This window comes from Cryobacterium sp. TMT2-4, assembly GCF_004402575.1.
Classification (GTDB): Bacteria; Actinomycetota; Actinomycetes; order Actinomycetales; family Microbacteriaceae; genus Cryobacterium; species Cryobacterium sandaracinum.
The window spans coordinates 112,471-160,312 of the sequence record NZ_SOGE01000031.1 but is presented as its reverse complement, the minus strand read 5'-3'; the positions used below and the strand labels follow the sequence as shown (position 1 = coordinate 160,312).

Below are 47,842 nucleotides of genomic sequence, written 5' to 3'. Positions count from 1 at the left end.
CGCCGCCCGCAGCCGCGCCGCCCGCCGCCGCGCGGCCGCGCCGCCCACTGCTCTCACCAATTCGACGGAGATTTGGCTCTGAACGGCGCTGTCGGGCATTTTTCAGGCCCCACAGGGCAGAATCTCCGTCGAATTCGTTCACGCACCGGCGGGGTGCGAGCGGACAAGCGGAGGCAGGGAGTGGACGCCGGGCGAGGGTGGCGGCAGGAGAGGCTCGCTCCTATTTCGTGGCGGCGATGTCCGGAGCCTCGAGCCGCACGCGGTCGGCGGACTCGTCGTCGGGCTGCTGCTGCGACGCGCGTTCCGCCGCCACCCGCTTGAGGTAGGTGCCCACTTCGCGCGCCTCCCGGGCTTCGTCCCAGCCGAGCACCCCGGCCATCAGCCGCGCGGCCACGGGCGCCGCCGAGACGCCGCGGTCCCAGGCCTCGATCGAGATGCGAGTGCGGCGAGCCAGCACGTCCTCGAGGTGCAGGGCGCCCATATGCGTGGCCGCGTACACGACCTCCGCCTCGATGTAGTCGTCGGCCCCCGGCAGCGGGTCCGCCAGTGACGGGGTCTCGCGGATCAGGTCGAGAAGCTCGTCGGTCAGGGTGCCGTAGCGGTTCAGCAGGTGCTCGACGCGGACGGTGTGCAGGCCGAACGCCCGCGCGATCCGGCCGCGCTTGTTCCAGGCGGCCTGATAGCCCTCGGCGCCGAGCAGCGGGATCTCCGCCGTGGTGGAGGCCGGGACCCGTTCGTCGAAGGCGTCGACGGCCGCATCGATTGCATCCTTCGCCATCACCCGGTACGTGGTCCACTTTCCGCCCGCGATCACCACCAGGCCGGGCACGGAGTGTCCGACGAGGTGTTCGCGGGACAGCTTCGAGGTGCTCTCCGACTCCCCGGCCAGGAGCGGCCGCAGGCCGGCGTAGACTCCCTCGACGTCCTCCCGGGTCAGCGGCACCCGGAGCACGGCGTTCACGTGTTCGAGCAGGTAGTCGATGTCGGCGGCGGTGGCGGCCGGGTGCGCCTTGTCCAGATGCCAGTCCGTGTCGGTCGTGCCGATCAGCCAGTGTCGTCCCCAGGGGATCACGAACAGGACGCTCTTCTCGGTGCGCAGCAGCAGCCCCATGGCCGACTGGAACCGGTCCCGGGGCACGACCAGGTGGATGCCTTTCGACGCGCGCACCTTGAAGGTGCCGCGTTCGCCGACCATGCGCTGCGTGTCGTCGGTCCAGACCCCGGTGGCGTTCACGACCTGCCGGGCCCGCACCTCGAACCGTTCATCGGTCTGCAGGTCGTGGGCGTGCACGCCGACCACCCGCTCACCCACCTTGATGAATCCTTCGACCCGCACCCGGCTGGCCGCGTGCGCCCCGTAGAACGACGCGGTGCGCACGAGCGAGGCCACGTAGAGCGCGTCGTCGACCTGCCCGTCGTAGTAGGTGATGCCGCCGACGATCGTGTCGGTGTTCAGGCTGGGCAGAAGCCCCTTCACCTGCCGCTTGGACAGGTGGCGGTGGTGCGGCACACCGGGGGCGCGCCCGCCGGTATATGAAAACAAGTCGTAGAGGAGCATGCCGGCGCCCACGTAGAAGCGCTCGGTGACGCGCTTCCTGAGCGGGTACAGGAACCGCACCGGCTTCACCAGGTGCGGGGCGATGCGCTGCAGGAGCAGGCCACGCTCCGTCAGAGCCTCGCGCACCAACCGGAAGTCGGCCTGTTCCAGGTAGCGGATGCCGCCGTGCACCAGCTTGGACGACCGGCTCGACGTTCCCGACGCCCAGTCCCTGGCCTCGAGGATTCCCACGCTCAGGCCGCGGGTGACCGCGTCCAGGGCGGCTCCGGTGCCGACGATGCCGCCGCCGACCACGAGGATGTCGAGCTCTTTGCCCTTCAGCCGTTCGAGGGCCGCAGCTCGTTCCTCCGGACCCAGTTTCGTGGATCGCGACGCCGAATTACCTGGTGCCATGTGCTCACTCCCATTCCGGATGGTGTGGTGCTTACCTGACGCTAATTCATACCGACGCTAGTTCACTCGGTGCGGCGCGACAACCGTCTAATTCCCCCGGTACGGGGCGACGACCACCTCGACGCGCTGGAATTCCTTCAGGTCGGAGTAACCGGTGGTCGCCATCGACCGGCGCAGCGCGCCGACGAGGTTCGCGGTGCCGTCGGCGATCGGCGTCGGGCCATACAGGATGGTCTCGAGCGGCGCCAGGGCGCCCACCTCGACCCGCTTGCCGCGGGGCAGCTTCGAGTGGTGCACCTCGGCACCCCAGTGGAAGCCGCCGCCGGGGGCATCCGTCGCCCGGGCCAGCGCGGTGCCGAGCATGACGGCGTCGGCGCCGCAGGCGATGGCCTTGACGATGTCGCCGGAGGTGTTGAGGCCGCCGTCAGCGATGACGTGCACGTAGCGTCCACCGGACTCGTCCATGTAGTCCCGGCGGGCACCGGCGACATCGGCCACGGCCGTGGCCATGGGCGCGTGGATGCCGAGGGAGGCGCGCGTGGTCGAGGCTGCGCCGCCGCCGAAGCCGACGAGCACGCCGGCCGCACCCGTGCGCATGAGGTGCAGGGCCGCGGTGTAGGTCGCCGCCCCGCCCACGATCACGGGTACGTCGAGTTCGTAGATGAACTTCTTGAGGTTGAGGGGTTCCTGGTTCTGCGAGACGTGCTCGGCAGAAACGGTGGTTCCGCGGATGACGAACAGGTCGACGCCGGCGGCGACGACGGTCTCGTACAATTCCTGCGTGCGCTGCGGCGACAGGGCGCCGGCCACAGTCACGCCGGCCGCGCGGATCTCCGCGAGGCGGGCGGTGACGAGCTCGGGCTTGATCGGCTCGGAGTACATCTCCTGCATGCGCGCGGTGGCCCGGTCGGCGGGCAGCTCGCGGATCTCGGCGAGGAGCGGCTCGGGGTTGTCATAGCGGGTCCAGAGGCCCTCGAGGTCGAGCACGCCGACGCCGCCGAGCTGACCCATCATGATGGCCGTCTGCGGGGAGACCACGGAGTCCATCGGCGCCGCGAGGAACGGGATCGAGAATTGATACGCGTCGATGGTCCAGTCGACCGACACATCCTCCGGGTCGCGGGTGCGCCGGCTGGGCACAATCGCGATGTCGTCGAAGGCGTACACGCGGCGGGCGCGCTTGGAGCGGCCGATCTCGATTTCCATGATTTCAGTTTAGGTGCCGCGGCGCTCCTCGACGACGGATGCCGCGGGGTGCATCCTGAGGTGATGGACGTCACCGCCGACCCTCTGTCCTTCCTGCGCGAGCGCACCAGCATGAAATGGCGCAGTTTTCCCGCCGATGTGCTGCCGCTCTTCGTCGCCGAGTCCGACTTTCCGCTCGCCGAACCTATCCGGGACGCGTTGACAGCGGCGGTGCGGCGCAGCGACACCGGGTATGTCGCACCGGTCAACGGGCTTGGCGCGGCCTTCGCGGGGTTCGCCGGTCGCCGCTGGGGCTGGCAGGTCGACCCGGAGCAGGTGACCACCACGACGGATGTCAGCGTGGCCATCGTGGAGACCCTGCGAATGCTGATCAGGCCCGGCGACCGGGTTGTGATCACTCCCCCGGTCTACCCGCCGTTCTTCGACCTCGTGCCCGAGGCCGGCGGGGTGCCGCACGCCGTGCCACTCCTCGCCGGTCAGACCGGCTGGACCCTCGACCTGGACGGCCTCGAGCGCGCCTTCCGATCGGGCGTGCGCTGCGTGCTGCTCTGCAACCCGCACAACCCGATCGGGCATCCGCACACCGTCCAGGACCTTACGGCGCTGTCCGAGCTCGCCGCCCACTACGGCGTCACGGTCGTCAGCGACGAGGTCCACGCCCCGCTGACCTACACCGACGCCGCTTTCACGCCCTACCTCACGGTCTCCACCGAGGCCGCCGACCACGGCGTCTGCGTGACGAGCGCGAGCAAGGCCTGGAACCTGGCCGGCCTCAAATGCGCGCTTCTCGTCACCGCCGGCGAACGGATGCGCGCCGAGCTCGCCGCCCTGCCCCAGGAGGTGTCCTGGCGCACAAGCCAGTTCGGGCTGATCGCCGGCATCGCGGCGTTCCGCGACGGGGAGCCGTGGCTGGACGGGGTGATCGCGGCCCTCGACGACAATCGGCACGAGCTCGCCGCGCTGCTCGACGCGCAACTGCCCGGGGTCGGCTACCGGCAGCCAGGGGCCGGCTACCTGGCCTGGCTTGACCTGCGGAGCCTCGGCTGGGGTGACGACCCGGCGCTGGTCGCACTCGAGCAGGCCCGGGTCGCGCTCAGCCCCGGCCCGATGTTCGGCGAACCGGGCCGGGGCTTCGCGCGTCTCAACTTCGGGTGTTCACCTGAGGTGCTCGCGGAAGCGGTCTCCCGGCTGGCCGCGGCCGCCTAGTCGCCCTCGAGTACTGTCAGCGGCGGTAGTTGGGCGCCTCGACCACGATCTGCACGTCGTGCGGGTGCGACTCCTTGAGCCCGGCGGACGTGATCCGAACGAACTTACCCTTCTGTTTGAGCTCGTCGATCGTGCGCGCGCCCACGTAGAACATGGACTGGCGCAGGCCGCCGATCAGCTGGTAGGCCACGGCGGACACCGGTCCGCGATACGGGACCTGGCCCTCGATGCCTTCCGGGATGAGTTTGTCGTCGGAGGGGACATCCGACTGGAAGTAGCGGTCCTTGGAGTAGGAGGTCTTCGTGCCGCGGCTCTGCAGCGCGCCGAGCGAGCCCATGCCGCGGTAGGTCTTGAACTGCTTGCCGTTGACGAAGACAAGCTCGCCGGGGCTCTCGTCACAGCCGGCGAGCAGGGAGCCGAGCATGACGGTGTCCGCGCCGGCGACCAGTGCCTTGGCGATGTCGCCGGAATACTGCAGCCCGCCGTCGGCGATGACCGGGATGCCGGTCTCCCGGGCCGCGAGCGACGCCTGGTAGACGGCGGTGATCTGCGGCACGCCGACGCCGGCGACGATGCGGGTGGTGCAGATCGAGCCGGGGCCGACCCCGACCTTGATCGCGTCGACGCCGGCGTCGATGAGGGCCTGGGCGCCGGAGCGGGTGGCCACGTTGCCGCCGATCACGTCGACCCCCTCGAAGGCAGGGTCGGACTTCAGGCGACGGATGATCTCGAGCACCCCGGCGCTGTCGCCGTTGGCGGTGTCGACCACGAGCACGTCGACGCCTGCCTCGAGAAGTGCGGTGGCGCGCTGCCAGGCGTCGCCGAAGAAGCCGATAGCCGCGCCGACGCGCAGTCGTCCGGCATCGTCCTTGGTGGCGAAGGGGTATTCCTCGCTCTTGTCGAAGTCCTTGACCGTGATCAGGCCCGTCAGGCGGCCGTGGTCGTCGACGAGGGGAAGCTTCTCGATCTTGTGGGTGGCGAAGATGGCGACGGCGTCCATCGGGGCCATGCCGACCTTGCCCGTGATCAGCGGTGCCGTCGTCATCACCTCGCGCACCCGGGTCGTGTGCTTTTTGGTGGTGGAGACGAACCGCATGTCCCGGTTTGTGATGATGCCCACGAGCACGCCGTCGGCGTCGACGACGGGAAGACCGCTGATCCGGTACTGCCCGCAGAGGGCGTCGACCTCCGCAACGGTGGCGTCGGGCGAAGTTGTTACCGGATTGGTAATCATGCCGGATTCGCTGCGTTTGACGAGGTCGACCTGCTCGGCCTGGTCCGCGATCGAGAGGTTGCGGTGCAGCACGCCGAGGCCACCCTCACGGGCCATCGCGATGGCCATCCGGGTCTCGGTGACGGTGTCCATCGCGCTGGACAGCAGCGGCGTGGCCACGCTGATCCGGCGCGTCAACCGAGACATTGTCCCGGCTTCACTGGGAATGACGTCGGTGTGCCCCGGAAGAAGAAGGACGTCGTCGTACGTAAGCCCGGTGAAACCGAACGGATCTGGCTGATCCATGAAACCCCTTTTAACAATGCAGGAAAGTGGAGAAAACGCGGCCATCCAACTCGATTACCGGCTTCTCAATGTTAAGCGACGTTGCGCTCTGCGCATTCCTCAGCAGAGAATCTAGGGAGTGTCGGCCGTCGTCGGAACATATGCGACATAATCTTCACTTACTGTCAACAAAGATGTTGGTAGGTGAGACCCGGGGCACGCTCGGTCACAGACCCAACGGTGCCGCCATGGAGGTGCAGTGAATTCCCCTGAAGCTGTTCGCAGATTCTCACCCAGAATGCTGGTGATCTTTTTCGGCCTGCTCTTCGCAGCCCTGACTATGTCCACATTCGCCACCGTCTCGGCCAGTCCGGCTCATGCCGACGAGGTCGGAACCGATGAGTACGAGTTCGTACTCACCGGCAATGTGCAGTTCGACCAGAAACCGCTCGACAATGTGCTGATCACCGTCGAGGGGGCCGGCTATGAAGCATCCGTGGAAACGGGTGCCGACGGCAAGTGGAAGGTCGGCGTGCCCGAGAAGGCCGCCTACACCGTCACCCTCGATGAGGAGACCCTCCCCGAGGGCGTCGTCGTCGCTAAGGGCGGCAGCGTGATCGAGGCGGAATTCGCGCTCACGAAGGTGAAGTCGGTCAACTTCTTCCTCGGTGAGGGCACGCGCACGACGGTGAGCTTCTTTGACCAGTTCATCAATCGGTTCGTCAACGGGCTGAACTTCGGTCTGCTCCTGGCCCTCGCCGCGATCGGGCTGTCCCTGATCTTCGGCACCACCGGGCTGAGCAACTTCGCGCATGCGGAGATGATCACCTTCGGCGCGCTGATGTCCCTCCTCTTCTCGGTCACGCTCGGCCTGCCGATCTGGCTGGCGATCATCATCGCCGTCGCGCTGAGCGCGGGCTTCGGCTGGAGCCTGGACGCGGTGATCTGGAAGCCGCTGCGCCGCAAGGGCGTCGGTCTGATCCCACTGATGATCGTGAGCATCGGCCTCTCGCTCGCCCTGCGCTACCTGTTCCAGATCTTCGTCGGCGGCGGAACGAGCCAGCTTCCGGGATCCGGCCTCGCCGACATGCAGCTGGGTCCGATCCGGCTCTCGATGATCGACGTGGCCAGCATGGGCATCAGCATCGTGGTGCTGTTGGCCGTTTCCTACTTCCTGTTGCGCACCCGCATCGGCAAGGCCACCCGCGCGGTCTCCGACAATCCCAGCCTGGCCTCGGCCAGCGGGATCGACGTCGACGGCGTCATCCGGATCGTCTGGGTGCTCGGTGGGGCCCTCGCCGGCCTCAGCGGAATTCTGTGGGCCTACTTCCGACCGGGCGTCAGCTGGGATATGGGTTTCCAGATCCTGCTGCTCGTCTTCGCGGCCGTGACCCTCGGCGGTCTCGGCACCGCTTTCGGCGCCCTGATCGGTTCGATCATCGTCGGCCTGTTCGTCGAACTGTCGACGCTGTTGCTTCCCTCCGACCTTAAATACGTCGGTGCACTTGTCGTGTTGATCCTGGTGCTGCTGCTTCGGCCGCAAGGCATCCTGGGTCGCAAAGAGAGAATTGGCTAGAAGGGCATCCGATGATCGACTGGGGAGCAATCTTTAGCAACGCAGCCGTCGAGCTGATCAGCCCGACCACCGCCGCCTACGCCCTCGCGGCTCTCGGGCTGGCGATCCACTTCGGATACACCGGCCTCCTGAACTTCGGCCAGGCCGGCTTCATGGCCCTCGGAGCCTACGGGTTCGCCATCTCCACCCTCAGCTTCGGTTTCCCCGTCTGGGGTGCCGTGCTGGTGGGGGTCGGCGCATCCGTCGTTTTCGCCCTGGTCCTGGGCATCCCGACGCTCCGCCTGCGCGCGGACTACCTCGCGATCGTGACGATCGCGGCGGCCGAGATCGTGCGCCTCCTGTTCACGACGAACACGTTCCAGTCCATCACGGGTTCCGCGAACGGCCTGAGCGGCTACAAGGGCGGTTTCGCCGGCCTCAACCCGATCCCGGAGGGGCGCTACGGCTTCGGCCCCTTCGAGTACAACGAGTACGACTGGTGGCTGCGCATCGTGGCCTGGTCGATCGTGGCCCTCGCCTGCCTGTTCACATGGCAGATCATGCGCAGCCCGTGGGGTCGCGTGATCAAGGGAATCCGTGAAGACGAGGATGCTGTGCGCGCGCTCGGCAAGAACGTCTACTCCTACAAGATGCAGTCTCTGATTCTCGGTGGCGTGTTCGGCACGATCGCCGGAATGATCTTTGTGCTTCCCCGTGCGGTGGTGCCCTCGAATTATCAGACGTCCCTGACGTTCTTCATCTACGCGATCCTCCTGCTCGGCGGCGCGTCGACGATTCTCGGGCCGGTCATCGGCTCGATGGTCTTCTGGGTTCTGCTCTCCTTCTTCTCCGGGTTCATCGCCCGAGCGGTGGAGGCAGGCTGGATCCCTTTCATCACCAGCATTCAGGCCGGCCAGCTGCGCTTCATCCTGGTCGGAGTGGCGATCATGCTTATAGTCATCTTCAGACCGCAAGGCATCTTCGGAAACAAGAAGGAGTTGGCCTTTGTCAAATAACACCGTTCCCAGCAACAAGCCGGTCAAGTCGACCGACCTGCACATCGGCGAGGCCGAACCGGGCTGCAAGAAGCGCGACCCGATCCTGGTTGCCGACGGCGTGAGTCGAACCTTCGGCGGTCTCAAGGCCGTCGACGTCGACCACGTCGAGATCCCGCGCGGCGCCATCACGGCGCTGATCGGACCCAACGGAGCCGGCAAGACCACCCTGTTCAACCTGCTGACGGGCTTCGACAAGCCTGACACCGGGTCGTGGACCTTCGAGGGTCGCCCCCTGTCGGGGATGCCCGCGTTCAAGGTGGCCCGGATGGGCCAGGTGCGCACTTTCCAGCTCACCAAGGCGCTCGGCCTGCTGACCGTCATGGACAACATGCTGCTCGGCGCCAAGGGCCAGGCCGGCGAGAACCTGTTCCGGGCGATCTTCCCCTTCTTCTGGGCCAAACAGGAGGAGGCGAACAGGGTGCAGGCCCTCGATATCCTCGAACGGTTCAAGCTCGACACCAAGAAGGATGACTACGCCGCAAGCCTCTCCGGCGGGCAGCGCAAGCTGCTCGAGATGGCACGGGCGCTGATGAGCGAGCCGAGCCTGGTGATGCTCGACGAGCCGATGGCCGGGGTGAACCCGGCACTGACGCAGTCGCTACTGGACCACATCCTCAACCTGAAGGCGGAGGGCATGACGGTTCTGTTCGTCGAACACGACATGCATATGGTGCGCCACATCGCCGACTGGGTCATCGTGATGGCCGAAGGCCGCGTGGTCGCCGAGGGCGACCCGCACGAGGTGATGCGTAACCCCGCCGTGATCGACGCCTACCTGGGTCAGCACCACGACGAGGACCTCGGCGAGGATCCGGCCGCCGAAACAGAACATGTGGAAGCCATTAAGGAGTTGCTCGATTGACGAACACCAGCCCCGCCGCCGCGCCGGCTTACACGCCCACCGGGCAGCCCGTCGTCGAGGTCAAGACGGTGACGGCCGGCTACCTGCCGGGCGTCAACATCCTCAACGCCTGCTCCCTGACCGCCTACGACGGCGAGCTGATCGGGATCATCGGCCCGAACGGCGCCGGCAAGTCCACGCTGCTCAAGTCGATCTTCGGCCAGGTCAAGGTCCGGGAGGGTGAGATCCTGCTTCGCGGCGAGAACATCACCAACCTCAAGGCGAACAAGCTCGTGGCCAAGGGCGTCGGTTTCGTGCCCCAGACGAACAACGTCTTCCCCACGCTCACGATCCAGGAAAACCTGGAGATGGGCATGTTCCTGAAGCCGAAAGGCCTGACCGAACGCCTCGAGTTCGTCACGGAGATCTTCCCGGAGCTCGGGAAGCGTCTGCAGCAGCGCGCCGGATCGCTGTCCGGCGGGGAACGCCAGATGGTGGCCATGTCGCGGGCGCTGATGATGGGCCCGCACGTACTGCTGCTCGACGAGCCGAGCGCAGGCCTCTCCCCCGTGCGCCAGGACGAGGCGTTCCTGCGTGTCAAGGAGATCAACAAGGCCGGCGTGACCACGATCATGGTGGAGCAGAATGCGCGCCGGTGCCTGCAGATCTGCGACCGCGGTTACGTGCTCGACCAGGGCCGTGACGCCTACACGGGCACCGGCCGCGAGCTGCTGAACGATCCCAAGGTGATCGGCCTCTACCTCGGCACCCTCGGCCAGGACGACTAGCCGGAGCCGCCAGCACCGACTGCACGCCCCGCACGACGAAGCGGCGCCCGAGATCTTCGGGCGCCGCTTCCGTGTGTCCGGTGCTCCGTGTCCGGTGACGCCGATCGTGTCCGGGAGAGGGGCGTCACCGGGTGACGGCCGTCACCGGGCGCACGAAGAAGGGCCCCGACCGAAGTCGGGGCCCTTCCAGATCGAATGCCGGTCAGCGACGAATCGTGACTAGTTGATGCGCTTGTACGTGTTGTCTTCGAGGTACTCGTAGACGCCGATGGTTGCCTCGGTCGGGTCGCCGTTCTCATCGAACGTGACCGGGCCGGAGAAGCCCTCGTAGTCGACCTGGTCGCCGGCCGCGAGGGCTTTAGCCGCCGCGGTGAAGTCGGAGACCGTGGTGCCGTCGCCGGTTCCCCCAGAGACCTGGCGGAGGTGCTTGGAGATGGCCTCACCTGAGACGTCGTTGGCCGCGTAGGCGGCCAGCGCGACGAGCATGACGGCGTCGTAAGATTCTGCCGCGTAGCTGAAGTCGGTCAGGGTGGGGTCGATCTCCTTGAGACGATCGGTGAAGTCGCCGAGGGTTCCTACGTCGAGGCCGGGCAGCGTGCCCTTGGCACCGGTGATGATGCCGGCGTCGAAGTCCTTGCTGTAGTCGGACAGGTTGCCGTCCACGAAGTACAGGTTGCCACCGGGGAAGCCGGAGCCGACCAGTGCGGGGGTGATGACCTTGGCCTGGTCGAACGTGATCAGGGCAATCGCGTCGGGGTTGGCGGCGGTCACTTCGGAGATCTGAGCGGCGAAGTTGGAGTCACCCTCGTTGAACAGGGACGTGGCGACAACCTCGCCGCCCGCAGCCTCGAAGGCGGTCGTCGTGGACTCGGCCAGGCCGGTGCCGTAAGAGTCGTTGAGCACGATCAGGCCGAGGGTGCTGTTGCCGTCGTCGGCGATCTGGGTGCCCAGGACTTCACCCTGCAGCAGGTCGGACGGGGCGGTGCGCCAGTAGAGGTCCTTGTCGGCGTACTTCGTGAAGTCCGCCGAGGTGTTGGCCGGGGAGAACTGCACGACGCCCGCGCCGGTGATCTGGTCGATCACGGTCTTGGAGACGCCGGAGGATGCCGCGCCGATGATGGCGGAAACCTTCTGCGAGAGAAGGTCGGTCACCGAACCGGTCGCGGTGTCCGTCGTGGTGTCGCCGGAGTCACGGAAGATGGCCTCAACGGTCAATCCGAGGTTCGCGTCGTTGATGTCCTTGACGGCCAGGGCGACGCCGGCTTCTTCGGGCGGGCCGAGGAAGGCCAGGGCGCCACTCTGGGGAAGGATGGTGCCGACCTTCAGGGTCAGGTCACGGTCGCCGGCCGTGATGGCCTGGGCGTCTCCGCTCGCGGCGGGGGCTTCCGATGCAGCCGGCTCAGTGGTGTTGCTGCTGCAGCCGGTGAGCAGAAGTGCACTGACGCCGACCAAGGCGACTCCAGTGACGACTGCCCGAACTGAGCGGGAGGCCGAGGCCTTCGCGAATACGCTCATGTTGCTCCTTGGGACTAGGAATGAGAAATGACAGCGGTCGATTGACTGCCGTTCTGTCACATTATTGACAGGAATCGCGCGAAACAAGGCAACCGGGTTACATCCGTGTAACGCAGACCAAATCGTTACGATCGGCGGCCGGTGACGCCCTGATAAGCGATCTGTTGCGCATCGGCCAGCGCGGCCGCACATTCTCCCCAGGATGCGCAGGCGAACGCCCCGGTACTGACCTGGTCGAGAGCGGGCCTGATCGACGCCGCACCGTCGTCTCCGGCCCGTGCTGCGGCCAGGGCGCTCAAGACGACTCCGTCATAGGCTTCACCGCCGCCGGCAGTGTCGACCAGCCCTGGATCGAGGGTGCGCAGGCGCGCTGCGAAGCCGTCACTGGCGGCCAGCGGCGTGCCTCCGTTCGCGAAGTCGCCGAGCCACAGCAGTACCACCGGCGCCGCCGCGACGGCGGCCGCCAGATCGCCCGGCATCGGAACGGTGGCGTCCCACAGCACGACGTCGACGCCACGAGCCAACAAGTCGGTCAGCGACGTCGCCGGGTCGACGGCGGAGTCGCGGTGGATGATCTCGATCGGAGCCCCGAGAATTCGGCCCTGCTCGGTGATCTCCCGGGCGGCCAGTTCGGAGCCGGCCACCTGTGCCGCACCACTGGCCGCCGCCGGGCCCGTCATGGGGAACAGAGTTCCGAGGCGCACGGTCCCGTCACCGGACGGAGCCACCACGACGGACGCGGCGGCAGCGGGCTCGACTGAGGGCGGCGCGACCTCAGCCCTACATCCGGACAGCAGGAGCACGCAGGCCAGCGCCCCGACGAGGATGACGGGCAGGGAAGTCGACGCAGTGCGCATCCGGTGTCCTTTCACATACGAGGTGCGTCCCCGAGCGTAGCGGGGCTCAGACCGGTTCAAGGGACGCACGCCGGGGCGCGCGTCCGGTGAGGACCATGTCGGTCGTGAGAACGACCAGCGCCACCCAGACCAGTGCGAAACCGACCCAGCGCTCGGGCGGCATGGGCTCGAGCAGCACGAAGACGCCGACCAGGAACTGCAGGATCGGAGCGAAGTACTGGATCAGACCCATGTATGTCAGAGGCAGGCGCCGGGCCGCGGCGGCGAAGAACAACAGCGGCACAGCGGTCACAACACCTGCTGCCAGCAGCCCCACGGTATGCCAGATGGACACGCTTCCGAAGGTGAGACCGGAGACAGAGGCCACCACGATCAGCTGCACCACGGCGATGGGTGCGAGCCAGACCGTTTCGAGGGTGAGTCCGGCGACGGCATCGACGTCGCGGCCGACCCTTTTCTTGATCAATCCGTAGAATCCGAACGAGAACGCGAGGATGAGCGACACCCACGGCAGCGAGCCGTAGCCGACGGTGAGCACGACGACGGCCCCGAGGCTGATTCCCACGGCCACCCACTGCAGCAGGCGCAGCCTCTCGCGCAGCAGAATGACGCCGAGGAACACGGTCACGATCGGGTTGATGAAGTAGCCGAGGGCTGCCTCGACCACGTGGCCGCTGAGGGCGGCGAAGACGTAGGTCTGCCAGTTGACGAAGATCAGCAGGCCGGCCAGACCCATGGTGAACACGATGCGAGGCCTCCGCAGCAGCGCGAGGAAGGACTTCCACTTGCGCGTGACCGTGATCAGCAGTGCGCAGAACACCAGGGAGAAGAGAACCCGCCAGGCCACGATCTCGAAGGCACCACTGGGCGCGAGGAGTAGAAAGTAGAGCGGCAGCGTGCCCCAGAGGGCGTAGGCGAGGACCGCGTAGATCAGTCCCTTGCTCTGCTCCGACCGCGCCGGGCGGGCCGCGCGGATTTTCCCGGGTGGAAGAGCGTCTTGCGCCACAGCGGACCTTTCTTAACGACGAATCCCGGATGGCCAGGGCCATCCGGGATTCTACCGTTGCGTGGGTGTGGCTAGCGAACGACGACTGCGAGCACGTCGCGGGCCGACAGGACGAGGAGGTCCTCACCACCGAACTTGACTTCGGTTCCACCGTACTTGGAGTAGATCACCTTGTCGCCGACGGCGACGTCGAGTGGAATGCGGTTGCCGTTGTCGTCAATGCGGCCGGGGCCGACTGCGACAACTTCGCCCTCCTGGGGCTTTTCCTTGGCGGTGTCAGGAATGACCAGACCTGATGCGGTGGTCTGCTCTGCGTCGACCTGCTTGATGACGATGCGATCCTCGAGCGGCTTGATGGAGACCGACACGGTTGACCTCTTTCTTAGCTAAGACATAGTTAGCAGACTCACAGCGAGAGTGCCAAGACGAGTTTAGGGCGCATCTGGCACTCACGCAACGTGAGTGCCAGATGCGTCGTGTTGATAGGTTTACACGATGGAACGCTCAGAGCTCGTCGAGCTGTTATCGCCGGGCGGTTTGCGCCTGCTGGACTCGTTGCCGCCGTACGACGCGGCCGCCGACGTCGTGCGGGTGGTGAGCGAACTGCGCAAGGCCGGACACAGCCCCGAGCTGGTCACCGCGGTGCTCAGCCAGTCCCGGCTCCGAGCCAGGGCCGTGCCCAAGTTCGGCGAGTTCGCCGGCCGCATGCTGTTTACGGAGGCCGGCCTCGAGCAGGCCACCCGGCTGCGGGTGGCGGCGCTGCACGCCGGCCGCTTCGCGGGCGCGTCCCTGAACCGGGTCGTCGACCTCGGCTGCGGCATCGGAGGCGACGCCATGGCCCTGGCCGCCATGGACCTCACGGTGACGGGGGTGGACGCCGACGAGGTGACCGCGACCGTCGCCAGCTACAACCTGGCTCCGTTCGAGAACGCGAGCGTTCTGCACTCGTCCGCGGAAGACGTCGACCTGGCCGGCTTCGACGCCGCCTGGCTCGACCCGGCCCGGCGCACCGCCGGGCACTCCAACACCTCGCGCCTGACCCGGCCGGAGGACTACTCCCCGCACCTCGATTTTGTCTTCGGTCTCAGTGAGCGGATGCCCGTCGGCGTCAAGCTCGGGCCGGGCCACGACCGCGAGCTGATCCCCGCGGAAGCCGAGTCGCAGTGGGTCTCCGTGGACGGCAAGCTCGTGGAGATGGGGCTGTGGTTCGGAGCACTGGCGCGCGCCGGCATCCGTCGCTCCGCCCTGCTGCTCGGCCGGACCGGGATCCACGAACTGACCGCGCCCCACGACAGCACGGATGCCCCGGTGGGAGTGCTGGGCGACTACCTGTACGAGCCGGACGGCGCGATCATCCGTGCCCGTCTGATCGGGGACCTGGCCCGGTCGCTCGACGCGTCGATGCTGAGCGAGGGGATCGCGTATTTCACCTCCGAGACCCTGCAACGCACGCCCTTCGCCACCGCATTCCGGGTGCTCGAGGTGCTGCCGGTCGACGAGAAGAAGCTGCGGCTGGGCCTACAAGAACGCCGCATCGGCACTCTCGAGATCAAGAAACGCGGCGTGGACGTCGACCCGGCCACCCTGCGCACCCGACTGAAGCTCAAGGGCCCCGAGTCGGCGACGCTCGTGCTCACCCGGGCCGCCGGCCACCGGGTGGCTCTGCTGGTGGAGCGGATTCCGCCACTCGACTGAGGCCAGCGGCGAAGGACAGCATGGCTCAGCCGGGCACGACCGTCAGCACCTGTGTGACGATCGACACCCACCCGACCGCGAGGACCAGCCCGGCCAGCCCGGTCCACAGCCCGTAGGCCCACGCGGTGCCGGCACGGCGCTCGGTCACGCGGGCCATCACGGCCAGCACGACCGCGGCCAGGGAGAGCGCCGCACCCCAGACGCCGAAGACCGCGATCAGCAGCCCCAGCAGCCCGAAGACGAGCGATGCGATGGACAGCCCGCCCTGGCCTGCCTGCGCGGTCAGCTCGCTGTCGGTGTAGACGTACGGCACCCATTCGGTAGGGGCTGTGATGGTCGACGCGTAGTCCAGCTCCCCCGGAGCGGGCGCCGGAGGCCGGGTGAGGTCGACCCGGAAGTCATCGTTGCGGGACCAGTCCCGTTCCTCCCCAACCATCCCCGCTGCTATCTTCCGCTCAGTACGACGAGTTGGGGATGGTGGCGAAGAAGACAGACCAGATCACGATACTGACCAGTGCCAGACCGACGCCGATGAACCCCGTGATCAGCCCGGTCAGCCAGAAGCCCCTCGCCTGCGGCTCCTTCGACTTACCGAGGAAGCCCAGGACGACCGCGGCGGCGGGGATGAACAGTCCGAGGATGCCACCCACAATCGGGAGGAACACGATCGGCGAGCCGAGCACGCCGATAACGCCGGCGACCAGCGCCAAGATGCTGAAAATCGGCTGCTTCGCGGCGACCGCACCGAAGGGCGACGAATACGCGTCGCCATGGGCAGGCGCCTGGGTCATCGCCGGGGTGCCGTAGCCGGGCGGCGGGGTCGCGGCGCCGTAGGCGGGCGGGACGGAGGCCGACGGGGTCGGGCCGTTGTACGCCGGCGGGGCGGCGGACGCCCCCTGCTCGTCGCGCGGGATATCGGGGACCTGCGGCACGTCAGGCACCTCCGGCACGCCGGGCACCTGGGGCACGTCAGGCACGCGGGGCACGTCAGAGTTGCTGGGGTTGTTGGAATCGCTCATGCGAATTCATTCCTTTCCGGACAACGGGGTGGCGTCGCTAATTGCATATCGGGTCACGGGTCATCGACGCGCAGGGTTTCTGCCCGTGGCCACCGGGTCAGTAGGTATTGAGCAGGGTCGGGTCGTTCGCGATCGCGATCATCAACGGGATCAGCAGGACGACGGCCAGGAGCTGAGCCGCCAGGCCGGCGTAGCCGACAATGAGGCCGGCAATCGCGAGTCCCCGTCCCTTTTCTCCGGTCTTCCCGATCTGGCTCAGACCGATGTGGCCGGTGATGATGCCGACCAGGGAGATCCCGAGCACCGAGGTCACGAGCGACACAATGGACAGCACGTTGTACTTCTCGGATGGGCCCTGCGGCGCGTAGGGCTGAGGGTAGCCCGGCTGGGCGTAGGCCGGAGCGGCCTGCGCCGCCGGCGGCTGGAACATGGGCGGGTTAACCGGCGGCTCGTTGGGATCGGTCATGTCGATTGCTCCTTCGGGAATGGTGCATCTGGGCTGCCAATCTGGCTCCCAGCCGGACAAGGTGTTGATCGCACGAACAAACGTCGCCTGCCGAAGCTAGAATACCCGTCCGGTGGCGAAATACCGGTGGGAGGGGGTTTCAGACCTGGATCTCGGAGACCGGAAGGGTGGAGTCCGCCCCGAACTCCAGTGACGAAGGCGCATGCCCGGCCATGATCAGCTGCGCCCCGAGGGCGGCGATCATGGCGCCGTTGTCGGTGCAGAGCGATAGAGGCGGGATGCGCAGGGCGATGCCGGCGGCATCCGTGCGCTCCTGGGCCACCTGACGCAGCCGGGCGTTGGCGATCACGCCGCCCCCGAGCAGGAGCCTCGGCACACCGAGGTCGACGCAGGCCGCGACTGACTTGGTCAGGAGGATGTCGACGACCGCCTCTCGGAAACTGGCGGCCACGTCGGCCAGCGGCACCGACTCATCCGCGTCGCGTCTCTGCTCGACCCAGCGCGCGACCGAGGTCTTGAGCCCGGAGAACGAGAAGTCGTACCGGTGTTTCGCCATGTCCTTGGTCTGGCTGAGACCGCGGGGGAAACGGATGGCCGCGGGATTGCCTTCCCGCGCGGCCCGGTCGATCTGGGGTCCGCCCGGGTAGGGCAGGCCGAGCAGGCGGGCCACCTTGTCGAAGGCCTCGCCGGCCGCGTCGTCGATGGTCTCGCCGAGCAGTTCGACGTCGGAGACCAGATCGCGCACCAGCAGCAGTGAGGTGTGACCGCCGCTGACGAGAAGCGCAACGGTGGGGTATTCCAGCGGCTTCGTGGAGTCGTCTGCGCCGAGTCGAAGCACATCGGCCCCGACGTGACCGACGAGGTGGTTGACCGCGTAGATCGGTTTGCCGAGCGAGATGGCTAGTGCCTTGGCCGCGCCGACCCCGACCATGAGCGCGCCGGCCAGACCGGGGCCGCAGGTCACGGCCACCGCATCGATGTCCTCCAAACGGATGCCGGCCTCCAGCGCGGCCGCCCGGATCGCCGGAACGAGCTCCTCAAGGTGTGCGCGCGCGGCCACCTCCGGCACGACTCCGCCGTAGCGGGCGTGTTCGTCCATCGACGACGCGATCGTGTTGGAGAGCAGGGTGGTTCCGCGCACGATTCCGATTCCGGTCTCGTCGCAGGAGGTCTCGATGCCGAGCACGAGCGGGTTGGCGCGGTTCTGCGCGGTCATCGCGTTCAGGGTGGTCTGCGCGTTCAGGGCGGTCATTCGGTGGCCTCCAGTGCGGCCTCTGCCGGTGTCATCTGCATCTCGGCGTCAGGCACGTGCAGTCGCATCACGATCGCGTCGACGTTGTCGGGCTGGTAGTAGCCAGGGCGGATGCCCAACTCCTCGAAGCCGAGTCGGCGGTAGAGTTCCTGGGCCGGCGGGTTGTCGGCGCGCACCTCGAGGAACACCTCGCGCACGCCCCGCTTCCGGGCCTCGGCGATCAGGCTGAGCATCAGGGTTCGGCCGAGGCCGTGGCCGCGGGTCTCTTGGGTGACCGCGATGGTCTGAATGTCGCCCTCGCGCGCTCCCTGCAGGGCCTGCAGCCCGGCGTAGCCCTCGATCCGGTCGGGCTCATCGGGGGGGAAGGCCACCAGGTAGTAGCAGTTCGGGTTGACCACGTCCTGGGCCATCGCCTCGGCGGACCACGCGTCGTTGACGAAGATACGGGTCTCGAGCGCCATGATGGCGTCCACATCGGCGGCTCGGGCGCGCCGCAGCTGCCACATCATCAACTCACCCGTTTCGGGCCGTTGGACACGGTGACATCCGGCGAGCGCAGGTAGAGCGCCGTGTCGGCGGCGAACGGGCGCTGGTGGGCCCACATCAGCTCGGCAACCTGCCCCAGCTCCCCGGCGGACACGGCGACCGCGTCGAAGCGGGGCACCTCAGCGTGCGCCCAGCCGGGCTCCCGCAGCACGGCTGGCTGGGCCACACCAGGACCGTCGACCCGGATCGGGAGACCCACGGCATCCGCCCCGCTATACACGGACCAGTTCACCTCGCGGCGACGGGCGTCGGTGACGACGACGAGCGAGCCGGTGTGGCCGGCCTGGTAGCGGCCGAAGGCGAGCGCATCGTGGCTGACGACGGGCACGAAGGGCACCCCGGCGCCCAGCGCGAAGACCCGCGCGGCGGCGATGCCCACACGGAGACCGGTGAAGGGGCCGGGACCCATGCCGCCGACCACCGCGGAGAGGCCGCTGATCGGCACGGCCGCGTCGCTGAGGCAGTCGGCGATCAGGCGGCCGACCACCTCGGCGTGGCGCATAGTGTCGTCGGTGGCGTGTTCGGCGATGACGCCTCGGGCGAGATCCACGACCGCGACGCTCGTTCCGGCGGAAGTATCGATGGCGAGAAGCACCTCACCAGCCTATTCGCTGTGTTCGATGCGCTGTGCCGCTAATGCGCTGTGCCGCCGACGGGCTGTGCTGCCGATCCTGCTCCGCCAAGCCTGCTCGTCGGCCGCCCTGAACGAATTCGACGGAGATTTTGGGCTCTGGAGCCGGATCGGGCCCACTATGGGCCTGTAGGAGCAAAATCTCCGTCGAATTCGTTCGGCCAGCGGGGGCCGTGCGGGGTGACCGTGACCGTGCGCGGCTCGTCGAGGTCGAGCACCTCGGCCTCGTCGGCGACGACGGATGCGGCCGCCTGCGAGGCCCCGACGGGCCGTTCGATCTCGATATCGAGCCAGGAGTCGGCGATACCGTTGAGCATCCCGCGACCCCACTCGACCACGACGATCGACCGAACGAAATCGATGTCGAGGTCATCCAGCTCGAGGGCGCTTCCGAGCCGGTAGGCGTCGACGTGCACGAGCGGGGGTCCGCCGATCGTGCTGGGGTGGGTGCGGGCCAGCACGAAGGTGGGGCTGGTGACCGAGCCGCGCACCTGCAGACCCTCCCCCAGGCCGCGGGTGAAGGTCGTCTTTCCGGCGCCGAGGGGCCCGGTCAGCACGATCAGGTCGCCGGCCTGCAGCAGCCCCGCGACCGTGCGGCCGAACTCGTGCATGCTGTCGGCGTCGGGGATGACGGCGCGCATCAGCGCGAACCGCCGCCGGGCCGAACGCCGCCGCCGGGCCGCGTGCCGCCCGCCGCGCCGTCGACCGCGTTCCGGTAGCTGCGGGTAACCCGGCGGCCGATCCGGGTAACGATCTCGTAGTTGATGGTGCCGGCGGCGTCGGCCCAGTCGGTCGCGCTCGGCACACCGGTCTCCGGGTTGCCGAACAGTACGACCTCGTCGCCGACCGTCACGCGTTCCTGGCCGATGCTGACGACGAACTGATCCATCGCGATGCGCCCGACCAGCGGATGCGAGTGTCCAGAGATGTCGACCCACGCGGTTCCGGAGGCCTGGCGGGGCACGCCGTCCGCGTAGCCGAGTGGCACGAGGGCGAGGTAGCCGTCGACCGGTGCCCGCCACAGGTAGTCGTAGGACACCCCGGCCCCCGCAGCCACGCGGCGCACGGCGGCGACGCGCCCCCGCAGCGTCATCGCCGGGGTGAGGCCCAAATCCCGCGACGTCTGGTCCGCGAACGGCGACAGACCGTAGATGCCGATGCCCACCCGCACCATCGAGAAGCGGGCGGCCGGCACGCGCAGCGCCGCCGCGGTGGACGCCAGGTGGATCAGAGACGGGGTCAGCCCGGTGTCGGCGGCGAGAGCGACACCGCGTTCGAAGCGCTCGATCGCCTCGGCGTCGTCGACCGGGGACGCATTCGACAGGTGGCTGAAAATGCCGGTCACGGTCAGGCGGCCGGCCTGCTCGAGCTGGGCCGCCAGAGCGAACGTCTCGGCCCAGTCCGGTTCGTTCACGCCGTTGCGGTTGAGCCCGGTCTCGAGCTTGAGGTGCACGTCGGCCACGCGACCGAGAGCGGCGGCGGCCTCGGCGACCTGGCGCAGCTGCCGCGCCGAGGACAGCCCGAGGGTGATGCTCCGGGTGATGGCGACGGTGAAATCGGCATCCGGATCGTGCAGCCAGGCCAGGACGGGCGCGTCGATGCCGGCGGCCCGCAGCTCGAGCGCCTCGTCGACGTCGGCCACCCCGAGCCAGTCGGCGCCCGCGGCGAGCGCGGTGCGGGCGACCGGCACTGCCCCATGGCCGTAGGCGTTCGCCTTGACGACGGCCATCAGGTGCGGGGTGCCGGCCACCTGCCTGAGGTGCGCGACGTTGGCGTAGACCGCGCCCAGGTCGACGACGGCCTCGCGGTATCCGGTCATGCCCCGCCCTCCGCGACCACGAACGCACAGGCCACCCCGGCGTCGTGAGTCATGGTCAAGTGCACTGTGTCGATGCCGCGGGCCGTCAGTGCCGCCGCGGTAGCCCCGTGAAGCACGAATCCCGGGTTGCCGTGCGCGTCGGTCACGACGTCCATCTCCTGCCAGCTGGCGCCGGCACTGTCGCCGAGCGCTTTGATCAGTGCCTCCTTGGCCGCGAAGCGCGCGGCCAAGGAGTGCATCGGCAACCCGCGCTCGGCTTCCGTGAAAAGCCGGGGAATAAGCCCAGGCGTGCGCAAGACCTGCCGTTCGAAGCGAGCGAGGTCGACGATGTCGACCCCGATGCCCCGGATCATCCGGTCAACCCTTGCACCCTGTGCTGCACCCTCCGGCTACTCCGACTCGAGGACTGGCGCTACTCGACCGTGACGGACTTCGCCAGGTTGCGTGGCTGGTCGACGTCGAGGCCCTTCACCGTGGCGAGTTCCATGGCGAAAATCTGCAGCGGTACGACCGCGAGGAGCGGTTCGAACAGCGGCGAGGCCAGCGGGATGCGGATGACGGTGTCCGCGAACGGCAGCACCGCGACATCCCCTTCTTCGGCGATCGCGATGATGCGCGCGCCGCGGGCCCGGATCTCCTGGATGTTCGAGACCACCTTGGGGTGCAGGTGCGCGGAGCCGCGTGGGCTCGGCACAACGACGAAGACCGGCTGGCCGGGCTCGATCAGCGCGATCGGGCCGTGTTTGAGCTCACCGGCGGCGAAGCCCTCCGCGTGGATGTACGCGAGCTCCTTGAGCTTGAGCGCACCCTCGAGCGCGATCGGGAAGCCCACGTGGCGGCCGAGGAAGAGCACGGCACGCGTGTCGGCCATCCAGGTGGCCAGCTCGTGCACGGTCGACTCCTGCAGCAGCGTGGTCGCCAGCTTGTCCGGGATGGCCTGGAGCTCGGCGATCTGCACGGCGCACTCGGCTTCGCTGAGGCTGCCGCGCACCCGGGCCAGGTGCAGGCCGAAGAGGTAGAGGGCGGCGATCTGGGCGGTGAAGCCCTTCGTTGAGGCCACGGCGACCTCCGGGCCGGCGTGGGTGTAGATGACGGCGTCCGACTCGCGGGGGATGGTGGCACCCTGCGTGTTGCAGATCGAGATGGCCTTCGCACCCGCTTCCCGGGCGAACTTGACCGCCATCAGCGTGTCCATGGTTTCGCCGGACTGGCTGATCGAGATGACCAGGGTCTCGGGGTTCAGCACCGGGTCGCGGTAACGGAACTCGTGGCTGAGTTCGATGTCGACCGGAACCCGGGTCCACTTCTCGATGGCGTACTTGGCGACGTAGCCGGCGTTCGCCGCGGTGCCGCAGGCGACGACCACGATGCGACGGATGCCGGCGAGCACGTCGTCTCCGAATTCGGTCAGCTCGGGAACGACGGCCTGGCCCTCATGGATGCGCCCGCGCAGGGTGTTGCGCACGGCATCCGGCTGCTCGGAGACCTCCTTGGCCATGAAGCTGGACCAGCCGCCCTTCTCGGACGCGGAGGCATCCCAGGCGATGTCGAACTCTTCCACTTCGACGGCGTTGCCGTCGAAGTCGGTCACGGTGACGAGGTCCGGCGTGATCGTGACGATCTGGTCCTGGCCGATGGCGACCGCGCGGCGGGTGTACTCGACGAAAGCGGCGACGTCGGAGCCGAGGAAGTTCTCTCCGTCGCCCAGGCCGATCACGAGCGGGGAGTTGCGGCGGGCGCCGACGACGATGCCGGGCTGGTCTTGGTGGACGGCGAGCAGGGTGAAGGCACCGTCGAGGCGGGAGACGACAGCGCGGAACGCTTCGCCCAGGTCGCCGACGCGCTGGTATTCCCGGCCAAGCAGGATCGCGGCGACCTCGGTGTCGGTCTCACTCTCGAAGGTGAATCCCTCGGCGAGGAGTTCGTCCTTGAGCACGGAGAAGTTTTCAATAATTCCGTTGTGAATAAGGGCCAGCTTGCCGTTGTCACCCAGGTGCGGGTGCGCATTCACGTCATTCGGCGCCCCGTGGGTGGCCCACCGAGTGTGTCCGATCCCGGTGTTCCCATTATTGATCGGGTTCGCCTCAAGCTCGGCGGCCAGAACGGCCAGCTTGCCCGCTCGCTTAGCGGTATTGAGAGCACCCTCGCTGTCGATGACAGCGATCCCCGCGGAGTCGTACCCCCGGTACTCGAGTCGCCGCAGACCTCCCATCAGGACCTGAACGCTCTTGTTATCTCCGACGTAACCAACGATTCCACACATGACTGCGATATTAGTCCGAGTAAGCTCGGTGAAATGTCCGATCCGGTTGCGAGTCCCTGGAACAACGGCCACAGCACTCCTTTCGTCGAACTGGACCGGGCTGACTGGGCCGCCCTCGCGCCAACCACCCGGCTTCCGCTGCGGGAGACGGAGATCGTGCAGTTGCGGGGGCTGGGTGAGCCGCTCGACCTCAGTGAGGTGACGGATGTCTACCTGCCGCTCAGCCGCCTGCTCAACCTCTACGCCGCCGGTGCACGGCAGCTGCACCGCGCCACGAGCGACTTCCTCGGGGAGCGCGCCCAGCGCACGCCGTTCGTGATCGGGGTCGCCGGATCGGTCGCGGTGGGCAAGTCCACCATCGGCCGCTTGCTGAGGGAGCTGCTGGCCCGCTGGGAGGACACCCCGCGGGTCGAGTTGGTGACCACCGACGGTTTCCTGCTGCCCAACGCCGAACTCACCCGCCGGGGCCTGATGGACCGAAAAGGGTTCCCCGAGTCCTACGACCGGCGGGCCCTGCTACGCTTCGTGGCCGCGGTCAAGAGCGGTGCCGCCGAAGTGCGGTCGCCGTTCTACTCACACCTCAGCTATGACATCGTGCCCGACGCCCAGATCGTGGTGCGGCAGCCGGACATCCTGATCGTCGAGGGTCTCAACGTGCTGCAGCCGCCCGGACCGGGCCACGGCCTCGCCGTCAGCGACCTCTTCGACTTCACCGTATACGTGGACGCCCGCACGCAGGACATCGCTCGCTGGTACGAGGAGCGCTTTCTCAAGCTGCAGCGCGGCGCATTCAGTAATCCGAAGTCGTACTTCCACCGGTACGCGAGTATGACCGAGGCCGAGGCGCGGAGCCGGGCCCGGGAAATCTGGACCGAGATCAACGAACCGAACCTGCTGCGCAACATCCGTCCGACCCGCTCTCGGGCGACCCTCGTGCTGCGCAAGGATCCGAACCACTCCGTCTCCAAGGTGCTGCTGCGCAAGGTGTGACCCGCCGTGTGTCACCGCACAGTGCGCTCCGCCGGGTGTCACCGCACAGGCACCCTCGACGTGCGGGCACCCTCGACGTCCGGGCACCCTCGACGTCCGGGCACTCCGGCCGTGAACCAATTCGACCGAGATTTTGACGAAAAGCCGGTTTCTGTGGCTGTTTCGGAACGATTCGGCCACAATCTCCGTCGAATTCGTCAGGGGCGCGGGGCGGAGCGGGCGCGCGGGGCACGGCCGAGAACGAGGGTGCGGCCGCGGGTGCGGCCGCGGCGAGAACTCTCTAGAGGGCGAGCTGCAGGCGCACGATGTCGGCCAGCTCGTTCGCGAGCCGGTCGGCGGTGCCCTGATCGGCCGCTTCGACCATGACGCGCACCATGGGCTCGGTGCCCGACGGTCGCAGCAGCACCCGTCCGGTGTCCCCGAGCTCGGCCTCAGCGGCACGGATAGCCTCCGCGATGACCTCGTTCGATTTCAGCCCGTGATGGTCGATGCCGCGCACGTTGACCAGGATCTGCGGGTAGACCGTCATCACCGAGGCGAGCTCTGCGAGGGTCTTGCCGGTGCGTGCCATCTCGGCGACCAGGTGCAGCCCGGTCAGGATGCCGTCACCGGTCGTGGCGAACTTGGTCATGATCACATGACCGGATTGTTCGCCGCCGAGGGACAGCCCGTCGACGTTGAGCTCTTCGAGCACGTACCGGTCGCCGACCTTGGCCTCAATCATGCGGATGTCGTTGGCCGCCATGGCCTTACGCAAACCGAGATTGCTCATCACCGTGGCCACGAGCGTGCGGTCCTTCAGAACCCCGCGCTCGGCCATGGAGACAGCGAGGATCGCCATGATCTGGTCACCGTCGATGATGTTGCCGTCGCGGTCGACGGCCAGGCACCGGTCCGCGTCGCCGTCGTGGGCGATTCCGACGTCGGCGCCGGCCTCGAGGACGGCACGGGAGAGGTTGTCGAGGTGGGTGGAGCCCACCCCGTCGTTGATGTTGTTGCCGTCGGGGTCGGCTCCGATGACCGTGAGCGTGGCACCGGCATCCGTGAAGACCTGCGGCGATACGCCGGCGGCGGCGCCGTGCGCGCAGTCGAGCACGACGTGGATGCCGTCCAGGCGGTGCGGCAGCGTTCCGAGCAGGTGCACGACATAGCGGTCCTCGGCGTCCGCGAAGCGGCTGATACGACCGACGTCTCCGCCGATCGGCGTGAGCATGTCGAGCGACAGGTGCTCTTCGATGCGGTCCTCAACGTCGTCGGGAAGTTTGGTTCCCCCGAAGGCAAAGAACTTGATGCCGTTGTCGGGAGCGGGGTTGTGCGAGGCGGAAATCATCACGCCGAAGTCTGCGCCGATATCGGCGATCAAGAAAGCCGCGGCGGGCGTCGGAATGACGCCCGCGTCGAGCACGTCCACACCGGAGCTCGCCAGCCCGGCCGCGACCGCGGCCGAAATGAATTCACCGGAGATCCGAGGATCCCGGGCGAGCACCGCAACGGGCCGACGGCCCTCTGCGCGACGCAACTCCGCGCGGCGGCCCTGAGTCAGGACCGCCGCACTGGCCTGGGCGAGGGCCAGAGCCAGGCCAGCCGTGAGATCACGGTTGGCCAGACCCCGGACGCCGTCCGTGCCAAATAGTCGAGGCATTTTTCTACGGTGCCAATCGACTTAACGCTTGGAGAACTGCGGAGCCTTACGGGCCTTCTTGAGTCCGGCCTTCTTACGCTCCTTGACGCGAGCGTCACGGTTGAGGAAGCCGGCCTTCTTGAGGATGGCGCGGTTGTTCTCTTCGTCGATCTGGTTCAGCGAACGCGCGATACCGAGACGCAGGGCACCGGCCTGGCCGGAGGGGCCACCACCGGTGATGCGGGCGATGACGTCGTAGCTGCCGATGAGATCGAGCACCTTGAACGGGTCGTTGATGAGCTGCTGGTGCAGCTTGTTCGGGAAGTAGTCCCCGAATTCGCGGCCGTTGACGGTGATCGTGCCGGAGCCGGGGACGATGCGCACGCGGGCGATGGCCTGCTTGCGACGTCCGACGGCTGCGCCGGGGACATTGAGGATGGCGCGGGGCGCCTTGGTTACAGTCTCGGTCGGAGTCTCGGTCGAGTAGCTCTCCGGAGCCTGGTCAATCTGATCTGCGATTTTCGCCACGATGGTGTGAATCCTTTTTTCTTAGAATCGAAAAGTCTGGAGGCCGGCGCTACTGAGCGACCTGGGCGAGGGTGTACGGCTTCGGCTGCTGCGCGGCGTGCGGGTGCTCCGGGCCGGCGTAGACCTTGAGCTTGGCCAGCTGGGCGCGGCCGAGCGTGTTCTTCGGCAGCATGCCACGGATGGCCTTCTCAACCGCACGGGTCGGGTGCTTCTCGAGCATCTCCGAGTAGTTGGTGGCCGTGAGGCCGCCCGGGTAACCGGAGTGGCGGTACGCCATCTTCAGGTCGAGCTTCTTGCCGGTAAGGGCAATCTTCTCGGCGTTGATGATAATGACGAAGTCGCCCATATCCATGTGGGGAGAGAACGTTGCCTTGTGCTTCCCGCGAAGGAGAATGGCGGCGTGGCTGGCAAGACGACCGAGCACGATATCTGTGGCGTCGATGACGACCCAGTCGTGCTGGACTTCGCTTGCCTTGGGAGTGTAAGTGCGCGTCACTATTGAGCTGCTTTCTTATTCGAACGGAGGTGTTCGTGAATCCCGCTCCGGGTGTGTTCCCAGAGAGGGAACACGATCGATGGAGGGCTCACGTTCGTGTGTCTGGCTGCAACGCACAGACACCAAGGAATAACACTAACGCCGTCGGCCCGGCAGCGCAATTCAACCATTATTCGGTGTCGTCGATGAGCTCCCGGCGCGCGCGCGTTTCGCGGGCCCGCAGGGCGAGCAGTTCGTCGGCCGGATAGCCGACCTGAAGCAGCGTGAGACCCTGGGCGGGCATCACCTTGAACTCGCTGGTGCGGGCCCGCTCGATCCGGAGGTCGACGAGGCGGTCCCCGGACAGCCGCCCCTCCCCCACCGCGACGCAGGCCCCGACCAGCGCGCGCACCATGCTGTGGCAGAAGGCGTCAGCCTGAACGGATGCGACGAGCACACCATCCGGATCGCGGTACCAGCGGAACTCCTGCAGGGTGCGGATCGTGGTGGCCCCGGGCCGCGGCTTGCAGTAGGTGGCGAAGTCGTGCAGGCCGATCAGCGTCGCGGCAGCCGCGTCCATAGCGTCCACGTCGAGGGCGAAGCCGTGCCAGGTGGTGCGGAACCGCTGCAGCGGGTCGTGCCCGACGACGGAGTCGGCGATACGGTACTCGTAGCGCCGGTAAAGCGCGGAGAACCGGGCGTCGAACCCGGGCGGGGCGAGCACGGAGGATGTGATCGCGATTTCGGGCTGGGTGACGAGGATGCCGCTGAGCCGCCGCTGCACCATGACCGCCAGGGGCGTCGGGGGCCGCCCCTTGCCGCGGGAGATGCGCACGAGGCCGTCGGCCTGGTCGGGGTTCAGATCGAAGTGGGCGACCTGCCCGGTCGCGTGCACACCGGCATCCGTTCTCCCGGCCACGGTCAGGATCGGGGTCGGCGGGTGGCTGTGCAGGATGCCGGCCAGCCCGGCCTCGATCTGACCCTGCACGGTGCGGAGGCCCGGCTGCGTCGCCCAGCCGCTCATGCCGGTGCCGTCATAGGCGATGTCGAGCCGGATCCGGGTGGTGCCCGCTGCTTGGGTCTCGTCGGGCGCCGGGGGAAGAATCACGGAGGTAAGTGTACGGTCCGGTCCGGGATATCGTAGAACCCGGACTTCGGTCCCCACCTGTCATGAAAATCTGCCGCCCCCGCCCTCTGACGCTCATCCGGACTCCGTGAACGTGCCCACCAAACGCCTGGCCGGTCTCGACGGCCTGCGTGGCATCGCCGTCGTTCTGGTCGTGGTGTTCCACTTCTTCCCCGCGGTGCTTCCCGGCGGATTCATCGGGGTCGACGTCTTCTTCGTGATCAGCGGGTTCCTGATCACGGGCCTCCTCATCACCGAACGGGACGAAACCTCGCGGATCGCGCTCGGTCGATTCTGGAAACGGCGGGCGCTGCGCCTGGTGCCGGCACTGGTCCCGCTGGTGCTGATCCTGTGCACTGCCGCCTGGCTGATCGGCGGCGACGTGCTGGTGGGCCTCGGCTGGCAGCTGCTCGGCGCGATCACCTTCGGCTACAACTGGGTGTCGATCGCCGGGTCGGCGAGTTACTTCAGCGCCACGGCGCCGGAACTGTTCCGCAACCTGTGGTCGCTGGCGGTGGAGGAGCAGTTCTACCTGATCTGGCCGTTCGCTCTCCTCGGCCTGCTGCTGGTGAGGAGCGGCCGGCTTCGCCTGGCACTCGTCGCCGGCCTGGCCCTGGCCTCTGCCGTCTGGATGGGGCTGCTATACGACCCCGCCGACCCCACCCGGGTGTACTACGGCTCGGACACGCACAGCTTCGGGCTCTTCACCGGTGCCGCGCTCGCGCTGCTGCTGCGCCGTTCGGGCCTCCCGGACGGCACGGCACCCCGCCTCGCCGCCCTGCGCGACCGCTGGCGGCCGTGGCTGGGTCGGCTCGCCCTGGCCGGGGTTCTGGCGGCGGCGTTCGCCCTGCCCGACACCGGCCTGGCGACCTATCGAGGCGGACTGATGCTGGTGAGCCTGCTGACCGCGGTCGTGATCTGGGCGGCCGTGCGCGGGCCAGGCTTCGGCCAGGCGCTGGATACCGCGCCGCTGCGCTACCTGGGTGAACGCTCCTACGGCATCTATCTGTGGCACTGGCCGGTGCTCGTGCTCGCCCAGGGGGCGTGGCCGGCGGCCGCCGCGTCGCCGACCGTGCTGACGAGCATCGGAGTCGGGGTGCTGGCGGGCGCGCTGACGCTGCTGGCGGCCGGTGGATCGTACCGCTGGCTGGAACTTCCCGTGCGCACGAAGGGGGTGCGCGGCAGCATCCGTCGCCTGCGGCAGAGCACGAGCGGTGCGCGCACGATCCGCATGCCCGGCAGGCTCGTCTGGTTCGGCCTGTTCGGCGCCGCCGCGCTGTTTCTGGCGACCGGCACGACCGCGGCGCTGCTCACCGCTCCCGTCCAGACGAGCGCCCAGAGCGAGATCGAACGCGGCCAGAAGGCACTGGATGCTGCGCAGCGGCAGGCCGTGCAGAACGCACGGCGCGCGTCCCGGCCGGCCGTCAGCGCCATTGAACGCGCGGCGCCCGGGGACCTGATCACGGCCGTGGGCGACTCGGTGATGCTCGCCTCGGCCCCCGAGCTGCAGGCCGGCTTCCCGGGGATCGCGATCGATGCCACCGTCTCACGGGGCATGGGGGCTGCCCCCGACATCCTGGCCACCCAAGCCGAGGCCGGCACGCTCCGGCCGGTGGTCGTCGTGGGCCTCGGCACCAACGGGCCGATCCGTTCGAGTCAGCTGGCGGCCATCCGCGCGGTGATCGGCCCGGACCGGGAGCTGATCCTGATCACTGCCTTCGCCGAACGTGACTGGACGGCCGGGGTCAACGCCAGCCTGGCCGAGTACGCTGCCCGGCACCGCACGGTCGAGCTGGCCGATTGGAGCACGGCGATCGCCTCGCACACGGATGTGCTCGCAAACGACAACATCCATCCCGGTCCGGCCGGCGGTCGGATCTATGCCGACGTCATCCGGGCCGCTCTGGAACGGCTCGCCGAGCCGCCGCCGCAGCCGGGCCTCGAGGCGTATCGCCTGCCCGACCCTGCCGGGTCACCCTCTTTCCGGCCGCCGCTGCTGCCGTGACCAAGGCCGGGTCGGCCGGGTCGGCCGGGTCGGCGGGTGCGGGTCCCGGGTGGGACTAGAGCTCAATGGTGAAGGCGAGACTGCGGGTGGTGGGCGTGAAACCCATGCCGAGGTACAGGTTCAGCGCGCCGGTCGGACTTTCGGAGTCGACGACCAGGGTCGCCCGGGCCAGACCCTCGGTGCGTGCGGCATGCAAATGCAGGCCCAGCAGGGTCCGCGCGATGTGTTTGCCCCGCCATCCGTCGATGACGCCGACGAGGTCGACGTGGCTGCCGGTGTAGCCCTGGTTCAGCCAGTCGTCCTCGTTGACCGTGGCCAGGGTGAAGCCCACGACCTTCGGGGTGCCGTCGGGGCCGGCCGCGAGGGCCAGGTATGAGAGGTCGGGGCGGAATTTGCGACTCGTCACGAAGGAGTCCCAAGCATCGTCGCTCATCGGCTGGCTGGCCCAGTGATCCCGGAACGACGAGTCGCGCGCTTCGTGAACGGCCGCAGAGAGCTCCGAGGTAAACCGGATGACGCGGATGTCAACCGGAAGGTCGATCTCGGGGATCAGCTCGTCGAGGCGCCGCTCGAGGGACTGGAAGTACCGGGCGCATTCCATGCCGAGGCGCCGGAACAGACGGGTGCTGCGGTACGCGGTCTCCTCGGTGTAGGCGAGGATCCAGCGTGGAACCGAGGGATCGTCGGTGGCGAGCTGCTGCTCGGCCCGGCCCAGCTGCCACGCGAGCAGCTCGCGGCCGATTCCGCGTCCGCGGTAGTCGGGGTGCACCCCGCCGACCAGGATCGCGCGGGCCAGCGTCTCGCCCGGCGGCGCCATCACCATCCCCATCGCCACGAGGGTGCCGTCGGCGGCGAACCCGATCAGGGAATCCCGCTCCGGATGGAAGTACGACAGACCGAAGTCCCGCTCGATTCCCTCCCGCGTCGTCAGGTGGTACGGATGGTCCGCCTTGCCGACCGCGCAAGTGAACTGCCACAGGTCGTCGGCGTCCGACACCGTTGCCGGACGCCACCGGGCGATCTCAGGGTGGGCGGGCCCCGGCGCGTCGAGCGGCGGGGCTGCACGCCGACGCGGGCCCTGATTCTGGGTTCCGCTCAGGCGTTCCATGGCCAATATTGTAGCCGGGGCCCCGCGAGGGTGCTAGCCCGTCGCCGGGGCACAGAGAGGGGCCCGACCGAAGTCGGGCCCCTCTCAATTCAACACAGCGATTCAGTTGAGCCGATACAGCGCAGAGTGCTTACTTGGATTCCTCAGCGGCAGCGACATCATCCTCGACGACGTCAGCTTCGACAGCAGCATCCTCGACGACGACCTCGGCCGGAGCCTCGGCATCGGGCGCTGCCGCGGCGGGCTTGGAAGCAGCCTTGGCGAAGGAGCGCTTGACCTTCGGGGTGACGGGCTCGAGAACGAGCTCCATCTGTACCATCGAAGCGTTGTCGCCCTTGCGGAAGCCGAGCTTCGTAATGCGGGTGTAACCGCCCTCACGAAGGGCAACCTGAGGTGCGATCTCGGTGAAGAGCTCGTGCACGACGGTCTTGTCGCCGATAGTGGCAAGCACGCGACGACGGGCGTGCAGGTCACCCTTCTTTGCGAAGGTGATCAGTCGCTCGGCGACCGGACGCAGGCGCTTGGCGCGCGTCTCGGTCGTCTTGATGGACTTGTGGGTGAATAGGGATGCGGCCAGGTTGGCGAGCATGAGGCGCTCGTGGGCCGGTCCGCCTCCGAGGCGGGCTCCCTTAGTGGGGGTAGGCATTGGTTATCTCCAGTATCAAAGTCGAAAGTCAGTCTGAACGACTGCTTTAGATGGTTTCTTCGTCGTAGCCGCTGTAGAAGTGGGCGCCGTCGAATCCGGGCACCGAGTCCTTCAGGGACAGTCCGAGCTCAACGAGCTTGTCCTTGACCTCATCCACCGACTTCTGTCCGAAGTTGCGGATGTTCATCAGCTGGGTCTCCGAGAGGGCGACCAGTTCGCTGACGTTGTTGATGCCCTCGCGCTTGAGGCAGTTGTACGAGCGAACCGACAGATCGAGGTCTTCGATCGGAATCGACAGCTCGGTCGACAGCACGACATCGACCGGCGCGGGGCCGATTTCGATGCCCTCGGCGGCGGTGTTCAGCTCACGGGCCAGACCGAACAACTCGGTCAGCGTACGACCGGCGGATGCGATGGCGTCGCGAGGCGAAATGGCCGACTTGGTCTCCACGTCAACGACGAGGCGGTCGAAGTCGGTGCGCTCACCGGCACGAGTTGCCTCGACACGGTAGGTCACCTTGAGCACGGGCGAGTAGATCGAGTCAACCGGAATCTGGCCGGCCTCAGAGTACTCGTTGCGGTTCTGGGTGGCCGACACGTAGCCGCGGCCGCGTTCGATGGTCAGTTCGAGTTCGAACTTGGCCTTGTCGTTCAGCGTGGCGATGACCAGCTCGGGGTTGTGCACCTCGACACCGGCCGGAGCCGAGATGTCGGCGGCCGTGACCTGGCCGGCACCCTGCTTGCGCAGGTACGCGGTGATGGGCTCGTCGTGCTCGCTGGAGATGACGAGGCCCTTGATGTTGAGGATGATCTCGGTGACGTCTTCCTTGACACCGGGAACGGTGCTGAACTCGTGCAGCACACCGTCGATCCGGATGCTGGTGACAGCGGCTCCGGGGATCGATGACAGGAGGGTGCGGCGCATCGAGTTGCCGAGGGTGTAACCGAAACCAGGCTCAAGAGGTTCGATGACGAACCTGGATCGGAACTCCGAGATGTTCTCTTCGGTGAGCGTGGGGCGCTGTGCAATAAGCACTGTTGATTCCTTTCGGCTAAGTGTCCGCTATATGACACTTGCGTGGCGAGGTTTTGAGTTGTGTGTCTCTCGACAAGCCCGACAATCGAGCACATCGTCGAACGAGGGAGGGGTGATGCCCCACGACCCGCCACAGCCGGGCCCGTCTTGTGACGGGCCCGGCCGATGGCGAGATGCCGGTTGGTTAGACGCGACGACGCTTGGGCGGACGGCATCCGTTGTGCGCCTGGGGGGTGACGTCGTTGATCGAACCGACCTCGAGGCCAGCGGCCTGGAGCGAACGGATCGCGGTCTCGCGGCCCGATCCCGGTCCCTTGACGAAGACGTCAACCTTTTTCATGCCGTGCTCCTGCGCCTGGCGGGCAGCCGACTCGGCAGCCAGCTGCGCGGCGAACGGGGTCGACTTGCGCGAACCCTTGAAGCCGACTCCACCCGAGGACGCCCAGCTGATGACCGCACCGGTGGTGTCAGTGATCGAGACGATGGTGTTGTTGAAGGTGCTCTTGATGTGGGCCTGGCCCACAGCGACGTTCTTCTTTTCTTTCTTGCGCGGCTTCCGAACGGCCGACTTTGGTGCTGCCATGAATTTCTCCTGAATCCTAAAGGCGAGACGGGCCAGGCCGAGGCCTAGCGCGCCTTCTTCTTGCCGGCTACGGTGCGCTTCGGGCCCTTGCGGGTGCGAGCGTTGGTCTTGGTGCGCTGGCCACGAACGGGCAGGCCCTTGCGGTGGCGGATGCCCTCGTAGCTGCCGATCTCGACCTTGCGGCGGATGTCAGCGGCAACCTCACGGCGGAGGTCACCCTCAACCTTGAAGGTTCCTTCGATGTAGTCACGGAGGGCGACGAGCTGCTCGTCACTCAGGTCCTTGACTCGGATGTTTCCATCGATTTCAGTGTCGGCGAGGGTCTTGAGTGCCCTCGTGCGGCCAACACCAAAGATGTAAGTCAGTGCAACTTCCACGCGCTTATCGCGAGGAATATCAACGCCGGCTAGACGTGCCATTGTGGCTTCTCCTGTATATGAGTGGAGGTCTGTGACAGTGCCTGTTCATCGGCCTCCAACCGATGGTGTCCCCCCGAAGGGTTCCCGGCACTGCTATTTTCTGTATTCAGTTGCATCTCAACCGACTCGACCGTGATCGAGCCTGTCGAGATCAGCCCTGACGCTGCTTGTGACGAGGGTTCTCGCAGATGACCATCACGTTGCCATTACGGCGGATGACCTTGCACTTGTCGCAGATCTTCTTGACGCTGGGCTTGACCTTCATGGTGTGTCCTTGTATTCGCTGTCTTCGTACCCCAGGAACGCCTCGGGCCGTTACTTACAGCACTCTCTACTTGTAGCGGTAAACGATCCGGCCGCGAGTCAGGTCGTACGGGCTCAGCTCCACGATCACACGATCCTCCGGGAGAATACGGATGTAGTGCTGACGCATCTTGCCTGAAATGTGGGCAAGAACTTTGTGGCCGTTGCTCAACTCGACGCGAAACATCGCGTTGGGAAGAGCTTCGACTACCGCGCCCTCGATTTCGATGACACCGTCTTTTTTGGCCATAACTCACTATCGCTAGGGTATTGATTGCTGGTCGTGCGTGGATTGTGGTGCACTGATACGCCGCATACGTGCGCACAAGACACCAAGGATTTACTCTATGGTACGGAGTTGCCTTTTGGCAATTCTTCCCTATAATCCCTCGCGGGATTCTCCGCTCAGAGGGCCTTCTGCACCGCGGCCACGACCAGGACCACGTCGGCGAACAGCGGATGCGCGGCGTCCAGGCCGCACACCGACGCGGTGAACGATTCGGCTGTCTCGGCGCGCAGCATCCGTTGCAGCAGGGCGCTCTGCTCATCGTCGGCGACGTCGAACCGGAGTGCGGCTTCGACGGCTGCGAGCAGCGCGACCGGGCGGGTGCCGTGTTCGGCGATCTCGGCGGCAGGGCCGATGAACCGTTCGTGGCGGCTGAGCTTGCGCAGCGGCTGGCGGCCGACGCGCTCTACCGTGTCGGGCAGGGACGGGTTGGCGAAGCGCACCAGGATCTTCTCCCGGTAGGCGCGCTGGGCGTCTACGTCGAGGCCGTGCTTGGCCACGAGCAGGGCCGAGGTTTCCTCGAGCACCGCTCGGACGCCGTCCAGCACCGCCGGCACCAGGAGCGCGTCGGAGATCTTGGAAGCCCCGGCGACACCGCCGAGGTAGGCGACGGTCGCGTGTCCGGTGTTCACCGTGAACAGCTTGCGCTCGATATACGGCGCGAGATTGTCGACGAAAGTCGCACCCGGGATGACCGGCACGACGCCGTTGAAGGCGCCCTGCTCGATGACCCACTCGTAGAAGGCCTCGACGGTTACGTCGATGCCGTCGCTCTCGGCCTGGCCGGGCACGATGCGGTCGACTGCCGTGTTGGCGAAGACGACGCGCTCGGCCACAGCCGCTCGCTCCGGCTCCGGCACGTTGGCCCAGAGCTGTTCGGCGAGGACATCCGTGGCGTTGATGGCGTTCTCGCACGCCATCACGGCCAGGGGCGGCAACTCGGCCGACCGCCGCCCCAGTCCGGCCGCGATGACCGGTGCCACGAAGCGGAGGACGGTGGGGCCGACCGCGGTGGTGACGATATCGGCCGTCGCGATCTCGTCGATCAGTACGGCCTCATCCGTGGCGCTGTTGATGGCCCGGAAAGTGTCGACCACGCGGGTGGTCGACACTTCCCCTGCCTCGTGCACGGCGTAGCTGCCGGCAGCCTGCAAAGCGTCGATCAGGGAGACATTCACATCGGCGAAGACAACCTCGTATCCGGCATCGTGAAGCAGGAGGCCGACAAATCCGCGGCCGATGTTCCCTGCACCGAAGTGAATGGCCTTCATTCTGCGTTTACCTCCTCGAGGAGCATGAAGATGTCCTCTGCTGTGACGGCGTCAATCAATTTCTGCACTTCGTCCTCGTCCGAGAAGACGATCGCGATCTTCTGCAGGATTTCGAGGTGCTCATTGTTGAGCCCCGCGATCCCGACGGCGAAACGCACCTGCTGGCCGTTCCAATCGATCGGTTCGGCGTAACGCACGAGCGACAGGGCCGACCGGACGATCGACTCCTTGGCGTCGTTGGTCCCGTGCGGGATCGCCAGGAAATTTCCCATATAGGTCGACACGCTGGCTTCGCGGTCGAACATCGAGTCGACGTAGTTTTCGCGCACGGCGCCTGCGGTGACGAGCAGGGCGCCGGCCTCACGGATTGCGTCGAGCTTCGTGGTGGCCGACCCCGCGGCCACGACGTTGCCCAGTTCCAGAATGCGGTCGGTCATCGCGCTACCTCCTCGGCCGCCTGGCCCTGAATCAGGGCGACGACGTCATCGTATTTCGGGCTGTTCATGAAATTCTCGACCGAGACATGCGTCGAGTCAGGAGACTTCGACTGGGCCCGGGCGGTCAGGTCCTGGTGCGTGATGACCAGGTCGGCCGTGCCGTCGAGGTTCGCGATCGCCTGGTTGGTCACGGTGATGCCGTCGAGACCGGCCTTCTTGATCTTGTTACGCAGCACCGAAGCGCCCATGGCGCTGGAGCCCATTCCGGCGTCGCACGCGAAGATGATGTTCTTGACACGGCGAGCGGCGGTGGCCGAAGTGCCGGAGGCTCCGAGGCCGCCGAGGATGGTGCTGGCCTTGCCCTTGTTTGCTTCGGTCTTGGCGATGGCCTCGGCCATGTCACCGGTATCGCCGGCGGTCAGGTCGCGCTTGCGGCTGGCACGGAGGATGACGGCTGCGATCAGGAATGACACCGTGGCGGCGCCGATGACGGAGAGGATGACGCCGACGTAGCTGCCCGGGGCGGTCTGGATCAGGATAGCGATGATGCTGCCGGGTGAGGCTGGGGCGCGCAGGCCGGTTGCGAAGGCCACGTTGATGGCCACACCGGTCATGCCGCCGCCGACTGCGGCGAGGAGCAGTGCCGGCTTCATCAGCACGTACGGGAAGTAGATCTCGTGGATGCCGCCGAAGAAGTGGATGATGATGGCGCCCGGTGCGCTTGCCCGTGCGATGCCGACTCCAAAGAAGGAGAAGGCGAGCAGGATGCCCAAGCCGGGGCCGGGGTTCGCCTCGAGCAGGAACAGCACCGACTGGCCGTTTTCAGCAACCTGCTGCACACCGATCGGCGTGAGCACGCCATGGTTGATGGCGTTGTTGAGGAACAGGATCTTGCCGGGCTCGATGAAGATGCTGGCGATGGGCAGCAGGCTGTTGGAGACGAGCCAGTCGACGATCATCTCGAGGAAATTGCTGATCCCGGTCACGAGCGGGGCGATTCCGAAGAACGCACCCAGCGCGAGGATCATTCCGAGAATACCGGACGCGAAGTTGTCGACCAGCATCTCGAACCCGGGCTTGATCTTGCCGGCCCAGAGGCTGTCAAGCTTCTTCAGGAGGTACGCGGATCCCGGGCCGACGATCATGGCGCCGATGAACATCGGGATCTCGCTGCCCACGATGACACCCATGGTCGCGATCGAGGCGATGACCGCACCACGCGTTCCGTAGACCATCCGGCCACCGGTGTTGGCGATCAGGAGCGGCAGCAAGTACACGATCATCGGTCCGACGAGCGTTTCCAAGGTCGCGTTCGGGGTCCAACCGGTCGGAATGAAGAATGCGGTGATCAATCCCCACGCGATAAATGCAGGGATGTTGGGCATGACCATTCCGCTGAGGAAGGTTCCGAAGCGCTGAACGTGCACACGGGTTCCTCCGCTCTTGGTCTTGGTAGCTGACGTCGTCGTCATTTCTCTGCCTTTCGTAGGGATGCGATGAGGAGTTGCCCCGTCACGTTGCGACTTATTCAAGTCTGACCAAGGTGGTCGTGCGGGGCCACCAGAGACTTTTCCGCACCCCCGGAAATCTCGTGGCAGAGATCCGGCCGGGAGCGGCGTGGGAGACTTGCTTTTTACTTGGGAGTTTCATGCAATGAGCGACAAACAGACACGGATGCTGGATTTTCTGTCGCAGACACCGGCCTGGGTTACCGCCGGCGAGCTTGCCGACCTCCTGGGCGTCACGCCCCGAACCGTGCGCAGCTACGTCACGAACCTGAAACTGGCAGCCGGGCCGCTCGAGATCATCGAGTCGGGGCCGGCCGGGTACCGGCTGGACCTCGAGGCGTTCGCCGTGTTCCGCGCCAGGGGGCGCATTCACTCGGACGAAGCCGAGACCCCGACGGATCGCCTTTACGCTTTGGTGCGCCGGCTCACGGAGTCCCACGAGGGGCTCGACGTCTACGCTCTGTCCGCCGAGCTGTTCGTCAGCGACTCCACGATCGACTCCGACCTGACCAAGGTGCGGCAGCTACTGCCCGCCACCGGGCTCACGCTCACCCGCCACGGCAGCGTGGTCACGCTCGCCGGCTCCGAGACCGACCGGCGGAGGCTGCTCAGCCGGCTGTTCCGCGAGGAGAGTTCGCGCGGTCTGCTCGAACTCGAGGCGATCCAGCGCGAGTTCGCCTCCGAGAGCCTCGGAGAGTTCAAGACGGATCTGATCGCGATGCTCGACTCGCAGGGGTATTTCGTCAACGAGTACGGCACCAACGACGTTCTACTCCATGTCGCCATCGCCATCGACCGGGTCACGAGGCGCACCTCCCCCGTGGTGGCCGAGACCGCGGCATCCGTCGGCTCCCCCGACGCGATGACCCTCGCCCTCTCCGGGCTGATCGTGCGCCACTTCCACGTCGAACTGGGTGTCGGTGACCTCGACTACATCGCACTCCTGCTCAAGACCCGGGTGATCACACCCGGGCAGGACCAGCCGGCGCAGGTTCTGATCGAGAGCTTCGTCCGCCCCGAAGATCTCGACGCCGTGCGCCGGATCGTCGGCCAGGCCGGGGACGAGTTCCTGCTGGACCTCGCGGAGGAGAACTTCATCGTGAGGCTCACGCTGCACGTGCGCAACCTGATCAACCGGGCGACAGACCGCTCGTACTCGCACAACCCGCTCACCAGGTCGATCAAGACGTCCTACCCGATGATCTATGAGGTCGCCGTCTACATCGCCAGCCAGTTGCAGCGGCAGGAACAGATCGTGATCAACGACGATGAGATCGCGTACATCGCGATGCACGTCGGTGCCCACCTTCAGCAGCAGTCCCGGCGCGAGGACCTGGTCACGTGCGCTCTGATCTGCCCGAACTATTACGACATGCACGTGCTGCTGCGCGAACGGATCGAGCGGGTCCTCGGTGACGAGCTCGAAGTTGTGTCGGTGGTAACCCGCAGCGACGTCGACTGGAAGGCCCTGGATGCGAAACTCGTGCTCTCCACCATCGAACCGCAGTCGCCGGCCGAGGCCGTCATCGTGATCCAGCCGTTCCTGACCGAGGCCGACATCGACCGCGTGCGGAAGGCCGCCAGCCGCATCCGCCGTCTTCGGCGTCGCGCCGCTCTCAAGGACGAGCTGCTGCAATTCTTCGACGAGTCCCTGTTCGCGCACAACTTCCACGCCGCTGACGAGACCGCGATGATCCGCGCTCTCGGCGAACGGATGATCGCACACGGCGATATCGACGAGAGCTACATCGACGGCGCGATCGAGCGCGAGCTCATGTCGTCGACGGCGTTCACGGACAACGTGGCGGTGCCGCACTCGATGTCGATGACGGCAATCCGTACCTCGATCGCCGTCGTGATCAACGACACACCCATGGCGTGGGGCGAGAACCGCGTCAACGTGGTGGCGATGGTCGCTTTCAGCGCCGCCGGGCGCAAGAGCTTCCAGACCGTCTTCGACCAGTTCGTGGAGGTCTTCTCAGACCGGGCCGACGTGCAGCGGCTGGTCAAGCGGTCGGTGGACTTCGCATCCTTCATCGACGAGCTCGTGCACCTGATGGACCAGTAGGCCACCGGTCGGGCTACTTCTTCGTTTCAGCCCAGTCACGCGTCTTGTACGCATAGATCGCGGCATCGAGCGCTTCGTCGCCGTTCTGCGAGGCGAAGACGGTCTCCTCCAGCAGGGCGATGCCGACCCCGGCGTGCACGGCCTGAAGGCGGATCTTCTCAAACCTGGGTGCCAGGTGGGGACCCACTAGAAGCACGTCGACCGGGCCGAGGGAGGCCGGCAGATCCGATTCGCTCCCCGCGAAGACGTGGACATCCAGGCCGCGGGCCGCGGCGGTGTGCCGAACCCGATGTGCAACAAAGGCACTGGAGGCGCCAGCACCGCAGACGATGAGAATCTTCATGGAATCGCTCTTTCCCTGAGCCGCGACGGACGGTTTGCCCTCTCCTCCATCCTCCCGCCTCCGGAGTCCCGGAGAGACCAGATCCCCGCCCCCGAGCGCGGCTGGTTCGGGCCGTGTGTGGCTCCGGGAGCGGGTTCCGATTGCCGCGGGTGAGGGGCGATCGCGGGTGGCGGGTGAGTGGCGATTGGTCCATTTCTCGGACAGGCGAGAAGTTGACCGCAGCGCGGGGTGGATGCGCGCTGCAACCGCCGTCTCGTACGAGCCCGGAGCCCGGGGTCGACTCACCCCGAACGAATTCGACGGAGATTCTGCCCAAAAAACCGCTTTCGGGCACGAAAACGGGTGTTTGACCCAAAATCTCCGTCGAATTGGTTTGGCATCGGGCACGGCATTTCGCGTGCGGAACGGCGTCCACGCAGTGCGGTGAGATCCGACGTTCCGTGTGCGGCTGGTTCGGGCCGTGTGCGACTACGGGAGCGGAACGGGCGTGATGCCGAGCGGGGCCAGCCCCGCAGCGCCGCCGTCGGCGGCGGTGAGCACCCAGATGCCGTCCTTGTGCACGGCCACGCTGTGCTCCCAGTGCGCGGCGGCCAGGCCGTCGCTGGTGGCGACGGTCCAGTCGTCGTCGCGCACGAACGTCTCGATGGACCCCATGACGACCATGGGCTCGATCGCGATCACGAGACCGGGCTTCACGTCCGGACCCTTCTGGCGAACGCGATAGTTGAACACGGGCGGGGCCTCGTGCATGGACCGGCCGATGCCGTGACCGACATAGTCGGTGAGGATTCCGTAGTCCCCCTGAGACTCGACGTAGTCCTCGATGGCATCGCCGACCTCGTTGAGGTGACGCGCCACCGCGAGCCGGGCGATCCCGTGCCACAGCGACTGCTCCGTGACGTGCGACAGTTTCTCGCGCTCGGCGACGACCTCGGGCCGGGCCGGGTCCGGAATCACGAAGGAGAAGGCCGCGTCGCCGTTCCAGCCGTCGATGATGGCACCGCTGTCGATCGACACGATGTCGCCGGCGGCGAGCACGCGAGCCCCCGGGATGCCGTGCACGACATCCTCGTTGACGGACGCGCAGACCGTGTGGTGGTAGCCCTGCTCCAGCTTGAAGTTCGGCAGGCCGCCTCGAGCCACGATGGCCGCCTCGGCGGCCGCGTCGAGCTCGAGGGTGGTCGCACCGACCCGGATGGCCGCCCGGGCCGCATCCAGGGATGCGGCCGTGGCCAGTCCGGGCGCGATCATCAACCGCATCTGCGCCGGCGACTTGTAGATGGATCGTCGAAGGCTCATGGTGAAGATCTCTGCAAACTGCTGAGGACGCGCACGCTGGGCGTGCACGACCGGGTTAGGAGGCGCTGGCTGCGTCTCCGCTGGTGACGGGCACGCTGGTGACGGGCACGCTAGTGACGGGCACGCTAGTGACGGGCACGCTAGTGACGGGCACGCTAGTGACGGGCACGCTGGTGACGGGCACGCTGGTGACGGGCACGGAGAGTCCGCGCCCGGTCAGCGCCGCAAGGATGCGCCCGGTCACTTCGTCGACGGCGCCGAGGCCGTCGACCGTGACCACGAGACCGCGGGAGGAGTAAACGTCGATCAGAGGAGATGTCTGCTCCTCGTAGACGGAGAGGCGGTGCCGGATGACGTCAGCGGTGTCGTCCGCACGCCCCTGCTCGGCGGCACGCTTGAGGAGTCGGGCGACGACCTCTTCGGTGTCGGCGACGATCAGCACGACGGCGTCGAGTCCGTCACCGTCGGCCTCCAGCAACCGGTCCAGTTCCAGAACCTGCTCCTGCGTGCGCGGGTAGCCGTCCAGCAGGAATCCCCCGGTGGCGTCGGGCTGCTGCAACCGATCGGACACGATCGCGTTGGTGAGGGAATCGGGCACGTACGCGCCGGCATCCATGAACGCCTTGACTTGAAGACCCAGCTCGGTGTCGTTCTTCACGTTGAAGCGGAAGATGTCACCGGTGGAGATGGCCGGAACGTCGAAGGCCTCGGACAGGCGCTCGGCCTGAGTTCCCTTGCCCGCGCCGGGCGGGCCGATCAGCAGCAAACGGGTCATCGGAGAAGCCCTTCGTAGTGGCGCTGCTGGAGTTGCGCGTCGATCTGTTTGACCGTCTCGAGTCCGACACCGACCACGATCAGGATGCTGGCGCCACCGAACGGGAAGTTCTGGTCGGCTCCGATCGCGGAGAACGCGATCAGCGGCAGCAGGGCGATCAGGCCCAGGTACAGGGCACCGGGCAGCGTCACCCGGGTGAGAACGAAGTCCAGGTACTCGGCGGTCGGACGACCGGCACGGATGCCCGGGATGAATCCGCCGTACTTCTTCATGTTGTCGGCGACCTCTTCGGGGTTGAAGGTGATCGCGACATAGAAGTAGGTGAATCCGACGATGAGGAGGAAGTACAGCGCCATGTAGAGCGGATCGTTGCCCTGCGTGAGGTTGTTGGTGACCCAGGTGACCCACGCTGCCGGCGCCTGTCCGGCCGCCGGCTGGTTGAACTGCGCGATCAGGGCCGGAAGGTACAGCAGTGACGACGCGAAAATGACGGGCACGACGCCGGCCATGTTCACCTTGATCGGGATGTACGTGTTGTTCCCGCCGTAGGTGCGGCGTCCGACCATCCGTTTGGCGTACTGCACCGGGATGCGACGCTGGGACTGCTCGACGAAGACCACCGCGGCGACCACGACCAGACCGACCGCGATCACAATCATGAGGATGTCGAGGCCCTTCTGCTGCCCGATGGAGGCCAGCGATCCCGGAAAGAGGGCTGCGATCGAGGTGAAGATCAACAGTGACATGCCGTTGCCGATGCCGCGCTCGGTGATGAGCTCACCCATCCACATGATCAGGCCAGTACCGGCGGTCATGGTGATGACCATGAGCATGATGGCGTACCAGGCGTCGTTGGTGAGCAGCTGCGAGCACTCGGCGCTGGCGGACGTGCCGTAGAGCGCTCCGCTGCGGGCCACCGTGATCAGCGTCGTCGACTGAAGGATCGCGAGGGCGATGGTGAGGTACCGAGTGTACTGGGTGAGCGTGCCCTGTCCGGACGCGCCTTCCTTGTGCAGTGTCTCAAAATGTGGGATGACCACGCGCAGGAGCTGCACGATGATCGAGGCCGTGATGTACGGCATGATGCCGAGCGCGAAGACCGACAGTTGCAGCAGCGCGCCGCCGCTGAAGAGGTTGACGAGCTCATAGAGGCCGCTGGCGTCCTGGTTCGCCGCCAGACACGATTGAACGTTTCCGAAGTCGACGAAGGGGGCAGGGATGAACGAGCCCAGTCGGAACAGGGCAACGATACCCAAGCTGAACCCGATTTTCCTGCGCAGGTCGGGTGTGCGGAATATCCGCGCGATGGCGCTGAACACAATGCCTCCAGTTAATAACGTGAAAAACGAGCTTGTCGAGACCAGCATCGAAAGATTTCGATTGGTGGCCTCGACAAGCTCGCTCAGCGTCTGCGGACTTACTTGATTGAGCCACCCGCAGCGACGATCTTCTGCTCTGCTGAGCCGGAGACCTTATCCACTGCAATGTTCAGCTTAACCGCAATGTCACCATTGCCGAGAACCTTGACCTTCTCGTTGTCGCGAACGGCACCCTTGGCGACCAGGTCGGCGATGGTTACATCGCCGCCGTTCGGGTAAAGCTCGGCGAGCTTCTCGAGGTTGACGACCTGGTACTCGACGCGGAACGGGTTCTTGAACCCGCGCAGCTTCGGAGTACGCATGTGCAGCGGCATCTGGCCACCCTCAAACCCGATGCGCACGTTGTAGCGCGCCTTCGTACCCTTGGTTCCACGGCCGGCGGTCTTACCCTTGGATCCTTCACCACGACCGACACGCATGCGCGACTTCTTGGCTCCGGGGGCGGGGCGAAGGTGGTGAACCTTCAGAACCTGCTCGCGCTTCTCTGTCGGAGCAGCCTTCACTCCGACCTTGGCGGAGGCAGCCTTTTTGGGGGCTGCCTTCTGTGCAGTGGCGGGCTTGGCGGCTGCCGTGGCAGCTTCCTTCTCGTCAGCCATTAGTCAATCTCCTCGACCTTTACAAGGTGAGCAACGGTGTTGACGTAGCCACGGTTCTGCGAGTTGTCCTCGCGAATCGTGACTGCGCCAATGCGCTTGAGACCCAGGCTGCGAAGCGTGTCGCGCTGGTTCTGCTTCTCACTAATTTTGGACTTGATCTGTGTCACTTTGAGGCGAGCCATCAGGCACCTGCCTTTGCTGCAGCTGCAGCTGCTGCTGCGGCGGCGTCGGCACGCAGGAAGCGCGCCGGAGCGACGTCTTCGTACGCGAGGCCACGACGAGCCGCAACTGCACGCGGCTCTTCGAGCTGGTGCAGGGCCTCGACCGTGGCGTGAACGATGTTGATGGTGTTCGACGAACCGAGCGACTTGCTGAGGACATCGTGGATGCCCGCGCACTCGAGAACGGCGCGCACCGGACCACCGGCGATAACGCCGGTGCCGGCGGCGGCGGGACGCAGCAGGACGACGCCGGCTGCGGCTTCACCCTGCACGGGGTGCGGGATCGTCAGACCGACGCGGGGAACGCGGAAGAAGTTCTTCTTCGCTTCTTCGACGCCCTTGGAAATGGCGGTCGGCACCTCGCGGGCCTTGCCATATCCAACGCCGACGAGGCCGTTTCCGTCACCGACGACGACGAGAGCGGTGAAGCTGAAGCGACGACCACCCTTCACCACCTTGGAAACGCGGTTGATGGTGACGACGCGCTCCAGGAACTGGCTCTTGTCGGCATCGCGGCTTCCGCGGTCCTTGTTCGGGTTGCGCTCACGACCGCCACGACGAGCCTCACGAGGCTCGTTCTGGGCAGGTGCCGTTGAGGCAGCGGTTTCGACGGGTGCCTCTGCGGCCACCACGGTCTCCTTGGTTGCTGTGCTAGCGGTTTCAGTGCTCACAGGTTCAATCCACCCTCTCGAGCTCCATCGGCGATCGCAGCGACGCGTCCTGCGTACTTGCTTCCGCCACGGTCAAATACGACAGCGTCGATGCCGGCGGCCTTCGCACGCTCGGCGACGAGTTCGCCGACCTTGCGGGCCTTGGCGGTCTTGTCACCATCGAAGGTGCGCAGACCGTCTTCGAGCGTGGACGCCGAAGCAAGGGTGAAACCCTTGCTGTCATCGACGACCTGCACGAACACGTGGCGAGCCGAACGGGTCACGACGAGACGCGGACGAAGCGCGGTCCCCTCGATCTTTTTGCGAAGACGTGCATGCCTGCGTCCGCGGGCAGCGGCCTTGCTCTTACCTCTAGTTCCGAGACCCATGGTTATTTACCACTCTTTCCGGCCTTGCGGCGAACAATCTCGCCGGCGTAACGCACACCCTTGCCCTTATAGGGCTCCGGCTTGCGAATCTTACGGATGTTGGCGGCGACCTCGCCGACAGCCTGCTTGTCGATGCCACCGACCGTGAGGCGGTTGACGCTCTCCACGGTGAGGGTGATGCCGGCAGGTGCCTCGACGAGGACCGGGTGCGAGAAGCCGAGGGCGAACTCGATCGAGCTGCCCTTCTGGGCGACGCGGTAACCGGTACCGACGATCTCGAGAGACTTGGTGTAACCCACCGTCACCCCGATGATCTGGTTTGCGATCAGCGTGCGAGTCAGTCCGTGCAGCGAACGCGAGTTGCGCTCGTCGTTCGGGCGTGTGACGACGACGTGGCCGTCCTCGATCTTGACCTCGATGGGGTTCGCGACGGTGAGCGCGAGCTCGCCCTTCGGACCCTTGACGTTGACGCGCTGGCCTTCAGTGGCGACCGTGACATCCGCGGGAATCGGGATGGGAAGTCTTCCAATACGTGACATTGTCGGCTACCACACGTAGGCGAGAACTTCTCCGCCTACGCCCTTCTTCTCAGCCTGGCGGTCGGTGAGCAGACCGCTGGAGGTGGACAGGATGGCAACGCCGAGACCACCGAGAACGGTGGGGATTTCGGTCGACTTCGCGTACACGCGCAGGCCGGGCTTGGAAACCCGCTTGATGCCGACGATGGAACGCTCGCGGTTCGGACCGAACTTGAGGTTGAGCGTGAGGGTCTTGCCGACCACTGCATCCTTGACATCCCACGCCGAGATGTAACCCTGGGCCTTGAGAATGTCTGCGATGTTCGCTTTGAGCTTGCTGTGCGGCATGGACACGGTGTCGTGGAACGCCGAGTTAGCGTTGCGCAGTCTGGTCAGCATGTCTGCGACCGGATCTGTCATTGTCATTTGTGGTGCCTTTCTCGCCTGGTTTCGTTCATCCGTTACACGGGTGACGACCTTGGTCGTGGTGGGGCTGGACGGTTGTCCAGCCCCGGATTTGTACTACAAGAGCCAAAGAGCTACTTTACTTGGTGTTTTCGGCCGTCTTGAACGGGAAGCCCAGCGCCTTGAGCAGCGCGCGGCCTTCTTCGTTGTTCTTGGCCGTCGTCACAACCGTGATATCCATACCGCGGATACGGTCGATCCGGTCCTGGTCGATCTCGTGGAACATGACCTGCTCGGTGAGACCGAAGGTGTAGTTACCGCTGCCATCGAACTGCTTGTCGCTCAGACCACGGAAGTCGCGGATGCGCGGAAGCGCCAGGCTCAGGAGCCGGTCGAGGAACTCCCACATGCGGTCGCCACGAAGTGTGACGTGCGTGCCGATGGGCTGTCCTTCACGCAGTTTGAACTGCGCGATCGACTTACGGGCCTTGGTGACCTGCGGCTTCTGACCGGTGATCTTGGTGAGGTCGGAGACGGCGCCATCCATGATCTTGCCGTCGCGTGCTGCCTCGCCGACACCCATGTTCACAACGATCTTGACCAGGTTCGGAATCTGGTGAACGTTGGTGAAGCCGAGGTCCTTGCTGAGCTGGGCCATGATCTCATCGCGGTACTTCTGCTTGAGACGCGGCAGGGCGGCCTCAACGGGCGCTTCTGCTGCTGCAACTGAAGTGTCGGTCATCAGAGGTCCTTCCCTGACTTCTTGGCGTAACGGATGCGGACCGTCTTGGTGACGCCGTCCTTCGTTACTTCTTCGAGGCGGAATCCGACGCGAGTCGGCTTCTTGGTCTCCGGGTCGACGAGGGCCACGTTGGACACGTGAATCGGCGCCTCCATGGTCTCGATGCCGCCGGTCTTGGTGCCGCGCTGGGTCTGGCCCACGCGAACGTGCTTGGTGACGAAGTTGATGCCCTCAACGAGGACCCTGTTCTTCTCCACCAGGATGGCAATGACCTTGCCCTGCTTGCCACGGTCTCCGCCGCGGGCCTGGGTGCGGCCGGTGATGACCTCTACGAGGTCACCCTTTTTGAGTCTGGCCATGATTTAGATAACCTCCGGTGCCAGCGAGATGATCTTCATGAACTTCTTGTCGCGAAGCTCGCGACCGACCGGTCCGAAGATTCGGGTGCCGCGGGGGTCACCTTCGTTCTTCAAAATCACTGCGGCGTTCTCATCGAACTTGATGTACGAACCGTCTGAACGACGGGTCTGCTTTTTGACGCGAACGACGACGGCCTTGACGACGTCGCCCTTCTTGACGTTGCCGCCCGGGATCGCGTCCTTGACCGTGGCGACGATGGTGTCGCCGAGGCCTGCGTAGCGACGGCCGGAGCCGCCGAGCACGCGAATGGTCAACAGCTCCTTGGCACCCGTGTTGTCGGCAACCTTGAGTCGTGATTCTTGCTGAAGCACTTTTTATACCCTTCTATCAAGTAAGCGCGAGGCTTACTTGGCCTTCTCGAGGATCTCGACCAGGCGCCAGCGCTTGGAAGCGCTGAGCGGACGGGTCTCACTGATCAGGACCAGGTCGCCGACGCCGGCGATGTTCGCCTCGTCGTGAGCCTTCAGCTTGGACGTACGGCGGATGACCTTGCCGTACAGGGGGTGCTTCACGCGGTCTTCGA

General features: G+C 66.3%; 53 protein-coding genes and 1 pseudogene (1 of these 54 cut by a window edge). 9 read left to right on the top strand and 45 right to left on the bottom strand.

Annotation, left to right across the window (positions count from 1 at the left end; all coding sequences use genetic code 11):
• Positions 1–220: 220 nt before the first annotated feature.
• Both E3O54_RS10825 and E3O54_RS10820 read right to left on the bottom strand, forming a co-directional pair.
• Entirely contained in the window at positions 221–1,951 is a 1,731-nt protein-coding gene (locus tag E3O54_RS10825; RefSeq protein WP_134401569.1) for a glycerol-3-phosphate dehydrogenase/oxidase, read from the bottom strand.
• 87 nt (positions 1,952–2,038) lie between these two features.
• Positions 2,039–3,157, bottom strand: a complete 1,119-nt coding sequence (locus tag E3O54_RS10820) for a GuaB3 family IMP dehydrogenase-related protein (protein WP_104100918.1) — start codon at positions 3,155–3,157, stop codon at positions 2,039–2,041.
• A 63-nt stretch (positions 3,158–3,220) separates the two neighbouring features.
• On the opposite strand from E3O54_RS10820, the gene E3O54_RS10815 reads away from it, so the two are divergent.
• Complete coding sequence (locus tag E3O54_RS10815) at positions 3,221–4,363, top strand: MalY/PatB family protein (RefSeq protein WP_134342992.1); 1,143 nt, start codon at positions 3,221–3,223, stop codon at positions 4,361–4,363.
• Positions 4,364–4,379: 16 nt separating this feature from the next.
• Here E3O54_RS10815 and guaB read toward each other — a convergent pair whose 3' ends face one another.
• Positions 4,380–5,882, bottom strand: coding sequence for an IMP dehydrogenase (gene guaB, locus E3O54_RS10810; RefSeq protein ID WP_134342978.1), 1,503 nt, complete (start codon positions 5,880–5,882; stop codon positions 4,380–4,382).
• Between the two features lie 277 nt (positions 5,883–6,159).
• Between guaB and E3O54_RS10805 the strand changes: the two genes are divergently transcribed.
• The 4 genes from E3O54_RS10805 to E3O54_RS10790 are packed head-to-tail and all read left to right on the top strand — an operon-like array spanning position 6,160 to position 10,103.
• Entirely contained in the window at positions 6,160–7,437 is a 1,278-nt protein-coding gene (locus E3O54_RS10805; RefSeq protein WP_104100921.1) for a branched-chain amino acid ABC transporter permease, read from the top strand.
• Positions 7,438–7,451: 14 nt separating this feature from the next.
• Positions 7,452–8,432 (top strand): branched-chain amino acid ABC transporter permease, encoded by a 981-nt coding sequence (locus E3O54_RS10800; protein WP_104101024.1) that lies wholly within the window; start codon positions 7,452–7,454, stop codon positions 8,430–8,432.
• On the top strand, positions 8,422–9,336 hold the full coding sequence (locus E3O54_RS10795) for an ABC transporter ATP-binding protein (RefSeq protein WP_104194003.1): 915 nt from the start codon (positions 8,422–8,424) through the stop codon (positions 9,334–9,336). Before E3O54_RS10800 ends, E3O54_RS10795 begins: the two co-directional genes overlap by 11 nt.
• Positions 9,333–10,103, top strand: coding sequence for an ABC transporter ATP-binding protein (locus E3O54_RS10790; protein ID WP_104171787.1), 771 nt, complete (start codon positions 9,333–9,335; stop codon positions 10,101–10,103). The genes E3O54_RS10795 and E3O54_RS10790 overlap by 4 nt, the downstream gene beginning before the upstream one ends.
• A 219-nt stretch (positions 10,104–10,322) precedes the next feature.
• Here E3O54_RS10790 and E3O54_RS10785 read toward each other — a convergent pair whose 3' ends face one another.
• The 4 genes from E3O54_RS10785 to groES form a co-directional block, all read right to left on the bottom strand.
• On the bottom strand, positions 10,323–11,618 hold the full coding sequence (locus tag E3O54_RS10785) for an ABC transporter substrate-binding protein (protein WP_104100924.1): 1,296 nt from the start codon (positions 11,616–11,618) through the stop codon (positions 10,323–10,325).
• Positions 11,619–11,743: 125 nt separating this feature from the next.
• Positions 11,744–12,475, bottom strand: a complete 732-nt coding sequence (locus E3O54_RS10780; RefSeq protein ID WP_134401568.1) for an ABC transporter substrate-binding protein — start codon at positions 12,473–12,475, stop codon at positions 11,744–11,746.
• Positions 12,476–12,521: 46 nt separating this feature from the next.
• A complete protein-coding gene (gene rarD / locus E3O54_RS10775) occupies positions 12,522–13,451 on the bottom strand; it encodes an EamA family transporter RarD (RefSeq protein WP_104101025.1) in 930 nt (309 codons plus the stop codon).
• Between the two features lie 101 nt (positions 13,452–13,552).
• A complete protein-coding gene (groES, locus tag E3O54_RS10770) occupies positions 13,553–13,849 on the bottom strand; it encodes a co-chaperone GroES (RefSeq protein WP_066597535.1) in 297 nt (98 codons plus the stop codon).
• Positions 13,850–13,976: 127 nt separating this feature from the next.
• On the opposite strand from groES, the gene E3O54_RS10765 reads away from it, so the two are divergent.
• Positions 13,977–15,176 (top strand): methyltransferase domain-containing protein, encoded by a 1,200-nt coding sequence (locus tag E3O54_RS10765; protein WP_104100926.1) that lies wholly within the window; start codon positions 13,977–13,979, stop codon positions 15,174–15,176.
• A 25-nt stretch (positions 15,177–15,201) separates the two neighbouring features.
• On the opposite strand, the gene E3O54_RS10760 is transcribed toward E3O54_RS10765, so the two are convergent.
• The 10 genes from E3O54_RS10760 to glmS all read right to left on the bottom strand — a co-directional run bounded on the left by E3O54_RS10760 (position 15,202) and on the right by glmS (position 23,172).
• Positions 15,202–15,612 (bottom strand): DUF4190 domain-containing protein, encoded by a 411-nt coding sequence (locus tag E3O54_RS10760; protein ID WP_104100927.1) that lies wholly within the window; start codon positions 15,610–15,612, stop codon positions 15,202–15,204.
• Between the two features lie 19 nt (positions 15,613–15,631).
• Entirely contained in the window at positions 15,632–16,195 is a 564-nt protein-coding gene (locus tag E3O54_RS10755) for a DUF4190 domain-containing protein (RefSeq protein WP_104100928.1), read from the bottom strand.
• A 97-nt stretch (positions 16,196–16,292) separates the two neighbouring features.
• Positions 16,293–16,661 carry a DUF4190 domain-containing protein gene (locus E3O54_RS10750; RefSeq protein WP_104100929.1) on the bottom strand — a complete coding sequence of 123 codons (369 nt, stop codon included), beginning with the start codon at positions 16,659–16,661 and terminating at the stop codon, positions 16,293–16,295.
• Between the two features lie 139 nt (positions 16,662–16,800).
• Positions 16,801–17,913: a tRNA (adenosine(37)-N6)-threonylcarbamoyltransferase complex transferase subunit TsaD gene (gene tsaD / locus E3O54_RS10745; RefSeq protein ID WP_134401567.1), complete on the bottom strand. Its 1,113-nt coding sequence runs from the start codon at positions 17,911–17,913 to the stop codon at positions 16,801–16,803.
• A complete protein-coding gene (gene rimI, locus E3O54_RS10740; protein WP_134342972.1) occupies positions 17,910–18,422 on the bottom strand; it encodes a ribosomal protein S18-alanine N-acetyltransferase in 513 nt (170 codons plus the stop codon). Before rimI ends, tsaD begins: the two co-directional genes overlap by 4 nt.
• A complete protein-coding gene (tsaB, locus tag E3O54_RS10735; protein WP_134401566.1) occupies positions 18,422–19,054 on the bottom strand; it encodes a tRNA (adenosine(37)-N6)-threonylcarbamoyltransferase complex dimerization subunit type 1 TsaB in 633 nt (210 codons plus the stop codon). The genes rimI and tsaB overlap by 1 nt, the downstream gene beginning before the upstream one ends.
• 155 nt (positions 19,055–19,209) lie before the next feature.
• The gene (tsaE, locus tag E3O54_RS10730; RefSeq protein ID WP_104100933.1) at positions 19,210–19,731 is read right to left on the bottom strand and encodes a tRNA (adenosine(37)-N6)-threonylcarbamoyltransferase complex ATPase subunit type 1 TsaE; all 522 of its coding nucleotides are present in this window, start codon (positions 19,729–19,731) and stop codon (positions 19,210–19,212) included.
• Positions 19,731–20,909, bottom strand: a complete 1,179-nt coding sequence (alr, locus tag E3O54_RS10725; RefSeq protein ID WP_134401565.1) for an alanine racemase — start codon at positions 20,907–20,909, stop codon at positions 19,731–19,733. Before alr ends, tsaE begins: the two co-directional genes overlap by 1 nt.
• Positions 20,906–21,262 (bottom strand): holo-ACP synthase, encoded by a 357-nt coding sequence (locus E3O54_RS10720; protein ID WP_104100935.1) that lies wholly within the window; start codon positions 21,260–21,262, stop codon positions 20,906–20,908. Before E3O54_RS10720 ends, alr begins: the two co-directional genes overlap by 4 nt.
• A gap of 59 nt (positions 21,263–21,321) precedes the next feature.
• A complete protein-coding gene (gene glmS / locus E3O54_RS10715) occupies positions 21,322–23,172 on the bottom strand; it encodes a glutamine--fructose-6-phosphate transaminase (isomerizing) (protein WP_104100936.1) in 1,851 nt (616 codons plus the stop codon).
• A 33-nt stretch (positions 23,173–23,205) separates the two neighbouring features.
• On the opposite strand from glmS, the gene coaA reads away from it, so the two are divergent.
• A complete protein-coding gene (gene coaA, locus E3O54_RS10710; protein ID WP_104100937.1) occupies positions 23,206–24,162 on the top strand; it encodes a type I pantothenate kinase in 957 nt (318 codons plus the stop codon).
• 280 nt (positions 24,163–24,442) lie between these two features.
• Here coaA and glmM read toward each other — a convergent pair whose 3' ends face one another.
• From glmM to E3O54_RS10690, 4 genes are all read right to left on the bottom strand, one after another.
• The gene (glmM, locus tag E3O54_RS10705; protein ID WP_104100938.1) at positions 24,443–25,804 is read right to left on the bottom strand and encodes a phosphoglucosamine mutase; all 1,362 of its coding nucleotides are present in this window, start codon (positions 25,802–25,804) and stop codon (positions 24,443–24,445) included.
• A 21-nt stretch (positions 25,805–25,825) separates the two neighbouring features.
• Positions 25,826–26,311, bottom strand: a complete 486-nt coding sequence (rpsI, locus tag E3O54_RS10700; RefSeq protein ID WP_104100939.1) for a 30S ribosomal protein S9 — start codon at positions 26,309–26,311, stop codon at positions 25,826–25,828.
• 49 nt (positions 26,312–26,360) lie between these two features.
• Positions 26,361–26,807, bottom strand: a complete 447-nt coding sequence (gene rplM / locus E3O54_RS10695; protein ID WP_104100940.1) for a 50S ribosomal protein L13 — start codon at positions 26,805–26,807, stop codon at positions 26,361–26,363.
• Positions 26,808–26,976: 169 nt separating this feature from the next.
• Positions 26,977–27,810 carry a tRNA pseudouridine(38-40) synthase TruA gene (locus E3O54_RS10690; protein ID WP_134401578.1) on the bottom strand — a complete coding sequence of 278 codons (834 nt, stop codon included), beginning with the start codon at positions 27,808–27,810 and terminating at the stop codon, positions 26,977–26,979.
• Positions 27,811–28,006: 196 nt separating this feature from the next.
• Between E3O54_RS10690 and E3O54_RS10685 the strand changes: the two genes are divergently transcribed.
• Positions 28,007–29,917 carry an acyltransferase family protein gene (locus tag E3O54_RS10685; RefSeq protein ID WP_241976859.1) on the top strand — a complete coding sequence of 637 codons (1,911 nt, stop codon included), beginning with the start codon at positions 28,007–28,009 and terminating at the stop codon, positions 29,915–29,917.
• A gap of 55 nt (positions 29,918–29,972) precedes the next feature.
• Here E3O54_RS10685 and E3O54_RS10680 read toward each other — a convergent pair whose 3' ends face one another.
• The 10 genes from E3O54_RS10680 to E3O54_RS10635 all read right to left on the bottom strand — a co-directional run bounded on the left by E3O54_RS10680 (position 29,973) and on the right by E3O54_RS10635 (position 37,478).
• Positions 29,973–31,025, bottom strand: a complete 1,053-nt coding sequence (locus E3O54_RS10680; protein WP_104100943.1) for a GNAT family N-acetyltransferase — start codon at positions 31,023–31,025, stop codon at positions 29,973–29,975.
• A 130-nt stretch (positions 31,026–31,155) separates the two neighbouring features.
• A complete protein-coding gene (rplQ, locus tag E3O54_RS10675; protein WP_104100944.1) occupies positions 31,156–31,671 on the bottom strand; it encodes a 50S ribosomal protein L17 in 516 nt (171 codons plus the stop codon).
• A 46-nt stretch (positions 31,672–31,717) separates the two neighbouring features.
• Positions 31,718–32,707: a DNA-directed RNA polymerase subunit alpha gene (locus E3O54_RS10670; RefSeq protein WP_104100945.1), complete on the bottom strand. Its 990-nt coding sequence runs from the start codon at positions 32,705–32,707 to the stop codon at positions 31,718–31,720.
• Positions 32,708–32,891: 184 nt separating this feature from the next.
• Positions 32,892–33,290 carry a 30S ribosomal protein S11 gene (gene rpsK, locus E3O54_RS10665; protein WP_022883249.1) on the bottom strand — a complete coding sequence of 133 codons (399 nt, stop codon included), beginning with the start codon at positions 33,288–33,290 and terminating at the stop codon, positions 32,892–32,894.
• Positions 33,291–33,334: 44 nt separating this feature from the next.
• Positions 33,335–33,709, bottom strand: a complete 375-nt coding sequence (gene rpsM, locus E3O54_RS10660) for a 30S ribosomal protein S13 (protein WP_104100946.1) — start codon at positions 33,707–33,709, stop codon at positions 33,335–33,337.
• 151 nt (positions 33,710–33,860) lie between these two features.
• Positions 33,861–33,974, bottom strand: a complete 114-nt coding sequence (gene rpmJ / locus E3O54_RS10655; RefSeq protein ID WP_035834639.1) for a 50S ribosomal protein L36 — start codon at positions 33,972–33,974, stop codon at positions 33,861–33,863.
• Positions 33,975–34,040: 66 nt separating this feature from the next.
• Complete coding sequence (infA, locus tag E3O54_RS10650) at positions 34,041–34,262, bottom strand: translation initiation factor IF-1 (protein WP_055965022.1); 222 nt, start codon at positions 34,260–34,262, stop codon at positions 34,041–34,043.
• A gap of 155 nt (positions 34,263–34,417) precedes the next feature.
• On the bottom strand, positions 34,418–35,569 hold the full coding sequence (locus E3O54_RS10645; protein ID WP_134401563.1) for a mannitol-1-phosphate 5-dehydrogenase: 1,152 nt from the start codon (positions 35,567–35,569) through the stop codon (positions 34,418–34,420).
• Positions 35,566–36,006 (bottom strand): PTS sugar transporter subunit IIA, encoded by a 441-nt coding sequence (locus E3O54_RS10640; protein WP_104100948.1) that lies wholly within the window; start codon positions 36,004–36,006, stop codon positions 35,566–35,568. Before E3O54_RS10640 ends, E3O54_RS10645 begins: the two co-directional genes overlap by 4 nt.
• Positions 36,003–37,478, bottom strand: coding sequence for a PTS mannitol transporter subunit IICB (locus E3O54_RS10635; RefSeq protein WP_134342150.1), 1,476 nt, complete (start codon positions 37,476–37,478; stop codon positions 36,003–36,005). The genes E3O54_RS10640 and E3O54_RS10635 overlap by 4 nt, the downstream gene beginning before the upstream one ends.
• A 181-nt stretch (positions 37,479–37,659) precedes the next feature.
• On the opposite strand from E3O54_RS10635, the gene E3O54_RS10630 reads away from it, so the two are divergent.
• Positions 37,660–39,582 carry a BglG family transcription antiterminator gene (locus tag E3O54_RS10630; RefSeq protein WP_134342148.1) on the top strand — a complete coding sequence of 641 codons (1,923 nt, stop codon included), beginning with the start codon at positions 37,660–37,662 and terminating at the stop codon, positions 39,580–39,582.
• Positions 39,583–39,595: 13 nt separating this feature from the next.
• Here E3O54_RS10630 and E3O54_RS10625 read toward each other — a convergent pair whose 3' ends face one another.
• The 14 genes and pseudogenes from E3O54_RS10625 to rpsQ form a co-directional block, all read right to left on the bottom strand.
• Positions 39,596–39,925 (bottom strand): PTS sugar transporter subunit IIB, encoded by a 330-nt coding sequence (locus E3O54_RS10625; RefSeq protein ID WP_104171764.1) that lies wholly within the window; start codon positions 39,923–39,925, stop codon positions 39,596–39,598.
• Between the two features lie 468 nt (positions 39,926–40,393).
• Entirely contained in the window at positions 40,394–41,224 is an 831-nt protein-coding gene (gene map / locus E3O54_RS10620) for a type I methionyl aminopeptidase (RefSeq protein WP_134342146.1), read from the bottom strand.
• 202 nt (positions 41,225–41,426) lie between these two features.
• A pseudogene (locus E3O54_RS10615) lies at positions 41,427–41,999 on the bottom strand (adenylate kinase); the annotation flags it as partial.
• Entirely contained in the window at positions 41,996–43,318 is a 1,323-nt protein-coding gene (secY, locus tag E3O54_RS10610) for a preprotein translocase subunit SecY (protein WP_104171762.1), read from the bottom strand. The gene secY and the pseudogene E3O54_RS10615, both read right to left, overlap by 4 nt.
• Before the next feature lie 98 nt (positions 43,319–43,416).
• On the bottom strand, positions 43,417–43,974 hold the full coding sequence (gene rplO, locus E3O54_RS10605; protein WP_134401561.1) for a 50S ribosomal protein L15: 558 nt from the start codon (positions 43,972–43,974) through the stop codon (positions 43,417–43,419).
• Positions 43,974–44,156, bottom strand: a complete 183-nt coding sequence (gene rpmD, locus E3O54_RS10600) for a 50S ribosomal protein L30 (RefSeq protein WP_174235710.1) — start codon at positions 44,154–44,156, stop codon at positions 43,974–43,976. Before rpmD ends, rplO begins: the two co-directional genes overlap by 1 nt.
• Positions 44,156–44,866 (bottom strand): 30S ribosomal protein S5, encoded by a 711-nt coding sequence (rpsE, locus tag E3O54_RS10595; RefSeq protein WP_369827970.1) that lies wholly within the window; start codon positions 44,864–44,866, stop codon positions 44,156–44,158. Before rpsE ends, rpmD begins: the two co-directional genes overlap by 1 nt.
• Positions 44,863–45,234: a 50S ribosomal protein L18 gene (gene rplR, locus E3O54_RS10590; RefSeq protein WP_134342143.1), complete on the bottom strand. Its 372-nt coding sequence runs from the start codon at positions 45,232–45,234 to the stop codon at positions 44,863–44,865. The genes rpsE and rplR overlap by 4 nt, the downstream gene beginning before the upstream one ends.
• Positions 45,235–45,236: 2 nt before the next feature.
• Positions 45,237–45,773, bottom strand: coding sequence for a 50S ribosomal protein L6 (gene rplF / locus E3O54_RS10585; protein ID WP_104100956.1), 537 nt, complete (start codon positions 45,771–45,773; stop codon positions 45,237–45,239).
• Positions 45,774–45,779: 6 nt separating this feature from the next.
• Positions 45,780–46,178 carry a 30S ribosomal protein S8 gene (rpsH, locus tag E3O54_RS10580; RefSeq protein ID WP_104100957.1) on the bottom strand — a complete coding sequence of 133 codons (399 nt, stop codon included), beginning with the start codon at positions 46,176–46,178 and terminating at the stop codon, positions 45,780–45,782.
• Positions 46,179–46,296: 118 nt separating this feature from the next.
• Positions 46,297–46,899, bottom strand: coding sequence for a 50S ribosomal protein L5 (gene rplE, locus E3O54_RS10575; protein ID WP_104100958.1), 603 nt, complete (start codon positions 46,897–46,899; stop codon positions 46,297–46,299).
• Positions 46,899–47,258: a 50S ribosomal protein L24 gene (gene rplX, locus E3O54_RS10570; protein WP_104171759.1), complete on the bottom strand. Its 360-nt coding sequence runs from the start codon at positions 47,256–47,258 to the stop codon at positions 46,899–46,901. The genes rplE and rplX overlap by 1 nt, the downstream gene beginning before the upstream one ends.
• 3 nt (positions 47,259–47,261) lie before the next feature.
• Complete coding sequence (gene rplN / locus E3O54_RS10565; protein ID WP_104100960.1) at positions 47,262–47,630, bottom strand: 50S ribosomal protein L14; 369 nt, start codon at positions 47,628–47,630, stop codon at positions 47,262–47,264.
• A 33-nt stretch (positions 47,631–47,663) separates the two neighbouring features.
• On the bottom strand, positions 47,664–47,842 hold the 3' portion of the coding sequence (gene rpsQ, locus E3O54_RS10560; RefSeq protein WP_104100961.1) for a 30S ribosomal protein S17. 121 nt of this gene lie beyond the right edge of the window; the window shows 179 of its 300 coding nt (coding positions 122–300); the start codon falls outside the window, past its right edge — the gene reads right to left on this strand; the stop codon is at positions 47,664–47,666.

Excerpts from the sequence above, each read along its gene's own strand:
- E3O54_RS10825 (WP_134401569.1), bottom strand. The coding sequence starts at position 1,951 with ATGGCACCAGGTAATTCGGCGTCGCGATCCACGAAACTGGGTCCGGAG.
- E3O54_RS10820 (WP_104100918.1), bottom strand. The coding sequence starts at position 3,157 with ATGGAAATCGAGATCGGCCGCTCCAAGCGCGCCCGCCGCGTGTACGCC.
- E3O54_RS10815 (WP_134342992.1), top strand. The coding sequence starts at position 3,221 with ATGGACGTCACCGCCGACCCTCTGTCCTTCCTGCGCGAGCGCACCAGC.
- guaB (WP_134342978.1), bottom strand. The coding sequence starts at position 5,882 with ATGGATCAGCCAGATCCGTTCGGTTTCACCGGGCTTACGTACGACGAC.
- E3O54_RS10805 (WP_104100921.1), top strand. The coding sequence starts at position 6,160 with ATGCTGGTGATCTTTTTCGGCCTGCTCTTCGCAGCCCTGACTATGTCC.
- E3O54_RS10785 (WP_104100924.1), bottom strand. The coding sequence starts at position 11,618 with ATGAGCGTATTCGCGAAGGCCTCGGCCTCCCGCTCAGTTCGGGCAGTC.
- E3O54_RS10780 (WP_134401568.1), bottom strand. The coding sequence starts at position 12,475 with ATGCGCACTGCGTCGACTTCCCTGCCCGTCATCCTCGTCGGGGCGCTG.
- E3O54_RS10765 (WP_104100926.1), top strand. The coding sequence starts at position 13,977 with ATGGAACGCTCAGAGCTCGTCGAGCTGTTATCGCCGGGCGGTTTGCGC.
- E3O54_RS10760 (WP_104100927.1), bottom strand. The coding sequence starts at position 15,612 with ATGGTTGGGGAGGAACGGGACTGGTCCCGCAACGATGACTTCCGGGTC.
- E3O54_RS10755 (WP_104100928.1), bottom strand. The coding sequence starts at position 16,195 with ATGAGCGATTCCAACAACCCCAGCAACTCTGACGTGCCCCGCGTGCCT.
- E3O54_RS10750 (WP_104100929.1), bottom strand. The coding sequence starts at position 16,661 with ATGACCGATCCCAACGAGCCGCCGGTTAACCCGCCCATGTTCCAGCCG.
- tsaD (WP_134401567.1), bottom strand. The coding sequence starts at position 17,913 with ATGACCGCCCTGAACGCGCAGACCACCCTGAACGCGATGACCGCGCAG.
- rimI (WP_134342972.1), bottom strand. The coding sequence starts at position 18,422 with ATGATGTGGCAGCTGCGGCGCGCCCGAGCCGCCGATGTGGACGCCATC.
- tsaE (WP_104100933.1), bottom strand. The coding sequence starts at position 19,731 with ATGCGCGCCGTCATCCCCGACGCCGACAGCATGCACGAGTTCGGCCGC.
- alr (WP_134401565.1), bottom strand. The coding sequence starts at position 20,909 with ATGACCGGATACCGCGAGGCCGTCGTCGACCTGGGCGCGGTCTACGCC.
- E3O54_RS10720 (WP_104100935.1), bottom strand. The coding sequence starts at position 21,262 with ATGATCCGGGGCATCGGGGTCGACATCGTCGACCTCGCTCGCTTCGAA.
- glmS (WP_104100936.1), bottom strand. The coding sequence starts at position 23,172 with ATGTGTGGAATCGTTGGTTACGTCGGAGATAACAAGAGCGTTCAGGTC.
- coaA (WP_104100937.1), top strand. The coding sequence starts at position 23,206 with ATGTCCGATCCGGTTGCGAGTCCCTGGAACAACGGCCACAGCACTCCT.
- glmM (WP_104100938.1), bottom strand. The coding sequence starts at position 25,804 with ATGCCTCGACTATTTGGCACGGACGGCGTCCGGGGTCTGGCCAACCGT.
- E3O54_RS10690 (WP_134401578.1), bottom strand. The coding sequence starts at position 27,810 with ATGAGCGGCTGGGCGACGCAGCCGGGCCTCCGCACCGTGCAGGGTCAG.
- E3O54_RS10680 (WP_104100943.1), bottom strand. The coding sequence starts at position 31,025 with ATGGAACGCCTGAGCGGAACCCAGAATCAGGGCCCGCGTCGGCGTGCA.
- rplQ (WP_104100944.1), bottom strand. The coding sequence starts at position 31,671 with ATGCCTACCCCCACTAAGGGAGCCCGCCTCGGAGGCGGACCGGCCCAC.
- rpsK (WP_022883249.1), bottom strand. The coding sequence starts at position 33,290 with ATGGCAGCACCAAAGTCGGCCGTTCGGAAGCCGCGCAAGAAAGAAAAG.
- rpsM (WP_104100946.1), bottom strand. The coding sequence starts at position 33,709 with ATGGCACGTCTAGCCGGCGTTGATATTCCTCGCGATAAGCGCGTGGAA.
- rpmJ (WP_035834639.1), bottom strand. The coding sequence starts at position 33,974 with ATGAAGGTCAAGCCCAGCGTCAAGAAGATCTGCGACAAGTGCAAGGTC.
- infA (WP_055965022.1), bottom strand. The coding sequence starts at position 34,262 with ATGGCCAAAAAAGACGGTGTCATCGAAATCGAGGGCGCGGTAGTCGAA.
- E3O54_RS10645 (WP_134401563.1), bottom strand. The coding sequence starts at position 35,569 with ATGAAGGCCATTCACTTCGGTGCAGGGAACATCGGCCGCGGATTTGTC.
- E3O54_RS10640 (WP_104100948.1), bottom strand. The coding sequence starts at position 36,006 with ATGACCGACCGCATTCTGGAACTGGGCAACGTCGTGGCCGCGGGGTCG.
- E3O54_RS10635 (WP_134342150.1), bottom strand. The coding sequence starts at position 37,478 with ATGACGACGACGTCAGCTACCAAGACCAAGAGCGGAGGAACCCGTGTG.
- E3O54_RS10630 (WP_134342148.1), top strand. The coding sequence starts at position 37,660 with ATGAGCGACAAACAGACACGGATGCTGGATTTTCTGTCGCAGACACCG.
- E3O54_RS10625 (WP_104171764.1), bottom strand. The coding sequence starts at position 39,925 with ATGAAGATTCTCATCGTCTGCGGTGCTGGCGCCTCCAGTGCCTTTGTT.
- map (WP_134342146.1), bottom strand. The coding sequence starts at position 41,224 with ATGAGCCTTCGACGATCCATCTACAAGTCGCCGGCGCAGATGCGGTTG.
- rplO (WP_134401561.1), bottom strand. The coding sequence starts at position 43,974 with ATGGCTGACGAGAAGGAAGCTGCCACGGCAGCCGCCAAGCCCGCCACT.
- rpmD (WP_174235710.1), bottom strand. The coding sequence starts at position 44,156 with ATGGCTCGCCTCAAAGTGACACAGATCAAGTCCAAAATTAGTGAGAAG.
- rplR (WP_134342143.1), bottom strand. The coding sequence starts at position 45,234 with ATGGGTCTCGGAACTAGAGGTAAGAGCAAGGCCGCTGCCCGCGGACGC.
- rplF (WP_104100956.1), bottom strand. The coding sequence starts at position 45,773 with ATGTCACGTATTGGAAGACTTCCCATCCCGATTCCCGCGGATGTCACG.
- rpsH (WP_104100957.1), bottom strand. The coding sequence starts at position 46,178 with ATGACAATGACAGATCCGGTCGCAGACATGCTGACCAGACTGCGCAAC.
- rplE (WP_104100958.1), bottom strand. The coding sequence starts at position 46,899 with ATGACCGACACTTCAGTTGCAGCAGCAGAAGCGCCCGTTGAGGCCGCC.
- rplX (WP_104171759.1), bottom strand. The coding sequence starts at position 47,258 with ATGGCCAGACTCAAAAAGGGTGACCTCGTAGAGGTCATCACCGGCCGC.